At 61.7% G+C, this 47483-nt stretch carries 48 protein-coding genes (1 of these 48 running past the window's edge); 27 read left to right on the forward strand and 21 right to left on the reverse strand.

Features of this window, described 5'->3' with window-relative positions; translation table 11 throughout:
* The 3 genes in view from rsmD to QWI20_RS18280 are tightly spaced (at most 56 nt apart) and all read right to left on the reverse strand, a layout consistent with a single transcriptional unit that may run on beyond the window.
* Positions 1-30 carry the 5' end (the start) of a 16S rRNA (guanine(966)-N(2))-methyltransferase RsmD gene (gene rsmD, locus QWI20_RS18270; protein ID WP_065991110.1) on the reverse strand. The gene continues 591 nt to the left of window position 1, outside the view, so the window shows 30 of its 621 coding nt (coding positions 1-30); the start codon lies at positions 28-30; its stop codon lies off the left edge, out of view.
* Positions 30-1466, reverse strand: coding sequence for a M16 family metallopeptidase (locus QWI20_RS18275; protein WP_369306666.1), 1437 nt, complete (start codon positions 1464-1466; stop codon positions 30-32). Before QWI20_RS18275 ends, rsmD begins: the two co-directional genes overlap by 1 nt.
* A 56-nt stretch (positions 1467-1522) precedes the next feature.
* Positions 1523-2875 (reverse strand): M16 family metallopeptidase, encoded by a 1353-nt coding sequence (locus QWI20_RS18280; protein WP_369306637.1) that lies wholly within the window; start codon positions 2873-2875, stop codon positions 1523-1525.
* Between the two features lie 250 nt (positions 2876-3125).
* On the opposite strand from QWI20_RS18280, the gene ftsY reads away from it, so the two are divergent.
* From ftsY to rpoH, 4 genes are all read left to right on the forward strand, one after another.
* On the forward strand, positions 3126-4679 hold the full coding sequence (ftsY, locus tag QWI20_RS18285; RefSeq protein ID WP_369306638.1) for a signal recognition particle-docking protein FtsY: 1554 nt from the start codon (positions 3126-3128) through the stop codon (positions 4677-4679).
* On the forward strand, positions 4676-5347 hold the full coding sequence (gene ftsE, locus QWI20_RS18290; RefSeq protein ID WP_037018829.1) for a cell division ATP-binding protein FtsE: 672 nt from the start codon (positions 4676-4678) through the stop codon (positions 5345-5347). Before ftsY ends, ftsE begins: the two co-directional genes overlap by 4 nt.
* Positions 5344-6369, forward strand: coding sequence for a permease-like cell division protein FtsX (ftsX, locus tag QWI20_RS18295; RefSeq protein WP_369306639.1), 1026 nt, complete (start codon positions 5344-5346; stop codon positions 6367-6369). The genes ftsE and ftsX overlap by 4 nt, the downstream gene beginning before the upstream one ends.
* A gap of 130 nt (positions 6370-6499) precedes the next feature.
* On the forward strand, positions 6500-7354 hold the full coding sequence (rpoH, locus tag QWI20_RS18300) for an RNA polymerase sigma factor RpoH (RefSeq protein WP_065991120.1): 855 nt from the start codon (positions 6500-6502) through the stop codon (positions 7352-7354).
* Between the two features lie 205 nt (positions 7355-7559).
* Here rpoH and mtgA read toward each other — a convergent pair whose 3' ends face one another.
* Positions 7560-8270 carry a monofunctional biosynthetic peptidoglycan transglycosylase gene (mtgA, locus tag QWI20_RS18305; protein ID WP_369306640.1) on the reverse strand — a complete coding sequence of 237 codons (711 nt, stop codon included), beginning with the start codon at positions 8268-8270 and terminating at the stop codon, positions 7560-7562.
* Between the two features lie 75 nt (positions 8271-8345).
* Between mtgA and QWI20_RS18310 the strand changes: the two genes are divergently transcribed.
* From QWI20_RS18310 to QWI20_RS18330, 5 genes are all read left to right on the forward strand, one after another.
* On the forward strand, positions 8346-8729 hold the full coding sequence (locus QWI20_RS18310) for a DUF423 domain-containing protein (protein ID WP_369306641.1): 384 nt from the start codon (positions 8346-8348) through the stop codon (positions 8727-8729).
* Positions 8730-8864: 135 nt separating this feature from the next.
* Positions 8865-9065 carry a sulfur carrier protein ThiS gene (gene thiS, locus QWI20_RS18315; protein WP_192172987.1) on the forward strand — a complete coding sequence of 67 codons (201 nt, stop codon included), beginning with the start codon at positions 8865-8867 and terminating at the stop codon, positions 9063-9065.
* A gap of 67 nt (positions 9066-9132) precedes the next feature.
* Positions 9133-9927, forward strand: a complete 795-nt coding sequence (locus QWI20_RS18320) for a thiazole synthase (protein ID WP_074892362.1) — start codon at positions 9133-9135, stop codon at positions 9925-9927.
* Positions 9928-9982: 55 nt separating this feature from the next.
* Complete coding sequence (trmB, locus tag QWI20_RS18325; protein WP_369306667.1) at positions 9983-10696, forward strand: tRNA (guanosine(46)-N7)-methyltransferase TrmB; 714 nt, start codon at positions 9983-9985, stop codon at positions 10694-10696.
* Between the two features lie 206 nt (positions 10697-10902).
* Positions 10903-11346: a hypothetical protein gene (locus QWI20_RS18330; protein WP_074892395.1), complete on the forward strand. Its 444-nt coding sequence runs from the start codon at positions 10903-10905 to the stop codon at positions 11344-11346.
* Positions 11347-11438: 92 nt separating this feature from the next.
* Here the strand turns inward: QWI20_RS18330 and QWI20_RS18335 are convergent, their stop codons facing one another.
* From QWI20_RS18335 to QWI20_RS18370, 8 genes are all read right to left on the reverse strand, one after another.
* The gene (locus QWI20_RS18335; RefSeq protein ID WP_369306642.1) at positions 11439-11762 is read right to left on the reverse strand and encodes a DUF3392 domain-containing protein; all 324 of its coding nucleotides are present in this window, start codon (positions 11760-11762) and stop codon (positions 11439-11441) included.
* Positions 11763-11784: 22 nt separating this feature from the next.
* On the reverse strand, positions 11785-12999 hold the full coding sequence (hemW, locus tag QWI20_RS18340) for a radical SAM family heme chaperone HemW (RefSeq protein ID WP_369306643.1): 1215 nt from the start codon (positions 12997-12999) through the stop codon (positions 11785-11787).
* On the reverse strand, positions 12996-13604 hold the full coding sequence (gene rdgB / locus QWI20_RS18345; RefSeq protein WP_369306668.1) for an RdgB/HAM1 family non-canonical purine NTP pyrophosphatase: 609 nt from the start codon (positions 13602-13604) through the stop codon (positions 12996-12998). Before rdgB ends, hemW begins: the two co-directional genes overlap by 4 nt.
* Positions 13605-13745: 141 nt before the next feature.
* The gene (gene metW, locus QWI20_RS18350) at positions 13746-14366 is read right to left on the reverse strand and encodes a methionine biosynthesis protein MetW (RefSeq protein ID WP_192172983.1); all 621 of its coding nucleotides are present in this window, start codon (positions 14364-14366) and stop codon (positions 13746-13748) included.
* Positions 14367-14373: 7 nt separating this feature from the next.
* Positions 14374-15513, reverse strand: a complete 1140-nt coding sequence (locus QWI20_RS18355; RefSeq protein WP_369306644.1) for a homoserine O-acetyltransferase — start codon at positions 15511-15513, stop codon at positions 14374-14376.
* Positions 15514-15750: 237 nt separating this feature from the next.
* Positions 15751-16341, reverse strand: coding sequence for a YggT family protein (locus QWI20_RS18360; RefSeq protein ID WP_192172981.1), 591 nt, complete (start codon positions 16339-16341; stop codon positions 15751-15753).
* 10 nt (positions 16342-16351) lie between these two features.
* On the reverse strand, positions 16352-17170 hold the full coding sequence (proC, locus tag QWI20_RS18365; RefSeq protein ID WP_369306645.1) for a pyrroline-5-carboxylate reductase: 819 nt from the start codon (positions 17168-17170) through the stop codon (positions 16352-16354).
* 24 nt (positions 17171-17194) lie between these two features.
* Positions 17195-17881, reverse strand: coding sequence for a YggS family pyridoxal phosphate-dependent enzyme (locus QWI20_RS18370; protein ID WP_369306646.1), 687 nt, complete (start codon positions 17879-17881; stop codon positions 17195-17197).
* Between the two features lie 54 nt (positions 17882-17935).
* Between QWI20_RS18370 and QWI20_RS18375 the strand changes: the two genes are divergently transcribed.
* Entirely contained in the window at positions 17936-18970 is a 1035-nt protein-coding gene (locus QWI20_RS18375; protein WP_369306647.1) for a type IV pilus twitching motility protein PilT, read from the forward strand.
* A 71-nt stretch (positions 18971-19041) separates the two neighbouring features.
* On the opposite strand, the gene QWI20_RS18380 is transcribed toward QWI20_RS18375, so the two are convergent.
* Positions 19042-19773 carry a C40 family peptidase gene (locus tag QWI20_RS18380; protein WP_133775605.1) on the reverse strand — a complete coding sequence of 244 codons (732 nt, stop codon included), beginning with the start codon at positions 19771-19773 and terminating at the stop codon, positions 19042-19044.
* 250 nt (positions 19774-20023) lie between these two features.
* Here QWI20_RS18380 and QWI20_RS18385 point away from each other — a divergent pair, with 250 nt between their 5' ends.
* The gene (locus tag QWI20_RS18385) at positions 20024-20440 is read left to right on the forward strand and encodes an NINE protein (protein ID WP_369306648.1); all 417 of its coding nucleotides are present in this window, start codon (positions 20024-20026) and stop codon (positions 20438-20440) included.
* Positions 20441-20787: 347 nt separating this feature from the next.
* Here the strand turns inward: QWI20_RS18385 and QWI20_RS18390 are convergent, their stop codons facing one another.
* From QWI20_RS18390 to gshB, 7 genes are all read right to left on the reverse strand, one after another.
* Complete coding sequence (locus QWI20_RS18390; protein WP_369306649.1) at positions 20788-22059, reverse strand: dihydroorotase; 1272 nt, start codon at positions 22057-22059, stop codon at positions 20788-20790.
* On the reverse strand, positions 22056-23060 hold the full coding sequence (locus QWI20_RS18395) for an aspartate carbamoyltransferase catalytic subunit (RefSeq protein WP_192135527.1): 1005 nt from the start codon (positions 23058-23060) through the stop codon (positions 22056-22058). The genes QWI20_RS18390 and QWI20_RS18395 overlap by 4 nt, the downstream gene beginning before the upstream one ends.
* 12 nt (positions 23061-23072) lie before the next feature.
* The gene (gene pyrR / locus QWI20_RS18400) at positions 23073-23594 is read right to left on the reverse strand and encodes a bifunctional pyr operon transcriptional regulator/uracil phosphoribosyltransferase PyrR (RefSeq protein ID WP_172610020.1); all 522 of its coding nucleotides are present in this window, start codon (positions 23592-23594) and stop codon (positions 23073-23075) included.
* A 76-nt stretch (positions 23595-23670) separates the two neighbouring features.
* Entirely contained in the window at positions 23671-24108 is a 438-nt protein-coding gene (ruvX, locus tag QWI20_RS18405; protein WP_369306650.1) for a Holliday junction resolvase RuvX, read from the reverse strand.
* Entirely contained in the window at positions 24108-24677 is a 570-nt protein-coding gene (locus QWI20_RS18410; protein WP_369306651.1) for a YqgE/AlgH family protein, read from the reverse strand. Before QWI20_RS18410 ends, ruvX begins: the two co-directional genes overlap by 1 nt.
* 264 nt (positions 24678-24941) lie before the next feature.
* Positions 24942-25844, reverse strand: a complete 903-nt coding sequence (locus tag QWI20_RS18415; protein ID WP_369306652.1) for an energy transducer TonB — start codon at positions 25842-25844, stop codon at positions 24942-24944.
* A gap of 366 nt (positions 25845-26210) precedes the next feature.
* Entirely contained in the window at positions 26211-27167 is a 957-nt protein-coding gene (gene gshB / locus QWI20_RS18420) for a glutathione synthase (protein ID WP_122536406.1), read from the reverse strand.
* A 241-nt stretch (positions 27168-27408) separates the two neighbouring features.
* On the opposite strand from gshB, the gene pilG reads away from it, so the two are divergent.
* From pilG to QWI20_RS18450, 6 genes are all read left to right on the forward strand, one after another.
* On the forward strand, positions 27409-27819 hold the full coding sequence (pilG, locus tag QWI20_RS18425; RefSeq protein WP_065991170.1) for a twitching motility response regulator PilG: 411 nt from the start codon (positions 27409-27411) through the stop codon (positions 27817-27819).
* A 45-nt stretch (positions 27820-27864) separates the two neighbouring features.
* Positions 27865-28230 carry a twitching motility response regulator PilH gene (pilH, locus tag QWI20_RS18430; RefSeq protein WP_065991171.1) on the forward strand — a complete coding sequence of 122 codons (366 nt, stop codon included), beginning with the start codon at positions 27865-27867 and terminating at the stop codon, positions 28228-28230.
* 16 nt (positions 28231-28246) lie between these two features.
* On the forward strand, positions 28247-28786 hold the full coding sequence (locus QWI20_RS18435; RefSeq protein WP_369306653.1) for a chemotaxis protein CheW: 540 nt from the start codon (positions 28247-28249) through the stop codon (positions 28784-28786).
* Between the two features lie 75 nt (positions 28787-28861).
* Positions 28862-30898 (forward strand): methyl-accepting chemotaxis protein, encoded by a 2037-nt coding sequence (locus QWI20_RS18440; protein WP_369306654.1) that lies wholly within the window; start codon positions 28862-28864, stop codon positions 30896-30898.
* Between the two features lie 78 nt (positions 30899-30976).
* Positions 30977-36955, forward strand: a complete 5979-nt coding sequence (locus QWI20_RS18445) for an Hpt domain-containing protein (protein WP_369306655.1) — start codon at positions 30977-30979, stop codon at positions 36953-36955.
* Positions 36948-37436, forward strand: coding sequence for a chemotaxis protein CheW (locus QWI20_RS18450; RefSeq protein WP_122536410.1), 489 nt, complete (start codon positions 36948-36950; stop codon positions 37434-37436). The genes QWI20_RS18445 and QWI20_RS18450 overlap by 8 nt, the downstream gene beginning before the upstream one ends.
* 746 nt (positions 37437-38182) lie before the next feature.
* Here the strand turns inward: QWI20_RS18450 and QWI20_RS18455 are convergent.
* A complete protein-coding gene (locus QWI20_RS18455; RefSeq protein ID WP_369306669.1) occupies positions 38183-38374 on the reverse strand; it encodes a CopG family ribbon-helix-helix protein in 192 nt (63 codons plus the stop codon).
* Positions 38375-38469: 95 nt separating this feature from the next.
* Here QWI20_RS18455 and QWI20_RS18460 point away from each other — a divergent pair, with 95 nt between their 5' ends.
* From QWI20_RS18460 to madM, 10 genes are all read left to right on the forward strand, one after another.
* The gene (locus tag QWI20_RS18460; protein ID WP_369306656.1) at positions 38470-39618 is read left to right on the forward strand and encodes a Fic family protein; all 1149 of its coding nucleotides are present in this window, start codon (positions 38470-38472) and stop codon (positions 39616-39618) included.
* 98 nt (positions 39619-39716) lie between these two features.
* Positions 39717-41393, forward strand: a complete 1677-nt coding sequence (mdcA, locus tag QWI20_RS18465; protein ID WP_122624426.1) for a malonate decarboxylase subunit alpha — start codon at positions 39717-39719, stop codon at positions 41391-41393.
* Positions 41393-42295 (forward strand): triphosphoribosyl-dephospho-CoA synthase, encoded by a 903-nt coding sequence (locus QWI20_RS18470; protein WP_369306657.1) that lies wholly within the window; start codon positions 41393-41395, stop codon positions 42293-42295. The genes mdcA and QWI20_RS18470 overlap by 1 nt, the downstream gene beginning before the upstream one ends.
* Before the next feature lie 2 nt (positions 42296-42297).
* Complete coding sequence (locus QWI20_RS18475; RefSeq protein ID WP_346627238.1) at positions 42298-42597, forward strand: malonate decarboxylase subunit delta; 300 nt, start codon at positions 42298-42300, stop codon at positions 42595-42597.
* Positions 42590-43441 (forward strand): biotin-independent malonate decarboxylase subunit beta, encoded by an 852-nt coding sequence (locus tag QWI20_RS18480; RefSeq protein ID WP_369306658.1) that lies wholly within the window; start codon positions 42590-42592, stop codon positions 43439-43441. Before QWI20_RS18475 ends, QWI20_RS18480 begins: the two co-directional genes overlap by 8 nt.
* Positions 43438-44241, forward strand: a complete 804-nt coding sequence (gene mdcE / locus QWI20_RS18485; RefSeq protein ID WP_369306659.1) for a biotin-independent malonate decarboxylase subunit gamma — start codon at positions 43438-43440, stop codon at positions 44239-44241. Before QWI20_RS18480 ends, mdcE begins: the two co-directional genes overlap by 4 nt.
* A complete protein-coding gene (locus QWI20_RS18490) occupies positions 44241-44867 on the forward strand; it encodes a malonate decarboxylase holo-ACP synthase (protein ID WP_369306660.1) in 627 nt (208 codons plus the stop codon). Before mdcE ends, QWI20_RS18490 begins: the two co-directional genes overlap by 1 nt.
* A complete protein-coding gene (gene mdcH / locus QWI20_RS18495; protein ID WP_369306661.1) occupies positions 44864-45799 on the forward strand; it encodes a malonate decarboxylase subunit epsilon in 936 nt (311 codons plus the stop codon). Before QWI20_RS18490 ends, mdcH begins: the two co-directional genes overlap by 4 nt.
* A 67-nt stretch (positions 45800-45866) precedes the next feature.
* Complete coding sequence (gene madL, locus QWI20_RS18500) at positions 45867-46301, forward strand: malonate transporter subunit MadL (protein ID WP_065991198.1); 435 nt, start codon at positions 45867-45869, stop codon at positions 46299-46301.
* 1 nt (position 46302) lies between these two features.
* Complete coding sequence (gene madM / locus QWI20_RS18505; protein WP_122624431.1) at positions 46303-47067, forward strand: malonate transporter subunit MadM; 765 nt, start codon at positions 46303-46305, stop codon at positions 47065-47067.
* Positions 47068-47483: the final 416 nt, after the last annotated feature.

Here is a 47483-nt window from a genome sequence, read left to right on the forward strand (position 1 = left end):
GATACGCGGCGGCTTGGAAGTCGAGGTCATCAGTGCTCCGGAACGCCGAGCGGTTGCTCGGCGGGTTTGTCAGTAGGGGGCGGCAGTGGCTTCTGCGGGACGGTCGGACCTGCAGTCACGATCACCAGCTTGTCAGCGTCCAGATGTTTGTTCATCACGGTCTTGATCTGCTCGACCGTGACGCTCTGGGACTGCGTCATGAAATCTTCAAGGTAGGTCAGCGGCAGATTATAGAAGCCGACCGCGCCCAGTTGGCCAACGATGGCCGCATTGCTGGCAGTCGCCAGTGGAAAGCTGCCGGCCAGTTCGCGCTTGGCATCGTCGAGTTCTTTCTGGGTCGGGCCGTTGGCAAGGAAGTCACGGGTGATGTCCTTGACCAGCTTGAGGGTGTTTTCACTCAGTTCGGCCCGGGTCTGCAGGCTGATCATGAATGGACCCTGTGCCTGCATCGGCGTGAAGCCTGAAGACACACCGTAGGTCAGGCCGCGTTTTTCCCGTACTTCGGTCATCAGACGGCTGCCGAAGCCGCCGCCACCGAGGATCGAGTTGCCCAGTGACAGAGCCGCGTAGTCAGGATCGCCTCGGGTAATGCCCAGTTCAGCCAGCATCAGGTGCGTCTGCTTGGACGGAAACTCGATGTGGGTTTCACTCGGTTTGGGTTCGGTGGGTGCGACGGTTTGTGCCAGCGCCGGACCTTTGGGGAGCGCAGCGGAAACTTGCGCCGCAACGGCTTCGGCTTCCACTCGCGTCAGGTCTCCGGCCACCGCAATCACTGCGTTGCCAGCGGCGTAGGCCTTGGCATGAAAGGCCTTCAGTTGAGCCAAGGTCAGAGGCGCGATGCTTTTGGCCGTGCCCATGCTCGGATGCGCGTAGGGATGATCGCCGTACAACCGCTTGAACAGCTCATCGCCTGCGAGCTTGCCAGGGTTCTGCTTTTGATATTCGAAGCTCGCCAGCAGCTGATTTTTGATCCGCGCCAGCGAGTCCGCCGGGAACGTCGGTTTGCCCACCACTTCGGCAAACAATTTCAACGCAGGCTCGCGTTTGTCAGCGGCGCTCAGGCTGCGCAGCGAAGCGATCGCCATGTCGCGATAGGAGCCGTTGCCGAAATCAGCGCCCAGCCCTTCGAAACCTTCGGCGATGGCGCTGACGTTCTTGCCTTTGACGCCCTCGTTGAGCATCGCGTTGGTGACCAGCGCGATGCCGGGATTGGCGCCGTCCTGGCTGCTGCCCGCCGCGAACAGCAGGCGCATGTCGAGCATCGGCAGCTCATGGGCTTCGACGAAGAGCACGCGAGCGCCTTCGGCGGTATGCCACGACTGGATGTTCAGCGAGCGACGAGCCGGCGCTTTACCGTCCAGCTCTTTCAGGGATTCCAGCGTACCGGCGGCCTTGTCGATGGCTTTCGGGGCTTCGGCGGCGGTCTCTGCCATCGCCGATGCCGCACCCAACAGACCAAACGTCACGGCGAGTGCGAATGAGCAGGCCCGCGTTCGCGCAAAGCGGGATTCGTTGCGCTGGCTCATTGGGCTTTCTCCTCAGGCAAAACATGCGCAACGGCAAGGCGCTCGCGGGTGAAGTAAGTGCGTGCAGCTTTCTGGATGTCTTCCGGCGTCACGCTTTGCAGCGCTGCCAGTTCCTGATCGATGAGCTTCCAGGACAGGCCCACCGTTTCCAGTTCGCCAATGGTGCTGGCCTGACTGGTAATGGAATCACGCTCATAAACCAATCCGGCGATCACCTGGGCCCGGACCCGTTCCAGCTCTTCCTTGGCGGGCGGCTTGGTTTTCAGCTCGTCGAGCAGGCGCCAGATGCCGGCTTCAGCGTCGGCGAGGGTTTTCTTCTTCTGCTGATTGGGCGTGGCGCTGATGGTGAACAGGCTGTCGCCGCGGGTGTAGGCGTCGTAATCGGATGAGGCGCCGGTTACCAGCTCTTCGCCACGCTCCAGACGCGTCGGAATGCGCGCGCTATAGCCGCCGTCGAGCAAGGCCGAAATCAGGCGCAGTGCGTTGACCGACTGAGGATCGGTGGCGGTGGCCAGGCTCGGCACATTGAAGCCATACATCAGGCTCGGCATCTGCGTGGCGACATGCACGGTGATCTGGCGCAGGCCAGGCTCGGCCAGCTCCAGCGGCTTTTTCGACGGCGGTACATCGCGGCGCGGAACCGGACCGAAGAAGCGCTCAGCCAAGGCTTTCACCTCATCGGGCTTCACGTCACCGACCACCACCAGCGTGGCGTTGTTGGGTACGTACCAGGATTCATACCAGTGGCGCAGCTCCTCAACCTTCATACGCTCAAGGTCGGCCATCCAGCCAATGGTCGGCGTGTGGTAGCCGCTGGCGGGGTAGGCGATGGCCTTGAAGCGCTCGTAGGCCTTGGCGTTCGGCTTGTCATCGGTGCGCAGGCGTCGCTCTTCCTTGATGACTTCGATCTCCCGCGCGAACTCTTCAGGGGGCAGGCGCAGGGTGGCCATGCGGTCGGCTTCCAGTTCGAAGGCAACGGCCAGTCGATCGCGGGCGAGCACTTGGTAATAAGCGGTGTAGTCGTCGCTGGTGAACGCGTTCTCTTCCGCGCCCAGGTCGCGCAGGATCAGCGATGCTTCGCCGGGACCCGCCTTCGAGCTGCCCTTGAACATCATGTGTTCCAGCGCATGGGACAGGCCCGTCTGGCCAGGCGTCTCGTAGCTGGAGCCAACCTTGTACCAGACCTGGGAAACCACGACCGGTGCGCGGTGATCTTCACGCACGACGACCTTCAGGCCGTTGTCCAGCGTGAATTCGGTGGTGGGTTGTGGATCGGCAGCCAGTGCGGCGAAGGGCAAACAGATTGTGCCGAGCAGCAGGCCTGCGGCACAGCGGGCTAGAGCATTCATTCGTGATTTGAACCTTGGAGACGGCCTGCTTAGCGTCAGCGGGCGCGGGGGTGTTAGGATAGCGGCCAGTTCGCTCGGCGACTATGGCTGTGACGTAGGACTCTTCGTCCAGTGCCGGAAGGCGATGCGCAAAAGGCGTAAACGGAAGGGCTCTGGCTGAACAAGCGGGCTCGATTACAGTCTGTTTCGCATACAGAATTTTTCAGAGGCGCCGCTCTGGCGCGTCGTTACCGTGAGATAGCCGTCCTCCATGTTTGGTTCCAACGACGACAAGAAGACCCCAGCCCCGGCTGGCGAGAAGAAAGGCCTGTTCGGATGGCTGCGCAAAAAGCCGCAGGAAGCCACTCCAGAACCGCCTCAGAATGCCCCCGCACCCGCGCCAGAATCCGTGCCCGATCAGGCGCCGACTGTTGCTGAGCAGATTAACGCCCCGGTCATCCCGGCCGAGCGCGCGCCGCAACCCACGTCGCAGCCCGTGCCACAAACAGCGACGACTGAAGCGCTTTCGGCCCCGGTCGACGGTCCTTGGCTTCATCTGCCTGTTGCTGAAGAGCCAGTGGCTTTCACCGATGAGCGCGAGCCTCACGTAACGCCGCCCATCCCGGTTCACACCGAGTCCAACGTGGAATCCGCAGCCGCTCCCTTGGCTGAAGTTCCCGCTCAACCGGCGGTCAGTGACACCACTTCGTTCGAAGTGGCTCCGTCTATCGAGCCGACCCCGGTCGCGCTGCCTGATCCGGTGTCTGGCAATGATCTCCCGTCGCTGACGCCGCCGTTGACGACAGCACCGATGGTTCCAGCCGCAGCTGCCGTGCCCGTCCTTGAAACCAGCGTGCCACCTGTGCCGTTTGAAGGAACCACCGAGCCCAAGCAGCCTGGTTTCTTCGCGCGCCTGAAGCAGGGCCTGTCGAAAACCAGCGCCAGCCTGGGCGAAGGGATGGCCAGCCTGTTCCTCGGCAAAAAGGCCATTGACGACGACATGCTCGACGAGCTGGAAACCCGGCTGTTGACCGCAGACGTCGGTGTGGAAGCAACTTCGGCGATCGTGCGCAACTTGACGCAGAAAGTGGCGCGCAAGCAGCTCACCGACAGCGACGCGTTGTACAAGTCGCTGCAGGCCGAGCTGACTGAAATGCTCAAGCCGGTGGAAGCTCCGCTGGTCATCACTTCGCAGCACAAGCCTTTCGTGATTCTGGTTGTTGGCGTCAACGGCGCGGGTAAAACCACCACCATCGGCAAGCTCGCCAAGAAGCTTCAGCTTGAAGGCAAGAAGGTCATGCTGGCGGCGGGCGACACCTTCCGCGCCGCAGCCGTTGAGCAGCTGCAGGTCTGGGGCGAGCGCAACAAGATCCCGGTCATTGCGCAACATACGGGCGCTGATTCCGCTTCGGTGATTTTTGATGCCGTTCAGGCCGCCAAGGCACGCGGTATTGATGTGCTGATCGCCGACACGGCGGGCCGCCTGCACACCAAAGACAACCTGATGGAAGAGTTGAAGAAGGTTCGCCGCGTGATCGGCAAGCTCGATGCCGACGCGCCTCACGAAGTCCTTCTGGTGCTGGACGCCGGCACGGGCCAGAACGCGATCAACCAGGCCAAACAGTTCAACCAGACCGTCCAGCTCACCGGCCTTGCGCTGACCAAGCTCGACGGCACGGCCAAGGGCGGCGTGATCTTCGCCCTGGCCAAGCAGTTCGGCCTGCCGATTCGCTACATCGGTGTCGGTGAAGGCATCGACGATCTGCGCACTTTCGAAGCCGAGCCGTTCGTCCAAGCCTTATTCGCCGAGCGGGAGCGCCCATGATTCGTTTCGAACAGGTCGGTAAACGCTATCCGAACGGACACGTCGGCTTGCATGAGCTGAGCTTTCGAGTACGTCGTGGCGAATTTCTGTTTGTGACCGGTCACTCCGGCGCGGGCAAAAGTACCTTGCTGCGCCTGCTGTTGGCGATGGAACGTCCCACCACCGGCAAGCTGTTGCTGGCGGGTCAGGACCTGGGCCAGATCAGCACCGCGCAGATTCCTTTTCTGCGTCGGCAGATCGGCGTCGTGTTTCAAAACCACCAGTTGCTGTTTGATCGCACGGTGTTCAATAACGTCGCGCTGCCGTTGCAGATCCTAGGCCTGTCCAAGACCGAAGTGGTCAAGCGCGTCGATTCGGCCCTTGAGCGCGTTGCGTTGTCGGACAAAGCCGAGCTGTACCCGGGCGACTTGTCCACCGGTCAGCAACAGCGCGTCGGCATCGCGCGCGCCATCGTTCACCGCCCGGCCCTGCTGCTGGCGGACGAACCCACCGGTAACCTTGACCCGCGTCTGGCAGCTGAAATCATGGGCGTCTTCGAGGACATCAACCGTCTGGGCACCAGCGTGCTGATTGCGAGCCATGACCTGGCACTGATCGCGCGGATGCGCCATCGGATGCTGACGTTGCAACGCGGTCGACTGATCGGCGACGGGGAGGCTGGCGTATGAGTGCCACTCGCAGTCCCAAGGTGTCCGAACGCGTAGCGCCCAAAGCTTCAGACCCGGCGCCGCAAAAGAAAAAGAAACGCGATGACGACGATGGCCCGAGTTTCGGCGAGTTGTTCAACGCCTGGATCGAAGCCCACCGCTCAAGCCTGCTGGACAGTCTGCGCCGTCTCGGCAAGCAGCCCATTGGCAGCTTTTTTACCTGTCTGGTGATGGCCATTGCGCTGAGTTTGCCCATGGGCTTGTCGTTGTTGCTGAGCAATGTCGAGCGTTTGGGCGGATCCTGGCAGCGTGCGGCGCAGATATCGCTGTACCTGCAACTGGATGCTTCGCCGAGTGAAGGCGAGGGCCTTGTCCGTCAAATCAAGGAAATGGGCGGCGTCGCCGATGCCGAATACATCAGCCGCGATGAGGCACTGAACGAGTTCCAGCAGCAGTCCGGTCTGGGCGAGGCGCTGAAGGAGCTGCCTGAAAACCCGCTGCCCGGTGTTGTGCTGGTTACACCGTTGGAAGTTGACAAAGCCGCGCTGGAAGCATTACGTACGCATCTGGCCGAGCTGCCTAAAGTGCAGCAGGCCCAGCTTGACCTGGTCTGGGTCGAGCGGTTGGCGGCGATCCTCAAACTGGGTGACCGGTTCGTGTTCGGCCTGACCGTGCTGTTGGTCGCAGCGCTGCTGTTGGTCATCGGTAACACCATTCGTCTGCACATCGAGAACCGTCGTACGGAAATCGAGGTCATCAAGTTAGTAGGCGGTACGGACAGTTACGTCCGCCGGCCCTTCCTTTATATGGGTGCTTTGTACGGGCTGGGTGCCGGGGTTCTTTCCTGGGGTGTTCTGGCTTTCGGGCTAGACTGGTTGAACGAAGCGGTGGTCCGGCTGGCCGGACTCTACGGCAGCAATTTTGCCCTTGCCGGCGTGCCAGTGTCCGACGGTGTGTCGCTCTTGCTTGGAGCGGTGCTGTTGGGGTATATCGGTGCGTGGATTGCAGTGGCACGCCATTTGAGAGAGTTGGCGCCTCGTTAGTGTTGAGTGGCTACATCGTTAGTAAATTTTGTTTCACCTATTGACTTTTCAGCTCAGGGAACTTGTCTAGCGGTTCCCGGTCAATTTCGCAGTGCTGAACTGCACGAGTTATGTGTCGGAGGTTTTTCGTATGACCAATTCTTTGCAACCTGCCTATGCCTTAGTCCCGGGTGCGAACCTGGAAGCCTATGTGCACACGGTAAACAGCATTCCACTGCTGACGCCTGAGCAGGAGCGTGAACTGGCCGAGAGTCTCTATTACGAGCAGGATTTGGGGGCGGCTCGGCAGATGGTGCTCGCCCACCTGCGATTTGTCGTGCATATCGCACGCAGTTATTCCGGTTATGGACTGGCTCAGGCTGACCTGATTCAGGAAGGTAACGTTGGCCTGATGAAGGCCGTGAAGCGCTTCAACCCCGAGATGGGTGTGCGTTTGGTGTCCTTTGCGGTGCACTGGATCAAGGCCGAAATTCACGAGTTCATCCTGCGCAACTGGCGCATCGTGAAGGTCGCGACCACCAAGGCTCAGCGCAAACTGTTCTTCAACCTGCGTAGCCAGAAGAAGCGTCTGGCCTGGCTGAACAACGAGGAAGTGCATCGTGTTGCTGAAAGCCTCGGTGTTGAGCCACGCGAAGTGCGTGAGATGGAAAGCCGTTTGACCGGCCACGACATGGCGTTCGACCCAGCGGCAGAAGCCGACGACGACAGCGCCTTCCAGTCGCCGGCCAACTACCTGGAAGACCATCGTTACGATCCGGCGCGTCAGCTGGAAGATTCTGACTGGACTGACAGCTCGACGGCCAACCTGCACGAAGCGCTGAACGTGCTCGACGACCGCAGCCGCGACATTCTGTATCAGCGCTGGCTGGCGGAAGAGAAAGCAACGCTGCACGACCTGGCCGAGAAGTACAACGTCTCAGCCGAGCGCATTCGTCAGCTGGAAAAGAGCGCGATGAACAAGTTGAAGCTGTCGATCGCTGCTTGATCAGTACGCCGTAACGTAAAACGCCCCGAGATGATCGGGGCGTTTTTGTTTGTGGCTCCGTCTTAGTAGGACCGGCTTCAGCCGGGAAGAGGCCGGGTTAAGCACGATCAGGCTTGCGGCGTGACGTGTGACGCGTTCCCGGCTAAAGCCGGTCCTACGAAAGCTTAAACCCAGTCCTACGAAAGCCATAAAGCCAGACTTGGGCTCACCACCTCCGGCTGTGATTCAACCCCATCAAATACTCATCCCCACCCAACTGGCGCATCTGCTGGCGGATCCAGCCTGCGCGGCGTGAAACGTAGCTGCTCGGGTGGCTGGCGCTCCATTCCCTTGGGTTGGGCAGGACGGCGGCCAGATAACTCGCCTGTTGCGTCGAAAGCTGGCTCGCATTCACATGAAAGTGATGCTGCGCGGCGGCCTGGGCGCCGAAGACGCCGTCGTCCCATTCGACGCTGTTCAGGTAAACCTCAAGAATGCGCTGCTTGGACCAGAACACCTCGATCAGCCCGGTGAACCAGGCTTCAAGACCCTTGCGAAAGTAACTGCGGCCCGACCACAGAAACAGGTTTTTCGACACCTGCTGGCTCAGCGTACTGGCCCCGCGCAGGGAACCGCCGCGTTCGTTATGAACCAGTGCAGCCTGAATGGCGTCGATATCGAAACCCCAGTGCTCGGCGAACTTCTGGTCCTCGCCAGCGATGACGGCGATTTTCAGGTCATCGGAGATGTTGTCCCATGACTCCCAGTCGCGCTGCAGGTCAATAGGCTGACCGTCGAACCAGGATTCAATTTTGCGCTCGACCATCAAGGCGGTAAACGGAGGAGGGACCCAACGGAAAATCAGCACCAGCACGACACTCGTCGCTGCGAACCAGAGCAGGCCTTTGGCGACACGACGGAGAAGTAATTGCAGCATAGAGATGGCTTGGCCGAAGCGTTTGAGCGGGCCATTATACAGACCACGCGTCATTGAACTTGCCTGGAGTTGTACATGTTACGAACCTTTCTGATGCTGGCCTCCTTCTTCGGATTCACCGGCGTCGCCCTTGGCGCGTTCGCTGCCCACGGCCTGAGAAACCGTTTGACACCCGAGTACCTGGCGGTCTTCCACACCGGCGTGCTCTACCAGCTGATTCACGCGCTGGCGATTTTTGGCGTGGCACTGCTGGCGATGCAGATCCAGGGCCGGCTCGTCACCTACGCGGGGATTTCCTTTACCCTGGGCATCATCCTGTTCTCCGGCAGCCTCTACCTGATGACGCTGACCGGCGCGACCAAGCTGGGCATCATCACCCCCATCGGCGGCCTGTTTTTCCTGCTCGGCTGGGCCATTCTTGGCTGGACGGCATGGCGCCTTGGTCTTGACACACTTTAACCCCGCCTGCACGCGCTTCTGTCGAGCGCGCAGCGACCATAGGCCACGCCTGAGACGAATGGCGTGGCTTTGCCTTGGTCATACCGGCCGATCGGGCTAGAATGCTCGCCCCCTAAAATGATGGCTGCCCCTCGCATGCGCATTCAGTTGAACGGTGAATCCTTTGAGCTGCCCGACGGCGAAACCGTCGCGGGACTGCTCACACGTCTGGATCTGACCGGGCGCCGAGTCGCCGTCGAGCTCAATCTGGACATCGTCCCGCGCAGCCAGCATGCCGCCACGACGCTGACCGAAGGCGATCAGGTCGAAGTGGTGCACGCCATCGGTGGCGGCTAGGCCTTCGATGTGCCGCCGGCCTGATCCGCAAGCACTGCAAGAACCTCAACCGTAAAGAGGATTTCAGATGAGCAACGTTCGCAGCGACAAGCCGTTCACCGTGGCCGGTCGTACTTTTCAGTCGCGCCTGCTGGTCGGCACTGGCAAGTACACGGACATGGAACAGACCCGACTGGCCATCGAAGCCTCGGGCGCCGAGATCGTCACCGTTGCCGTGCGCCGGACCAACCTGGGCCAGAATCCGGGCGAACCGAACCTGCTCGACGTGCTGCCGCCGGACCGCTACACCATCCTGCCGAACACCGCCGGTTGCTACGACGCCATCGAAGCCGTGCGCACCTGCCGCCTGGCCCGCGAGCTGCTCGATGGCCACAATCTAGTCAAACTGGAAGTCCTCGCTGATCAGAAAACCCTGTTCCCCAATGTCATCGAAACCTTAAAAGCCGCCGAAACGCTGGTCAGGGACGGCTTCGACGTCATGGTCTACACCAGCGATGACCCGATCATCGCCCGTCAGCTCGCCGAAATCGGTTGCTGCGCGGTGATGCCCCTTGCGGGCCTGATCGGTACTGGCCTGGGGATCTGCAACCCGTACAACCTGCAGATCATCCTCGAAGAATCGAAAGTCCCGGTGCTGGTCGATGCCGGTGTCGGCACCGCGTCCGATGCCACCATCGCCATGGAGCTGGGGTGTGAGGCGGTGCTGATGAACTCGGCCATCGCCCACGCGCAACACCCGGTGCTGATGGCCGAAGCCATGAAACACGCCATTCTGGCGGGACGCATGGCCTACCTGGCCGGCCGTATGCCCAAGAAACTCTATGCCAGCGCGTCCTCGCCGCTGGATGGTCTGATCAAGTAAGAGCCTGTTGATGATTGATTCGCAAACGCCCGACCCACTTCCGGACGATGAAGTGATGAACGACGAAAACACCAAAGCCCAACGCGATGACAGCCACCATCGGCGCATCAAGAGCTTCGTGATGCGCGCCGGTCGCATGACCGAAGGCCAGCAGCGCGGCCTGGATCAGGGCAAGGAGCTGTTCGTGCTGCCGCTGGCGGACGCCCCGGTGGATTTTGATCAGGTGTTTGGCCGTTCGGCCCCGCGCACCCTCGAAATCGGCTTCGGCATGGGGCACTCGCTGCTGGAAATGGCCGCCGCCGCGCCGGAGCAGGACTTCATCGGCGTGGAAGTGCACCGTCCGGGCGTTGGCGCTTTGCTCAACGGCGTGCTGACCCAGGGGCTCACCAACCTGCGCGTTTACGATTGCGATGCGATCGAAGTGCTCAACCGTTGTGTGGCTGACAACAGCCTGGACCGGCTGATGCTGTTCTTCCCGGATCCCTGGCACAAGTCGCGCCATCACAAGCGCCGCATCGTCCAGGCCGAATTTGCCGAGCTGGTACGCACCAAGCTGAAGCCGGGCGGCGTGCTGCACATGGCGACCGACTGGGAACCCTATGCCGAATACATGCTGGAAGTGATGAACGTGGCGCCGGGTTACCGCAACCTGGCCGAAGACGGCAAATGCGTTCCGCGCCCTGCGGAACGTCCGATCACCAAGTTCGAGCGCCGTGGCGAACGCCTTGGTCACGGGGTTTGGGATCTGAAGTTCGAGAAGCTGGCCTGATCACTTCTCGACCAGGAGCGGCCCAATAGCGGCCGCTTACGAGTTTACACAGCACATTTCAGCCGCTATTTGCCTTGTATGACGAACCCTTCGATTTCTTCCTAAGAAGGCTACAAGGTCTTCAGAATCGTCCGACATCCATTTTCAGTTCTGATCTTCATAGTCCCCGCCGTTGCATATATCAATATTGATGACGAGGAATGAAGATGAACAAGTTTTGGCAAATGGCTGCGATCGCCACGCTGATTGCGACCACCAGCGGCTGTGTCAGCTATAACGTCAGCCAGCCAAGCGCTTCGCTGTCCGGCGACGTGAAGACTGATCTGAAGGCTGACGTCAAAGTCGGTGAAGCCATCAGCGGCGAGTCGTCCACCAATGTTCTGTTCGGTTGGTTGAACATCGGCGGCGACACGCAGTTTGCGGACGGCGTGACCTACGGCGGCGCGAGCGGTGGTGGCGGCATCGGCCTGCCTCTGCCGGACCCGATCTCCTCCACCAAGGCCGCCGCAGCGTTCAAGGCCGTCAAATCGTCCGGTTCCGACCTGATCGTGGCGCCGCGTTACGAAGTCACCGTCAACGATTACTTCATCTTCAAGCAAGTGAACGTGAAAGTGACCGGCAACAAAGGCAGCATCCAGAGCATCCGCTGATGGGCTGATCGCACTCGGCAACCGCGGAGTGTGATTCTTGAGAGCGCCCTTCCCGCCATCGCGGGCAAGGGCGCTTTTGCATTTCCGGTCGGTTATTTCCGATCGGCCACTACCCCGATCAACATCAGCACTACCACCAGTACCGGTGCCAGGCTGTAGTTGTTGAACTGGCTCAGTGCGCGCACGACCCACGGCGTGGCGTAAATCAGCGCAGCGCCACTGCCGACGGTGCAGAGCAGCGCCATGATCGGAATGCGCAGGGCGCCGGCAAAGCCGCCGATGCGGCCTTCGATCCAGCCCTTAATGTCAGTTCCGAACAGAATCAGCAGACAGCCCACCAGTGCCAGGGCGATTTCCGACAAATTGCTGCGACTCCAGCGCGACACGGTGGCCAGCAAGTCGAGTACGAATTCCATTCAGTGTCCTTAGTGTTGAGCCTTACAGAAGAAAGTGCTGCAGCAGGTCGTTGAGGAATAACTGGCCGCGAGCGGTCGCCACCAGCCGTGACGGATCGGTCTCCAGCAACCCGCGTTGTTCCGCCTCAAGGCGGGCGCTGGCAAGCGAATCGACGCTTAGACCGGTGCGGCGCTGAAATAACGCAGCGTCCACGCCTTTTGTCAGGCGCAGGGCGTTCATCAAAAATTCAAACGGCATCTCATCCAGTGGCAGCAGCTTTTCGCCAGCCTGATAGGCCTTGGCCGGATTGAGGTAATCCTTGGGCAGCCGGGTTTTCCAGGTGCGAATGATGCGCCCGTCCGGGTGGCTGAGCTTGCCATGGGCACCCGCGCCGATCCCGATGAAATCCCCGAAGCTCCAGTAATTCAGGTTATGCCGCGCTTCGCGTCCCGGCTGCGCGTAGGCCGACACTTCGTATTGGCCGTAGCCGTTTTCCCGAAGGAGGGTCTGACCGGCCTCTTGAATATCCCAGAGGATGTCGTCTTCCGGCAGCGTAGGCGGCTGATTCCAGAAGACTGTATTCGGTTCGAGGGTCAGCTGATACCAGGACAGGTGCGTCGGTGCGAGGGCGATGGCCTGCCGCAGATCGCCGAGGGCGTCTTCCTGGGACTGATCCGGCAAGCCATGCATGAGGTCCAGATTGAAGTTGTCGAAACCCGCCTGACGGGCCATGTCCGCCGCACGCACGGCCTCATCACCGTTATGGATACGCCCGAGCGCCTTGAGCTTGGCCTCCTGAAAACTCTGGATGCCGATGGAAAGACGATTGATGCCCAGGCCGCGATAGGCGCTGAATTTCACCTGCTCGAAGGTGCCGGGGTTGGCTTCCAGCGTGATCTCGATGTCTGGGGCGAAGCGGATGCGTTGTTCCACGCCGCGCAGCAAGCGGCCAAGCGCATCGGCGCTAAAGAGGCTGGGCGTGCCACCGCCGAAGAAGATTGTGCTCAGCTCGCGGCCGTAGACGTGGGGCAGGTCCTGGTCGAGATCGGCCAGTAGCGCGTCGACGTATTCGTCCTCCGGCAACACCGGGCTTGCCGTATGGGAGTTGAAATCGCAGTACGGGCATTTGCGCACGCACCACGGGATATGGATGTACAGCGACAGCGGCGGAAGCTCGGTGAGCGGAGCCCGCGGCTGCTCTGAAGTGAAGCCGGCCGCGCCCAGTATCAGCGGCCGGGTCGTGGAATCCTGAGTCATTGTTGATCAGGGCTCAGCCCCAGACGCTGACGCAGGATGGCCATCGCGCGGGCGCGGTGGCTGATCTGGTTCTTGTCGGCCGGGGTGAGTTCGGCGCTTGAACAGTTGCGCTCCGGCACCCAGAACAGCGGGTCATAACCAAAGCCGTGTTCGCCGCTGGCGGCGGTGAGGATGCGCCCGTGCCACAGGCCTTCGCACAAAATTGGCAGCGGGTCGTCGGCGTGGCGTACCAGTGCCAGAACGCAGACGAACTGGGCGCCGCGTTGTTCGGTGGGGACATCCTTGAGCGCATCCAGCAGTTTGGCATTGTTCGCCGCATCGCCCTGGCCGTCAGCGTAACGCGCGGAGTAGATGCCCGGCGCACCGCCCAGATAATCAACGGCCAGCCCGGAATCATCGGCCAGCGCCGGAAGGCCGGAAATGCGCGCGGCATTGCGCGCCTTGAGGATGGCGTTCTCGACGAACGACAGCCCGGTTTCTTCGGGCTCCACGGTGCTGAACTCGCCGATCGAGCGCAGCTGTACGCTGGCGCCGAGCATGGCCTGAAGTTCTTTGAGTTTGCCGGCGTTATGGCTGGCCAGTACAAGCTGGGTGAGATTCATGATGAGTCCGTATAAATCGGCTGCGTGAAAACTGCTGCGTTTAAATCCGCTGATTGAAGCTGAGCCCGTTGCGTTGCTGTCGCCCGCTTTCTTCACTTGGGTGCTAACGCTGGCTGGCAGGGCTTTACTGCCCTGCGGCACCGGTCACACGGCTATCTGATGGTCCTGCAAGCCCGGGCTGCTGACGCGATAGATGCCGATTTCACCCAACAGGTTAGGCCAAAGCTTGCTGGCCCAGCCGTGCCGGTGCTGTTGATCGACCGCGAGCCGATCAATGACCTTCGCCGAGCGACCGCGGCACAGTTCTTCGAAATCTTCGAAGGTGCAGAAGTGGATGTTCGGCGTGTTGTACCACGTGTACGGCAGGAACTCGGAAACCGGCATGCGCCCTTTGCTCGCCAGGTACCATCGGCAGCGCCAGTGCCCGAAGTTGGGGAAGGTGATGATGCACTGTCGGCCCACGCGCAGCATTTCATCGAGGATGCGGTCCGGGTAGTGCACGGCCTGAAGCGCCTGGGTCATCACCACGACATCGAAACTGTTGCTGGCGAAGTTGCCCAGCCCCTTGTCCAGATCCTGTTCGATGACGTTGACGCCCCGCGCTACGCAGCGGGCGATGTTGTCGGCGTCATTTTCCAGGCCATAGCCCGTCACTTGTTTGTGCTGCTGCAGCCAGGACAGCAATTCGCCGTCGCCGCAGCCGAGGTCGAGCACACGGCTGCCAGCCGGTATCCAGTCTTGGATGATGTCCAGGTCGGCTCTCATGATGTCCTCAGAGTGCAATTCGGTTCATGTAGCTGGAGAAGGCCTGCAAGTAGCGCGGGATCGGGATCAGGAAGGCGTCGTGGCCCTGGGGCGCATCGATTTCCAGATAACAGACGTCCTTTTTCGCCGCCATCAGCGCATCGACCAGTTCCCGCGAGCGGGCCGGGGAGAAGCGCCAGTCGGTGGTAAACGACATCACGCAGAACCTGGCGCTGGCATTGGCGAAGGTGGCGGCGAGGTTGTCGTTGAAGTTGGCGGCCGGATCGAAGTAGTCCAGCGCTTTGGTCATCAACAGGTAGGTGTTGGCGTCGAAACGCCCGGAAAACTCCTCGCCCTGATAACGCAGATAGCTCTCGACCTGAAACTCGACACTGTGGAAGTCGTAGTTGAGGTTTTCGTTCTTCAGGCCCCGGCCGAATTTCTCACCCATCGAGTCATCCGACAGGTAAGTGATGTGCCCGACCATGCGCGCCAGCATCAGGCCGCGCTTGGGGATCACGCCATGTTCCTGAAACGAGCCGCCGTGGAATTCCGGGTCCGTCAGGATCGCCTGCCGCGCGACTTCGTTGAACGCGATGTTCTGCGCCGACAACTTGGGCGCGGAGGCAATCGCCAGACAGTGCCGCACGCGCTCGGGGTAGGTGATCGTCCATTGCAGCGCCTGCATGCCGCCCAGGCTGCCGCCGACGATGGCGGCCCATTGATCGACGCCCAGCCGGTCGGCCAGACGCGCCTGGCTGTGCACCCAGTCTTCGACCGTCAACACCGGGAAGTCGGCGCCGAAGGGCCTGCCGGTTTCCGGGTTGAGGCTGCTGGGGCCGGTGGAGCCGTTGCAGCCGCCGAGGTTGTTCAGGCTGACGACGAAGAACCTGTTGGTGTCGATGGGTTTGCCGGGGCCGATGCAGCTGTCCCACCAGCCGGGCTTGCGGTCTTCGACGCTGTGATAACCCGCCGCGTGGTGATGACCCGACAGCGCGTGGCAGATGAGCACCGCGTTGCTTTTGGCGGCGTTGAGCTGACCGTAGGTTTCGTAGATGAGGTCGTAGGCAGGCAACGAGCGACCGCAGGCCAAGGCCAGCGGCTCATTGAAATGCGCCGTTTGCGGCGTGACTAGACCGACAGAATCTTTGGGAAAGACCGTGGACATCGACCTGCTCTCGCTGAAATGAGGCGTAAGTCTAAAGATCGCGCGGGGGTGCGGCAACAAAGTAAATGGCTGATTTCGCGGAGGGTGACGCTTTGGATTTTTGCCGGCGCGACATTCATCAGACTGGGAAAAAGGCGACGGCTGCTGGCGCCGTCGCCCCAAGATCTAAAGCTTCCCGGCTGAAGCCGGTCCTACTGTCAGAGTTACCGCGTTCTCATTGGCTGCATGCGGCGGCAGTCAGATCAACCGCCACAGCTCTTGCGGCATGCCGGCGTAGGCCGCCAGTTCAGGCATGACGTAGGACTGCAGCACCTGGATCGCCAAAAAGGCGAAGATCGGCGAGATGTCCATGCCGCCCAGGTTGGGGATGATGCGACGGAACGGCGCCAGGATCGGCTCGCTGATCTGATAGGCGAGCTCGGCGGCCGGGTTGTGGCTGCCCGGAGCAATCCACGACACGATAACCATGATGATCATCGCGACCCAGAAGATCTTCAGCAGCAGCGACGTGATGCCGATGATCGACCACATCAACAGGTGCGGGATATCGCCGATGGTGCCGTAGGTCATCATCAGTACGAAGGCCATCAACAGCGCCTGAATGACGATCGCCAGCAGCAGCGAGGAAGTATCGAGCCCGAAGACGCTCGGCACGATGCGCCGGATAGGCTTGAGCAACGGCTGGGTCGCACGGACGGCGAACTGGCAGAGCGGGTTGTAAAAATTGGCTTTGACCAGCTGCAGCACGAAGCGCAGCAGAACGATGGTCAGGTACAGGCTGATGAGCGTCTGGATGACGAAAATCGTGGCGCCGGTGAGTGCATTCATGAGTGGTTCCTTATTTGCCCAGCTGTTCGGCGAGTTCGGCGGAGCGATGTGCAGCGGCGCCCAGCGCCTTCTCCACTATTGCTTCGAAGCCATCGGCCTGAAACGATTTGATGGCCGCTTCGGTGGTGCCCGCAGGCGAGGTCACACGGCGACGCAGTTCAGCGGCATCGACGTCGCTGCCGGTCGCCATAAGCGCGGCGCCCAGCGCGGTTTGCAGGGTGAGCTTGCTGGCAACGTCAGCCGGCAGGCCGAGTTTGACGCCTGCGGCCGTCATGGCTTCGATCAACAGAAAGAAATACGCCGGGCCGCTGCCCGACACCGCCGTTACGGCGTCGATGTGGGCTTCTTCATCGACCCACAGTGCAATCCCGACCGCCGACAGCAGCGTCTCGGCCTGCTCGCGCTGGGCCGGGGTGACATCCGCCGTGGCGTACAAGCCGCTGACGCCCTGGCGCAACAGCGCCGGGGTATTCGGCATGCAGCGCACGAGGGGCTGCTCGCCCAGCCACGCCCGCATGCTGGCGCAGGTAATCCCGGCGGCGATGGATACGATCAGTTGATGCGGTTTGAGCGCCGGCTTCAGCGCTTCGCACACGGCTTTCATCATTTGCGGCTTGACCGCCAACAGCACCACATCGGCGCCTTCAATGGCCTCGGCGTTGTCGGCGACCACCTTGATGCCGTGTTCTTTTGCCACGCGCTCGCGGGTTTCTGCGCCCGGGTCACTGGCGCGAATCAGCTCAGCGTCGACGCCCTGGGCGCGCATGCCGCCAATCAGGCTGGCGGCCATGTTGCCGGCGCCGATGAACGCGATACGGGTTTTGCTCATGAACGGTTTCCTGTGGGGCAAAGGTTAAGGCTGCCCGTAATTGCGGGCGCCAAAGAGGGCAGTGCCAATCCGCACCCAGGTCGCGCCTTGTGCGATGGCGGCTTCGAGGTCGTGGCTCATGCCCATGGAGAGCGTGTCCAGCGGCAGGCCCAGTTGCGCCTGCAGCGTGCTGACGGCTGCGAACGAAGCGTTCTGTTCGTCGCGGTCATCGGTGGGTTCGGGTATGGCCATCAGGCCGCGCAATTTCAGATGGGGCAGCGCGTTGATGGCCTGGGCCAGTGCGGGCAGGTCTTCAGGGCTGCAGCCTGACTTGCTGGCCTCGCCACTGACGTTGACCTGAATGCAGATGTTGAGCGGTGGCAGTTCTGGCGGACGCTGTTCGGACAGCCGTTGCGCGATTTTCAGACGGTCCACGGAATGCACCCAGGCAAAGTGCTCGGCGATGGCGCGAGTCTTGTTGGACTGGATGGGGCCGATGAAATGCCAGATCAAGGGCAGGTCACTCAATTCGGCCTGTTTGCCGAGGGCTTCCTGGAGGTAATTCTCGCCAAAATCGCGGAGGCCGGCATCGTAGGCTTCCCGCAGATCACTCGCCGGCTTGGTCTTGCTTACCGCCAACAGGCCGACAGACGCCGGGTCGCGCTGTACCGCTTGCGCCGCGCTACGAATTCGCTCGGCGAGCGTTGAAATGTTCTCTGCTATCGTGGACATTGATTTGCGCCAGCAGGGCTAAAGTCTGCGGCATTCTATGTGATGAGGAGCTGTATGGATATTACCGAGCTGCTGGCCTTCAGTGCCAAGCAAGGCGCGTCGGACTTGCATCTCTCTGCCGGCCTGCCGCCGATGATCCGCGTCGATGGCGATGTGCGGCGGATCAACCTGCCCGCACTGGACCAGAAAGAGGTTCAGGGGCTGATCTACGACATCATGAATGACAAGCAGCGCAAGGACTTCGAGGAAGATCTGGAGACAGACTTCTCCTTCGAAGTGCCGGGCGTGGCGCGCTTCCGGGTCAACGCGTTCAACCAGAATCGCGGCGCGGGCGCCGTGTTCAGGACCATTCCATCCAAGGTCCTGAGCATGGAAGAGCTGGGCATGGGCGAAGTGTTTCGCAAGATTACCGACGTGCCGCGCGGCCTGGTTCTGGTCACCGGTCCCACCGGCTCGGGCAAGTCGACCACGCTGGCCGCCATGGTCGATTACCTGAACAGCAACAAGCACCACCACATTCTCACCATCGAAGACCCGATCGAGTTCGTACACGAGTCCAAGAAAAGCCTGATCAACCAGCGCGAAGTCCACCGCGACACCCACGGCTTCGCGGAAGCGTTGCGTTCGGCGCTGCGGGAAGACCCTGACGTGATTCTGGTGGGTGAGCTGCGCGACCTGGAAACCATTCGCCTGGCGCTGACGGCGGCAGAAACCGGCCACTTGGTGTTCGGCACGCTGCACACCACGTCTGCGGCCAAGAGCATCGACCGTATCGTTGACGTGTTCCCGGCGCAGGAGAAGTCGATGATCCGCTCGATGCTCTCCGAGTCGCTCCACGCCATCGTGTCTCAGGCGCTGCTGAAGAAGGTCGGTGGAGGGCGGGTCGCGGCCCACGAGATCATGATCGGCACGTCGGCGATTCGTAACCTGATCCGCGAGAACAAGGTGGCGCAGATGTATTCGTCGATTCAGACCGGGGGGGCGCTGGGGATGCAGACGCTGGACATGTGCCTGAAGGACCTGATCAGCAAGGGGCTGATCACGCGCGAGAGTGCGCGGGAGAAAGCGAAGACGCCTGATAACTTCTGATCAGAAGTGCAAACGACTGTGGGGAGCGAATGAATTCGCTCCCCACAGTGTTTTCCAGACGGCTTGTGCGATCAGCGCTGGGCGATGCGCACGGTGCCTTTCTGACTCGGCGGCTGCTTTGGCAGCACACGCTTGGCGACGACGTAATGGCTGTCCCAGTACGGCTTCTTCAGCGTATCGATCGTCACGGATTTGCCACGGCGTGGCGCGTGAACGAAACGGTCGTTGCCGAGGTAGATCGCAACATGATTAACCGTGCGGCTCTTGATGTTGAAGAACAGCAAGTCGCCCGGCTTCAAATCCTTGCGGTCTACCTTCTGCCCGTGACCTTCGGCCATGGCGTTGGAGGTGCGCGGCAAATCGACTTCGCTCACGTCGTTGAAGGCATATTTCACCAGTCCGCTGCAGTCGAACCCTTTTGTTGGGCTGGTGCCGCCCCAACGATAAGGTGTACCGATGGCGTTAACGGCCCGGTTGACCACGGTGCTGCTCTGTTTGGTACCCATCTGCGCCGTGTTGGCCAGGGCGACAGTGTTTTGCGAAATCTTGCGAGTGCTGCGGGAGGGTTTCCCCTTAACAGCTTTGGCTCGCTTGCCAGAGGTCTCGAGTGGAGTAGCCGTCTGTTCCAGTGCAGCCATTGCAGCCCGTTGAGCAGCGATGTTGCGTGAAACGGATTCCGGCGACTCGGACCTGGCAGTGAAACCGGTGAAGCTCGGTGGAAGCGTTTGCTCACGATTGGTGGCGTGGGCGGCCAGTGGCATAAATAGACAAATAGTCAGCCATGTCTTGAAAAATGGACGCATTAGGCAGGGCTCTTGTTGGTCAGCGCGCAACTTTATAACAGCTTTTTGCGAAATTCTGAGCCCCCTTGTCGAACAATTTACTGCCCTCAAAGTCAGTTTTGGCTGCAGAATCGTCATCTCACTGTGCTGATCACCTTGCAGAACAAGGGTTTGCACGATTGAAAAGAGGTTCAAGCCATACGTCGGACGGCGTCACGAAAGTCACAAAACTTACGCATATTTTTTTCTATTGCAGCAAGCGAGGTCAACAATGAACACCTATCAACCTGACGTCCAACGTCCGGACACCCACAGCAAGGTCATGGGCTATTTGCTCTGGATTGTGGGATTCACCGGTGCTCACCGTTTTTATTACGGCAAGCCGGTGACCGGTACGATCTGGTTTTTCACACTGGGGCTGCTGGGCATCGGCTGGGTGATCGACTTCTTCCTGATTCCGGCGATGGATCGGGAAGCGGATCTGCGATTCAACGCAGGCTCGACCGATTACAGCCTCGCCTGGATTCTGCTGACCTTTCTAGGTGTGTTCGGTGTGCACCGGATGTATCAGGGCAAATGGATCACCGGGATCATTTACCTGTTCACGGGAGGTCTGGCGCTGCTGGGCGTGCTGTACGACTTCTGGACGCTGAATGACCAGATCTCGGTGAAGAACGCCCGCCGGTAATAGCGGGTGCTTTGGGCTCGTCCGTGGAAGTGAGAAAGGTGACCCCACGATGAGGTGAGTCATCGCTGAAGGCAGGGCGCGACACAAAACCTGTGGGAGCGAGCTTGTTCACGAAGGAGCCGGCACATTCAGCCATTTTCTCTGAGGCTGAAAGTAAGCCTTCGCGAGCAAGCTCGCTCCCACGTCGGCAGCCGTCGACTTGAAATTTGGCCTACCCGCTGGACCTGTGGGAGTGAGCTTGCTCACGAAGGGGCCGGTGTATTCAGCCATTTTCTCTGAGGCTGAAAGTAAGCCTTCGCGAGCAAGCTCGCTCCCACATAATCAACGTCTGCCTGAGGTTGGGCATCTCACCCGTTATAGCTAACTCGCCCATCCACAAACGTGTACTTCACGGCACTTGGCAGGCAATGTCCGAGGAATGGGCAGTTCTCGCCTTTCGACAGCCATTTCTCGCCCGCCACCGTCGACGCGGCAGGGTCGAACAGCACCAGGTCCGCAGGTGAGCCGGCAATCAGCGTTCCGGCCCGCAGGCGCAGCGCAGCGGCCGGACCGGAGCTGAGGCGTGCCAGCAGCGTCGGCAGGTCCAGCAGGCCGTCTTCGACCAGCGTCATCGCCAGTGGCAGCAACAGCTCCACGCTGCTGATGCCCGGCTCGGTCGCGCCAAACGGGGCCAGCTTGGCGTCACGCTCATGGGGCTGGTGATGACTGGAGATCGCCTGCACCACGCCCGACTTCACCGCCTCACGCAATGCGTCGCGGTCTGCACGTGTGCGCAGCGGCGGCTGCACGTGGTACAGGCTCGAGAAGCCGGTCAGCGCCTCGTCGGTCAGGATCAACTGATACAGCGCCACGTCCGCCGTCACCGGCAGGCCTCGCGCCTGCGCCTGGGCAATCAAGGCCACGCCGCGCGCACTGGTCAGTTGCGTGAAATGGGCGCGCACACCGCTTTGCTCGACCAGCAACAGGTCCCGCGCGAGTGCCACTGTTTCAGCCGTTTCCGGAATGCCCGGCAGGCCAAGGAATGCAGCGGTTGGGCCGTCGTGGGCCAGGCCGCCTTCAGCAAGGTCGTGATCCTGGGAATTGAAAATCACGGTCAGATCGAACGTCGCTGCGTATTCGAGCGCGCGGCACAGCGTGCGATTGCTGCGGAAATTCACCATGCCGTTGGTGAACGCCACGCAGCCGGCGTCGCGCAGGGCAATCAGCTCGGCCAGTTGCTCGCCTTCCAGACCCTTGCTCAAGGCGCCGATCGGAAAGACCTTGCTGTGGCCGGCTTCGCGGGCGCGGTCCAGAATCAGCTCGGCAACGGCGGACGTGTCGAGCACCGGTTTTGTACGCGGCGGACAGCACAGGCTGGTGACGCCGCCGGCCGCCGCTGCGCGGGTTTCGCTGGCGATATTGCCTTTGCGGCTGTAACCCGGTTCACGCAACGACACGTTCAGGTCGACCAGTCCGGGGGCGGCGATCAGGCCGGCGGCGTCGATGGTTTCCATAGGGCTGAAGCCGGCAGGCGCCGCACCGAGGGCGAGAACCTTGCCCGCTTCAAGATGGATGTCGGTGACTTGATCCAGACCGCTGACAGGGTCGATGACGCGAGCGCCGAGGATGCTGAACTTCACTGGGCGATCTCCTGCTCGAACTGACGTTGTGCGGTTTGGCCACTCATGGCCATGGACAGAACGGCCATGCGCACGGCAATGCCGTAGGTGACCTGATTGAGGATCACCGAGTGCGCGCCGTCGGCCACGGCTGATTCGATCTCCACGCCGCGGTTGATCGGGCCCGGGTGCATCACGATGGCATCGGGCTTGGCGCCGGCCAGGCGCGCGGTGGTCAGGCCGAACAGCCGGTAGAACTCACCCTCGCTCGGCAGCAGGCCGCCCGACATGCGCTCGCGTTGCAGGCGCAACATGATCACCACGTCGACGTCCTTCAGGCCCTCGGTCAGATCGGTGTACACCTTCACGCCGTATTGCTCGACGCCCACCGGCAGCAGGGTTTTTGGTGCGACCACACGGATGTCCGGGCAGCCCAGCGCCTTGAGCGCGATCATGTTTGAGCGTGCGACGCGGGAATGCAGGATATCGCCGACAATCGCCACCGAAAGATTCTCGAAATTCCCTTTGTGGCGGCGGATGGTCAGCATGTCCAGCATGCCCTGGGTCGGGTGGGCATGACGGCCGTCGCCACCGTTGATGATCGCGACCTGTGGGCTGACATGTTCGGCGATGAAGTGCGCCGCACCGGAGTCACCGTGACGCACGACGAACATGTCGGCGGCCATGGCTTCAAGGTTGCGCAGCGTATCGAACAGCGTCTCGCCCTTGCTGGTCGAGGAGGTCGATACGTTCAGAGTAATGACATCCGCCGACAACCTTTGGGCCGCCAGCTCGAACGTGGTGCGGGTACGTGTCGAGTTTTCGAAGAACACGTTGCACACGGTCTTGCCGCGCAGCAACGGGACCTTCTTCACCGCCCGGGCGCCGACTTCGAGGAACGAGTCGGCGGTGTCGAGGATTTCGGTGAGCAGTTCGCGGGGCAAACCGTCGAGGGAGAGAAAGTGCTGCAGCTGGCCCTGATGGTTCAGTTGCAGCGGGCGCTTGGCGTCGAGAGGCGTCATCGCAAAGGACTCTTAGAGGGCGGCGGAATCGGTGGAAAGGTCTTGCAGTTCGAGCGTCAGCGGCGTTGGCCCGGACAGCTTGACCCGTTCATTCGGCCCCAGTGACAAGGTCGCTCCCGTCACGTTCGGCCGGATCGGCAGGTCAGCGGCGTCCAGATCCAGCAGCGACACCAGGGTCACGCTGGCCGGGCGGCCGTAATCGAACAGTTCGTTGAGCGCCGCACGAATGGTGCGCCCGCTCATCAGCACGTCATCGATCAGCACCAGATGCTGGCCTTCGATCTCGAACGGCAGCTCCGAAGGGCGCACTTGCGGGTGCAGGCCGTTCTGGCTGAAGTCGTCGCGGTAAAAAGAGACGTCCAGCGTGCCCAGCGGCGACTGGATGTTGAGGGCTTCAAGGAGCGCCTGCGCGACCCACACCCCACCGGTGCGAATGCCGATGAAGCGAGGCTCCTGGATGCCGCGTTTGTTCAGGTGCGCGTTGAGATCAATCGCCATCTGGCTGATCAGTTCGGCGGGATTTGGCAGACTCATGGTTGCTCCTTCAGGTGCCCCGGCGTGCGCTGCACGAACGTCCTGGGTAAATCGAATTCGGTTCAGCGTAGATGGATCAAATTTCAAACAGCGCGGTGTTGGCTTCCAGCCAGCTTTGCAACAGCAGCGCTGCGGCGATGGCGTCCACGGGATTGTCCCGGTAGCTGCCATGCTGGCCGCGAGAGGCGCGTTCGCCCTTGGCTTCGAACGTGGTGAGGCGCTCGTCGTGGGTGTAGACCGGCAGGTTGAAGCGGCCATTGAGCTTGCGCGAAAACTTCTCGGCACGGGCGCTCATCTCGCTCGGCGTGCCGTCCATGTTCAGCGGCAGGCCGACGACGATGGCGTCCGGTTTCCATTCGGTGATCAGCGCCTGCACCTTGTCCCAGTCTGGCACGCCGTTCTGCGCTTTCAATGTGCAGAGCTCGCGGGCCTGCCCGGTGATTACCTGGCCGACCGCCACGCCGATCTGTTTGGTGCCGTAGTCGAATCCCAGTAACAGACGCAGTCCGGCCATCAGGCGTGACCCGCCTGACTGGTCAGCAGATTGAGGTTAACGCCCAGTTTGGCGGCAGCGGCGTCGAGGCGATCTTCGCTTTCGACGTCGAAAAGGATCGCCGGGTCGAATGCGCAGTTGAGCCACGCATTGGCGGCGAACTCGGCGTCAAGCTGGCCGGCGTCCCAGCCGGCATAGCCGAGGGTGATCAGATTTTGATCAGGGCCGTAGCCGTCTGCGATGGAGAAGAGGACGTCCTGTGAGGTCGAGAGCGAAATGCCGCCCAGGTCCACGGTCGCCTGGAACACCTGGCCGGAAGGGTGCAGGACAAAGCCGCGATCGGTTTGCACCGGGCCGCCGAGGTGAATGGGGATGTCCTTGCAGCGCGCAGGTGGCGGCAATTCGGGGCGCAGCTGTTCCAGAATGTCTGCCAACGACAGGCTTTGCGGTCGGTTGATGATCAGACCCATGGCGCCATTGGCATTGTGCTCGACGATGTAGGTCAAGGTCTGAGCGAAGTTCTCATCGTGCATGTGGGGCATGGCGATCAGAAACTGGTGTTTGAGGTACGACGGAGAGACGTTTTTCATGAGCCCTAGTGTGGCGTCGCGGGGCTGTTGTGACAACTGGCAGAACCGACTCGCGGGCGGATAAATCGCGACGCAGGTCAGGTTTCATATTGCTGGTGCCCGGGGATGAATCATATTCAAGGGCGAGTGACAGACCTGTGGGAGTGAGCTTGCTCGCGAATGGGCCAGTGCACTCACACAAGATTCAGGGTCTGGACGTCAGCCTTCGCGAGCAAGCTCGCTCCCACAGGGGGACAAAGGCGTCTGCGGTATTGAGGTGCAGGATCAATTACTCGACAGCTTGTCCCCGCGTGCGAATTTCCAGGTGCGGATGATTTCAAGCCGGTCGATATCGGCCAGATCGCCACTGAATGGCGCAAAGGGTGCTGCCAGGCGGACAATCTTCTGCGCCGCCTGATCCAGCAGCGGCTGGCCCGATGACTCCAGAATCAGCACTTCATAGAGTGAACCGTCGCGATTGATCGACACCATCATGCGCAAGCTGCCGTAGATCTGCTTGCGGCGCGCCTCATCCGGGTAATTCAGGTTGCCGATGCGCTCGATCTTCTTGCGCCAGTCTTCTTTGTACCAGGCGCCCTTGTCGCGCATGGTCGAGGCCGCGCTCAGGCGGTGGATCTTCGGACGCTTGGCGTAGGCCTGCTGCTCATCCGCCAGCTCGGCTTCGAGGCTGGCGATTTCGCTGTTCAGCTGCGTGCTGTCGATGGTCGGCGCGACTTTCTTCTGTTCTTCCGGCTTGACCTCATCGCGCTTGGCCACGGTCTTCTGTGGAGACTGGGCTTTCGTGGCGACAGCGGTCTTCGGCGCGTCCTGCTTGATCACCGGTTTGGCGGCAGGCGGTGGCGTGACCTTGTTGATCTGATTGTCTTGATACGGGGCGATTTCGGTGGTCTTGGGCACCGCTTTCTTGTCGAGGGTGCCGCTGCCCTGCTGGTTTTCCTGGGCGAGGAAGTCAGCGTCCTTGGGCTTGGTGTCGCTTCTGAAGGGGGCGAGGGTGATCTCCATGGTCTGGCTGATCTTTTCCGGTTTGACGTAGGTGAAACCGACGCCAAGGATCACCGCCAGATGCACCAGTGCGGCGATCATCAGGGTAAACCCGAGGCGATCGGCAGGGCGCACGCCGGTGCGGGTCAGGGACAGGGGGAGATCATCGTCGACCGCAGCGTTCATCCACGCTCCGGCAGCACATGTGCCAGCATTACTACTCACCTAGCGCAAAAATTCAGGCCGCGCATGATAACGCAATGTCAGGACTGGCTTGGCGTTTGATGTCACCGGGCCGATTAGTGGGCGGTGCCTTTCCCGTTGGGAGCTTGCTCATAAAGACTCACAAAGAGGGCGAAGGTCCTGGCCTCCTCGTGAGCCAGCTCACTCCCACCGGTTCTGCGACTCTCCCAATACATCGAGCAGACGAATATCCTGCGGGAGCGAGCTTGCTCGCGAAGCGGCCTGAGCATCCGCTGAATCCTCGGCGGCTGGGACGCCGCTCGTGAGTAAGGTGGAGCGCCACCCCGGTCACTCCCACAAGGAGCCGGGTTAAGCCCGGGCCTGGAGCTTCTTCTCGATCACATCCATCAACATGCCGCCAATGTCCGTCCCGAACGCGTTATCGATCTCGCGGATGCACGTCGGGCTGGTGACGTTGATCTCGGTCAGGTGCTCGCCAATTACGTCCAGGCCTACAAACAGCAGGCCTTTTTCCCGCAGCGTCGGGCCGATTTCGGCGGCGATCCAGCGATCGCGGTCCGTCAGGGGGCGGGCTTCGCCACGACCGCCAGCGGCCAGGTTGCCTCGGGTTTCGCCGGCGGCCGGGATGCGCGCCAGGCAATACGGCACGGGTTCGCCGTCGACCATCAGAATGCGCTTGTCGCCGTCCTTGATGGCGGGCAGATAGGCCTGCGCCATGATCTGCTCATGACCGTGCTTGGTCAGGGTTTCGAGAATCACCGACAAGTTCGGATCACCGACGCGGTGGCGGAAGATCGACGCGCCGCCCATGCCGTCCAGCGGCTTGAGAATGACATCGCCGTGCTTGGCGGCGAACTCGCGAATGATGTCCGCGCGACGGCTGACCAGCGTGGGCGGCGTGCATTGCGGGAACAGCGTGGCGAACAGCTTCTCGTTGCAGTCACGCAGGCTTTGCGGCTTGTTGACCACCAGGACGCCGGCGCGCTCGGCTTGTTCGAGCAGATAGGTGGAGTAGACGAATTCCATGTCGAACGGCGGATCCTTGCGCATCAGGATCACGTCGAGGTCGTCCAGACCGCTGTCGACTTCTGCCTCCAGCTCGAACCAGTGGGCCGGGTCGGCGAAGACTTTCAGCGGTTTCATGCGGGCGCGGGCCTGGCCGGCGTCCTGATACAGGTCGTGCTGCTCCATATAGAACAACGACCAGCCGCGGGCTTGCGCTGCCAGGAGCATGGCCAGCGAGCTATCCTTTTTATAGGAGATGCGCTCGATGGGGTCCATGACGATTCCCAGGCGAATGCTCATGGGTAATATCCTCTGATCGGTAATGGCCACGACAGGCCGAAAATAGGCGTCAGGGTGGCGCCGCGCCGGCTTTGGGTCAAGGGGCAAGGCTTTATGGATTGACCGTGGAGAGTGTGCTAAAAAGGCTCGGCATCCGGTGTCGCGCCAGCGGTCTTTGGCGCCTCCCGATGATCCCGACCCAAAACCAGATGCCCGGCAGAAGGCAACCCATCTGATTCGCCGCGGCGATGGTAGAGCAGATATGGAACAGCATTCAGCCCCATTGAAAGTGATGGTCATCGACGACTCCCGGACGATTCGTCGCACCGCCGAGACCCTGCTGAAAAACGTGGGTTGTGAAGTGATTACCGCCATCGACGGCTTCGACGCACTGGCCAAGATTGCCGACAATCATCCCAGAATCATCTTCGTCGACATCATGATGCCCAGGCTCGACGGGTATCAGACGTGCGCGTTGATCAAGAACAATCGGGCGTTCAAATCCACGCCGGTGATCATGCTGTCCTCAAGGGACGGGCTGTTCGACAAGGCCAAGGGGCGCATCGTCGGTTCCGATCAGTTTTTGACCAAACCGTTCAGCAAGGAAGAACTGCTCAGTGCGATCAAGGCCCACGTGCCCGGTTTCGTTGCAGTAGAACAACAACTATCTTGATGCCGGCCCCCTCGTGCGGGACGGCTGTTTCTATGGGGAAGCACCATGGCTCGAATTCTCATCGTCGATGACTCGCCGACCGAAATGTACAAGCTGACCGGCATGCTGGAGAAGCACGGTCATCAGGTCCTCAAGGCCGAGAACGGTGCCGATGGCGTGGCCCTGGCCCGTCAGGAAAAGCCCGATGCCGTCCTGATGGACATCGTCATGCCGGGCCTGAACGGTTTCCAGGCGACCCGTCAGCTGACCAAAGACGCTGACACCAGCATGATCCCCGTGATCATGATCACCACCAAGGATCAGGAAACCGACAAGGTCTGGGGCAAACGCCAGGGCGCGCGGGATTACCTGACCAAGCCGGTGGACGAAGAAACCCTCATGAAAACCCTGAACGCGGTGCTCGCGGGCTGACCCCCGGCTGACGCTCATGGCTCAGTCACAAACCGCCTTCCAGCTGCTGCTCGATATCGACCAGCGCTGCCGCTCCCTCGCTGCCGGCCTGCCGCTGCAGGAAACCCGCCAGCAAGGCTGGAGCGGCATCGGCTTTCGCATGGGCGAGCGCCATTACGTGGCGCCCATGGGCGAGGTCGACGAGATCCTCCACGAACCGCGCTGTGCGGTGTTGCCCGGTGCCAAGGCGTGGGTCTGCGGGATCGCCAATCTGCGCGGCCGCCTATTGCCGATCATGGATCTGTGCGCATTCTTCGGCCACGAACTCTCACCCCTGCGCAAACACCGCCGCGTGCTGGTCATCGACTACGAGGGTGTGTTCGTCGGTCTGCTGATTGATGAGGTGCTGGGCATGCAGCATTTCAGCGAGCGGAGTCTGATGCCTGAACTGGCGCACGACGGCGAACCCCGCGTCGCGCCTTACATACAAGGACGGTTCGTCCGTGAGCAGGCCTGGCAGGTGTTCAGCCCGCGCGCGCTGGTGCAGTCGGCTGAGTTTATGGACGTGGCGCTCTGATGCGCGGGGCCGAACAGTGCAAATCCAGGCGGCTGATGCCCTCCCTCAATCGAACATCAGGCGGAGCCCTGAGCAATGAGTAATACTGGCAAGTCACTGGAAGGCGCGCGCAGTCGATCGCAGATCGTCGTGCTGTTCATCTGCCTCATCGTTTTCATCATGCTGCTGTTCGTCAACTTCGCGTACCTCAGCACGCAGTCCAACTACGACAAACAATACATCGGCCACGCCGGCGAGCTGCGCGTGCTGTCCCAGCGCATCGCCAAGAACGCCACGGAAGCGGCGGCGGGCAAGGCGGCGGCATTCAAGCTGTTGGCCGATGCGCGCAACGACTTCGACACGCGCTGGCAGTATCTGAAGAAAGGCGACAAGAACACCGGCCTGCCTGCTGCGCCCGCTGCGGTGGGCGATGAGCTGAAAGCGGTGCAGACCGACTGGGAAAACCTGCGCAAAAGCACCGACGTGATTCTTGCCCGTGAGCAGACCGTGCTCTCGTTGCATCAAGTGGCGGCAACCCTTGCCGAGACCATTCCGCAATTGCAGATCGAGTCTGAAAAGGTCGTCGACATCCTCCTTCAAACCCGTGCGCCAGCCAGCCAGGTGGCCCTCGCCCAGCGCCAGTCGCTGCTGGCCGAGCGGATACTGGGCGCGGTCAACACGGTGTTGTCCGGCGATGAAACTGCGGTTCAGGCGGCCGATGCGTTTGGTCGCGATGCCAGCCAGTTCGGACGCGTGCTCAACGGCATGCTCGAAGGCAACGCCACCCTGAAAATCGCCCAGGTCGAAGACCGCGATGCGCGGGCGCGGCTGGCCGAGATTGCCGAGCTGTTCCAGTTCGTCTCCGGATCGGTCGACGAAATCCTCGAAACCTCGCCGGAGCTGCTGGAAGTCCGCGAAGCGTCGGGCAGCATTTTCAACCTTTCGCAGACGCTCCTCGACGAAGCCTCGGTGCTGGCCAACAGTTTCGAGCACATGGCGGGTGGCCGAGCGGCCTACAGCTATGGCGGCTACATCCTGGGCCTGCTGGCCCTGGCGTCGATCATCCTGATTGGCCTGGTGATGGTGCGCGAAACCAACCGGCAACTGCGCGAAACCGCCGAGAAGAACGAGCGCAACCAGAACGCGATCATGCGCCTGCTCGACGAAATCGAAGACCTTGCGGACGGCGACCTGACCGTGGCCGCCTCGGTCACCGAGGATTTCACCGGCGCCATTGCCGATTCGATCAACTACTCCATCGATCAACTGCGCGAATTGGTGTCGACCATCAACCTCACCGCCGAGCAAGTGTTCGGCGCCGTGAAGGACACGCAGACCACTGCCACCCAACTGGCCGCGGCGTCCGAGCATCAGGCGTTGCAGATCGCCGCGGCGTCCAATGCCATCAACGACATGGCGACGTCCATTGATCAGGTCTCGGCCAATGCGTCCGTGTCCGTCACGGTGGCCGAGCGGTCCGTGACCATTGCCAACAAGGGCAACGAGGTGGTGCACAACACCATCACCGGCATGGACAACATCCGCGAGCAGATTCAGGACACGTCCAAGCGCATCAAGCGTCTGGGCGAGTCATCCCAGGAGATTGGCGACATCGTCAGCCTGATCGATGACATTGCCGACCAGACCAATATTCTTGCGCTTAATGCCGCGATCCAGGCCTCGATGGCTGGCGATGCCGGGCGCGGCTTTGCGGTGGTGGCCGATGAAGTGCAGCGGCTGGCCGAGCGCTCGTCGTCGGCGACCAAGCAGATCGAGACCCTGGTGCGCGCGATTCAGAACGACACCAACGAAGCAGTGATCTCCATGGAGCAAACCACGGCGGAAGTGGTGCGCGGTGCGCGGCTGGCGCAGGATGCCGGTGTCGCGCTCGAAGAAATCGAAGGCGTGTCGAAGATCCTCGCCGGGCTGGTCGAAAGCATCACCAACGCGGCGCAGCAGCAGGCTGCATTGGGTCAGCAGATTTCCTCGACCATGCTGGTGATCCAGCAGACCACCACACAGACCACCTCAGGCACCGCGGCGACCGCCCGGAGCATGGGCAATCTGGCGAAGATGGCCAGCGAGATGCGCCGCTCGGTGTCCGGCTTCAAGTTGCCGGCCTCGCGACATTGATGGCCTGCTTGATAGCCCCGTTAATGATCCAGTCAATGCACATGAAGCAGCGTCAAGGCACAGGCAACCGGAGTCACCATGGCTGACCGTCACGATTACGTGGCCCTGGAGTGGGTCAAAGGCGAAATAGCCGAAACCCTCACACACGCCCGACAGGCGCTGGACACGTTCGTCACCCTACCGCACGACGCCGCGGCAATGGACGAGTGCCTGGAGCTCATCCATCAGGTTCACGGCAGCCTGCAGATGATCGAGTTCTACGGCGCCGCGCTGTTCGCCGAGGAAATCGAACAGCTGGCGCTGGCGCTGAAAGAGGGCCACGTTGCCCAGGAAAGCGAAGCGATCCAGCTGCTGAATCTGGCGATGACGCAATTGCCGGTTTACCTGGAGCGTGTGCACTCCGCCCGCCGTGATCTGCCGCTGGTGGTGCTGCCGCTGCTCAACGATTTACGCAGCGCCCGGGGCGAAAGCCTGCTGTCGGAAACCAGCCTGTTCTCGCCGCAACTGCTGTCTATTCCCGCTCTCGATGCTCAGGCATTGGCCGAGCGCGACAGCCCCGAACTGCCCGCGAAACTGCGCAAGCTGCGGCAGACGCTGCAAACCGCGCTGGTCGGGCTGCTTCGCGATCAGGACGTGCAGACTCAACTCGGTTACATGGGCAAGGTGTTCGGGCGGCTTGAGGTGTTGTGCGAGGACGCGCCCCTCGAACCGCTGTGGCGTATCGCGTCCGCGCTGGTCGAAACCATGCTCAGCGGCAATTTCACCAACAGTCCGGCGCTGCGCAGCCTGTTCAAGGATGCCGACAAAGAACTCAAACGTTTGCTGGATCAAGGCATTGAAGGTATCAATCAGCCTGCGCCCGACGAACTCCTGAAAAGCCTGTTGTTTTACATCGCCAAGTCCGACAGCGAGGCGCAGAAGATGACGGACTTGAAGGATCAGTACGCACTCGCTGATGCGCTGCCGCACAGTGCCTTGGTCGCCGAAGAACGTGCGCGCATGGCCGGGCCGGATCGCGACGCCATGCGCACGGTGATCATCGCCCTGTGCGATGAGCTGGTGCGGACCAAGGAGCGGCTCGACGTTTTTGTGCGCGGTGATCGTCAGCACGTCAGCGAGCTGAACGCCTTGCTGCCACCGTTGCGGCAGATCGCCGATACCCTGGCGGTGCTGGGTTTCGGCCAGCCGCGTAAAGTCATCATCGATCAGATGACCGTGGTGCAGGGCATGGCCCAGGGGCAACGCGCACCCGACGATGCCACCTTGATGGACGTCGCCGGTGCGCTGCTGTACGTCGAATCCACGCTCGCGGGCATGGCCGGAACGGTTAACCAGAGCAGCCCTGAAGAAAGCCGTCTGCCGACGACTGATCTCAGTCAGATTCACCAACTGGTCATCAAGGAAGCGCGCATCGTTCTGCAACAGGCCAAGGACGTGATCGACGAATACGTCGACGGTGAAATGGACCGGGCACGTCTGCTGCCGCTTTCGGAGCAGTTGATTCAGGTGCGCGGCGCGCTGGCGATGATCCCGCTGGCGCGGGCATCCGGACTGCTGGCGGCCTGTAACGACTACATCACCGAGCACTTGCTGGTTGACACCGAAAGCCCGGCGGCCTCGCAGCTCGATCACCTGGCGGACGTGATCATCGGCGTCGAGTATTACCTCGAACGCATGGCCGAAGACCCGGAAGCGCCGGGCGAACATGTACTGGATCTGGCCCAGGAAAGTCTCGCCCGGCTCGGTTACTCCCCGGTCCCCGATGCGCTGGATGTGCCGATGCTCGAAGAAGTCATCAGCGAAGAAGAGCTGCAGGACTTGCATGAGCGGCAGGCCTTGGTCAGCCCGAGTCGGACCCTCGCCGAAGTGCTGGCCAGCCCGCTGTCGGCGGTCAACCCGCCGGCGCGGAATATGCCGGCCAGTCTGTTGCCGCCGCCGAAGGGTGAGCAGGCGATCGATGACGAACTGCGGGAAGTCTTCCTCGAAGAAACCGACGAGATGCTCGAAGCCTTGCGCGAGTACGTGCCGCGCTGGATTGCCGATCCCGGCAACCTTTCGGCGCTGGGCGAGATTCGTCGTGCGTTTCACACGCTCAAGGGCAGCGGCCGGATGGTGCGCGCGCTGATTCTCGGCGAACTGGCGTGGTCGGTGGAAAACCTCCTGAACCGCGTACTGGAGCACAGCGTCGAGCCGGACGCGCGGGTGCAGCAGTTGCTCACGGACGTACAGGCGTTGCTGCCGGACGTGATTCGCGATTTCGCCGTGGACGTTCAGCGTCAGCGTGACGATGTCGACCAACTGGCCGCCCAGGCCCACGCGCTGGCCCAGGGCGAAGCGGGTGACGTCGAGCCTGCGCAACGGCTGGAGGACGAAGAGGGGTTCGACCCGCAGTTGCTGGAGATTTTCCGTCAGGAAGCCCACACCCACCTGAACACGGTGAGCCGTTATCTCGACGCTGCTCAGGGTGCCGATGCACCGGTGTTCAGCAACGATTTGCTGCGCGCGTTGCACACCCTCAAGGGCAGCGCGTACATGGCGGGCGTCCTGCCGATCGCCGAGCTGGCGAGCCCGCTGGACCAACTGGTCCGCGAGTTCAAGACCAACCTGATTGAGGTCGGCCAGGCCGAGATCGACCTGCTGCGTGCCGCCGGGCCTTTGTTTCATCTAGGCCTCGCCCAGCTGAATGTCGACCCGCTGATGCCCATCGAAGGCGCAGCCGCCCTGATTCAACAGGCCCAAGAGCTGCTCGACGCACGGCTGGCCGATGCCTTGAGCGACGACAGCAATGGCCTGCGCACGCGGCGTAATCCGCAGTTGATCGCGAGCTTTCTGGCCGAAGGCATGGACATCCTGCTGGACGCCGACAACTTGCTCAAAGACTGGCGCCAGCACCCCGGCCACCGCCAGGAATTGAACGCGCTGCTCGACGAGCTGACCATGCTCGGCCACGGCGCGCACGTCGCCGACCTGCCCCAGGTCGATGAGCTCTGCGAAGCGCTGCTCGACCTGTATGGCGCCGTGGAGGAGAGCAGCCTTGCCGTCAGCGAGCGCTTTTTCGACGAAGCCGAAAAGGCCCACGAGGCGCTGATCAACATGCTTGATCAGGTCGCCGCCGGACAGGAAGTCCAGCCGTGCCCTGAGCGCGTGAGCGCTTTGCGCGGGCTGCTCGCCGAAGCGCTGGAGCCCGGCGCGATGGGCGTTATCAAAAGTGATGGCGCCGGGGCAACAAGCATCACGGACATGGAGGAGGTCACCGAGCATCTCGCTCAACCCGCCCAGCCTTCGCGCGATGATTTCGATCAGGAAATCGTCGAGATCTTCCTCGAAGAGGCGGTGGATATTCTCGACATCGCCGGCCCTGCGCTGCAACGCTGGCTCGACGACCCGGAAAACCCGCTGCCGCTGTCATCGTTGCAACGTGACCTGCACACCCTCAAAGGGGGCGCGCGCATGGCCGAAATCGGACCGGTGGGCGACCTCGGCCATGAGCTGGAGTCGCTCTACGAAGGGCTGATTGATCGGCGTTGCGGTTACTCGCCACAACTGGCGGAGCTGCTGGTGCACAGCCACGATCACCTGTCGCTGATGCTTGAACAGCTGCAGCACCGTTCGGCATTGACCAGTCCCGCGCCGCTGATCGAGAAGATTCGCGAGTTTCGCCAGCGCAATTGCTACCTGCTGCCCAACGACGGCCAGACGCGCAATGTCAGTTCGATGATTCAATCGCTGGACGAACGCGATCCGGAACTGCTGGAAATTTTTCTCGAAGAAGCCGACGACATCATCGAGAGCAGCAGCGCGGCGTTGGTGCGCTGGCAGGCCGATCCGCAGAACATGCTGGAAGTCGAAAACCTGCTGCGCGATCTGCACACGCTCAAGGGCGGCGCGCGCATGGTGGAGATTGCGCCGATTGGCGACCTGGCCCATGAGCTGGAGTCGCTGTACGAAGGGCTGTCGACGGGTGCGCTGAAAAACAGCGCGCTGCTCAACGGCCTGCTGCAAAGCGGCCACGACATGCTCGCCGACATGGTCGATGCCGTTCGGGGCTATGAGCCATTGCCCAACCCGGCGCTGCTGATCGAGAGCATCGGTCAATACACGTCATCCGGGGCCGCCCGCGAACCTGTCGAAAAACCTCAGGAGGCGCCGGCTCTGCTGCCCGCGCCGGTTGTTGATACGGCCGCGCAAACCGAGGCCGACGGCGAGCGTACCGGCCCGGAGATGATCAAGGTGCCGGCCGAGCAACTGGAAGACCTGGCGAATCTGGCGGGGGAAACCTCGATATTCCGGGGCCGTGTCGAGCAGCAGGTCAGCGACGCGCAGGTCACTCTGGTCGAGATGGAAACCACCATCGAGCGGATGCGCGATCAGCTGCGCCGACTCGACATCGAAACCCAGGGCCGCATTCTCAGCCGCGATCACCCCGTTGATCGGCTCGGTTACGAAGCATTCGACCCGCTGGAAATGGACCGGCATTCGCAGCTGCAGCAGTTGTCCCGCGCGCTGTTCGAATCCGCGTCCGACCTGATGGACCTCAAGGAAACCCTCGACACCCGCGCCCATGAGGCCGAAACCCTCTTGCAGCAACAGGCGCGGGTGAACACCCAGCTTCAGGAAAGCCTGATGCGCACCCGCATGGTGCCTTTCGAGCGCATGGTGCCGCGCCTGCGCCGGATCGTCCGTCAGGTGTCGGGCGAGCTGAACAAGAAGGTCAAGTTCGACGTCATCAACGCCGAAGGCGAGATGGACCGCAATGTGCTCGAGCGCATGGTAGCGCCGCTGGAGCACATGCTGCGCAACGCCGTCGATCACGGGCTCGAGAGCGTCGAGGAACGCCTGGCCGCCGGTAAATCCGAGTGGGGGCATATCACGCTGAGTCTGGCCCACGAAGGCGGCGACATCGTTATCGAGATGCGCGACGACGGCGCCGGTGTTGACTTCGAGGCCGTGCGGCGCAAGGCGATCAAGCGCGGCATCATCAGCCCCGATGCCGAGCTGAGTGAGCACGACATCCTGCAGTTCATTCTGCGCCCAGGCTTTTCCACCGCCGAAACCATCACCCAGATTTCCGGGCGCGGCGTCGGCATGGATGTAGTGCACGCCGAGGTCAAGGACCTAGGCGGCTCGATGGTCATTGATTCCAGGGCGGGAGAGGGCGCGCGTTTCCGTGTCCGCTTGCCGTTCTCGGTGTCGGTCAATCGTGCGCTGATGGTGCAGTGCGGCGAAGAACAGTACGCCGTGCCGCTGAACAGCGTCGAGGGCATCGTGCGCGTGATGCCGAGCGAGCTGGAGACCTGTTATCAATCCGTGCCTCCGCGTTATGAATACAGCGGACGGACCTACGAATTGCGTTATCTGGGCGAGCTGCTCAATAACGGTCATCCGCCGAAGCTGGGCGGCCAGACGCAGACCCAGCCGCTGCCGGTGCTTTTGGTCCACGTACACGATCAATGGATTGCGGTGCAGGTGGATGCGTTGGCCGGCTCGCGGGAAATCGTGGTGAAGAACCTCGGTCCGCAGTTTTCGTCGATACCCGGCATTGCCGGCGCGACCATTCTGGGCGACGGCCGCGTGGTGCTGATTCTCGACCTGTTTGCGCACATCCGGCGCTTTCACGCCAAGCTGCTGGCGCTGCAAGTCGCGGGGCATGCACCGGTGCGTTACGTCGAACCCGAACAGGCGCGGCCGTTGCTGGTGATGGTGGTGGATGATTCGGTGACGGTGCGCAAGGTCACCGGCCGCCTGCTGGAACGCAACGGCATGAACGTGCTGACGGCCAAGGATGGGGTCGATGCCATGGCGCTGCTTCAGGAGCACACCCCGGACATCATGCTGCTGGACATCGAAATGCCACGCATGGACGGCTTTGAAGTCGTCAGCAAGATTCGCGGAGACGACGCCCTGAAGCACCTGCCGATTATCATGATCACGTCGCGATCAGGGCAGAAGCACCGCGACCACGCTATGGCGCTGGGGGTGAACGAATACATGAGCAAGCCGTATCAGGAAGCCGCTCTGTTGCAAAGCATTGCCCACTGGAGCCACGCCCATGTCTGACACCACGACGCAAACAGCGCGGCTGACCAGCCTGACCGGATTGCTCATTCCCCTGAGTGATCGGCACCTGCTGTTGCCCAACGTGGCGGTCGCCGAGCTGATCGACTATCAAGACAGCGTCGCCGACCCCGCCGCGCCACAGTGGTATTTGGGCCCGATCAACTGGCGTAACCGCAGTTTGCCGCTGCTCAGTTTCGAAGCCGCCTGCGGCAGCCGCGCCCGTGTCGGAGGCCGCGCCCGCATCGTCGTGCTCAACGCCCTCGGCGGCCGCCCTGACCTCAAATTCATCGCCCTGCTGACCCAAGGCATTCCCCGCTCCTGCAAACTGGACAGCCAACTCAGCTACGTCGACGTGCCGCTGGCTGAGCTGGAACTGGCCGCAGTGCAAGTGGGCGAGACCGTGGCGAAGATCCCCGACCTTGTGGCGCTTGAGGAGTGGCTGGTGGAGGCGGGGTTGGTTCAGATGACGCCGAATTTGTAAGAGACTCCCCGGCTTTCAAACGCCGCAGATTGCATGCCGGACATTGGCCCCTGTAGGAGTGAGCTTGCTCGCGAAAGCTGCATTTCAGCCGCTGAAGATTTAGCGGCTGTCCCGGCCTATTCGCGAGCAAGCTCGCTCCCACGACTGCATGTCAGCCGCCGCAGATTTCATGCCCAACACAGCCCTTGTGGGAGTGAGCTTGCTCACGAAGGCTGCATTTCAAACGCTGAAGATTTGGTGGATGTACCGGCCCCTTCGCGAGCAAGCTCGCTCCCACGCCTGCATGTCAGCCGCCGCAGATTGCATGGCCGACACAGCCCATGTGGGAGTGAGCTAGCTCACAAAAGCTGCATTTCAGCCGCTGAAGATTTAGCGGCTGTCCCGACCCCTTCGCGAGCAAGCTCGCTCCCACGCCTGCATGTCAGCCGCCGCAGATTTCATGCCCAACACAGCCCTTGTGGGAGTGAGCTTGCTCACGAAGGCTGCATTTCAAACGCTGAAGCTTTGGTGGATGTACCGACCCCTTCGCGAGCAAGCTCCCACGACTGCATGTCAGCCGCCGCAGATTTCATGCCGGGCACAGCCCTTGTGGGAGTGAGCTTGCTCACGAAGGCTGCATCTCAAACGCTGAAGTTATAGCGGCTGTCCCGGCCTCTTCGCGAGCGAGCCCGCTCCCACAATTTGATCTCCAGCATGCTCAACTTGTGTCTGTCTGAAGCATTCAAGAACTGCCAGCGGAAGCCGGCTCATATCAGGCTGAAGTATTTCGCTTTTACAGATTCGATATCGGTAAGGTTTCCTGCGTTGGCATCCGCTATGCCGTCCGAAATAGCCTGCATCTGGCGCATCTCGGCTTCCAGGTAGCGGCTCAGTGCTTGCTGAAGGTGATATTGCCGATCACGCCCAGTGGCGCCGGCCAACTGGTCGAGTGTCCCAATCCCTCGTAGACGATGAGCCGAATAAACTGCATATTCGGCTCACCCCGTGAGCCGAATAGAATTGCTAATCGGCTCATACCCTTCCGAGGCGTCCAGTGAAGAAGTCAGCAAAGTGGATTTGGCAACATCCCAAATGGCCGTCCTTTTCCTGGGACGTGGAGCCGTTGGCGCCGCTGTTGCGGGCCTGCACCCAGGCGCAGGGTCAGTTATTGGGAATGATTGGCGCGTTAGGCGCCGACGCGAATGTCGAGCGCGAACTGGATGCCTTGTTGCAGAACGTCATCACCTCATCGGCCATTGACGGCGAGCAGCTCAATGTGGCTTCGGTGCGATCTTCGCTGGCAAAACGGCTCGGGCTCGCCAGCGAGGAACGCGTGACGGCGCGAAGTGAAGGTCTGGCGGAGCTGATGCTGGATGCCACTCAACAATACGATGCGCCGCTGACGTCTGAACGGCTGAGGCATTGGCATCGGTTGTTGTTCCCCGAGACGAGCGGGCTGACAGCAAACCCCATCCAGGTTGGAGTGCTTAGGGGCCCCGAACCCATGCAGGTCGTGTCCGGTCGCATCGACCGGCCCGTAGTGCATTTCGAGGCGCCTGCGCGCGAAGGCCTGGAGCAAAAGCTGGATGACTTTTTTTACTGGTTCAACAGCAGCCGCGCCGATCCAACACTCGACCCGCTGATCCGCGCGGGCATCGCGCATTTCTGGTTCGTCACGCTGCACCCGTTCGACGATGGCAACGGACGCTTGACCCGCGCGATCACTGACCTGGCCATGGCCCAAGGCGAACACCAGGCCATACGCTTTTATGCCATGTCCGCGAGCATCCTTGCCCGGCGTCAGGACTATTACCGGATTCTGGAGTCGACCCAGCGCGGCGGCCTTAACATCACCGAATGGCTCGTCTGGTTTTTGCAGACGCTGCTCCATACGTTTGAGCAGGCCATCCAGCGCATCGACCGGGTTTTGGCGGAGGCAAGGTTCTGGCAAGCCCATCGGGATGAGGGGCTATCTCCCGAGCAAGTCAAAGTGCTCAACCGTTTGCTGAATGGCGACCTGCTGTCGGAGAAACCAGATGTGGGTTTTACCGATGGCATCAGCGCCGCCCAATACCAGGCGGTCGCCAAAGTCAGTAAAGCCACCGCCACCCGGCGTCTTCAGGACCTGTTGGAAAAGGGCTGCTTGGTAAAGCTGCTTGGTGGCGGGCGCAGCACCCGCTATCAGATCAACTGGCCTGGTTAATCATTACTCTCACGGTAATGATTCACGCATTTACTTGATTGATGCCGCACCTGAACCCCTCCTAATCTGCCCCACGACAGCGAACTCGTGGAGTCAGCATGACCACAACAACTAAACTTGACCCGCGCTGGTCGCGTCGTCGCACTGAAAAACTGCGACGGCTCGACCTGGTGCGTTCCTTCGCCGATGGCGTTGTACTGCCGACTGACAAGATTGTCGCCGCGCTTGAGGCGTTGATTGCGCCGGGCGATCGCGTGGTACTGGAAGGCAATAACCAGAAGCAGGCGGATTTCCTTTCCCGCTCGCTGGTGAAGGCCGATCCCGCGAAGCTCCATGACCTGCACATGATCATGCCCAGCGTTGGGCGGGCCGAGCATCTGGACCTGTTTGAGCGCGGCATCGCCCGCAAGCTGGACTTCTCCTTCGCCGGTACCCAGAGCCTGCGCATCAGCCAGCTGCTGGAAGACGGGCTGCTGGAAATCGGCGCGATTCATACGTACATCGAGCTGTATTCCCGCCTGCTGGTCGACCTGATTCCCAACGTCGTGCTCTCGGCCGGTTTCATGGCTGACCGCGCCGGCAATATCTACACCGGCGCCAGCACCGAAGACACCCCCGCCCTGATAGAACCGGCCGCCTTCAGCGACGGCATCGTCATCGTGCAGGTCAACCAGTTGGTGGATGACGTCAGCGACCTGCCGCGCGTGGACATCCCGGCGTCATGGGTCGACTTCGTGGTCGTCGCCGACAAGCCGTTCTACATCGAGCCGCTATTCACCCGCGACCCGCGCCACATCAAGCCGGTGCACGTGCTGATGGCGATGATGGCGATTCGCGGGATCTACGAAAAACACAACGTCCAGTCTCTTAACCACGGCATCGGCTTCAACACCGCCGCGATCGAACTGATCCTGCCGACCTACGGTGAATCCCTAGGCCTGAAAGGCAAGATCTGCCGCAATTGGACGCTCAACCCGCACCCGACGCTGATCCCCGCCATCGAAAGCGGCTGGGTCGAAAGCGTGCATTGCTTCGGCACCGAACTGGGCATGGAAAACTACATTGCCGCACGGCCTGACGTGTTCTTTACCGGTCACGATGGCTCCATGCGCTCCAACCGGATGATGTGCCAGCTGGCCGGGCAATACGCGGTTGACCTGTTTATCGGCGCCACGTTGCAAGTTGATGGCGACGGTCATTCCTCCACCGTCACCCGCGGGCGCCTTGCCGGATTCGGTGGCGCGCCAAACATGGGCCACGACCCGCGCGGCCGGCGTCACGCCACACCTGCCTGGCTGGACATGCGCCAGCAGAGCGGTGACGGGCCGGACGCCTATCTTGAGCGCGGCAAGAAGCTTGTCGTGCAGATGGTCGAGACGTTCCAGGAGGGCGGCAAACCCACGTTCGTCGAGACCCTGGACGCCGTCGAAGTCGCGAAAAAAAGCGGCATGCCTCTGGCGCCGATCATGATCTACGGCGACGACGTCACCCATCTACTGACCGAAGAAGGCATCGCCTATCTGTACAAGGCGCGCAGCCTGGAGGAACGTCAGGCCATGATCGCCGCCGTCGCTGGCGTGACCTCCATCGGCCTGCGCCACAACCCCAAAGACACCGCCCGGATGCGCCGCGAAGGGCTGATCGCGCTCCCCGAAGACCTGGGCATTCGCCGCACCGACGCCAGCCGCGAACTGCTTGCCGCCAAGAGCATCGCCGAACTGGTGGAATGGTCCGGCGGTTTGTACAACCCGCCTGCGAAATTCAGGAGCTGGTGATGCGCGCATTCAACGTAGCTTTCGAGACTTTCAATGCCGCGCCCGGTTCTGCCTCGCTGGCTGATCGCTTGGCTGATCTCGCGGTTGATGCGCTGATCGACGAAGCCGATCTGTCGCCAAAACCGGCGCTGGTTGATCGTCGCAGCAGTGGCGCCCACACGGATCTGCGCTTGGGCTTGATGCACGCGTCCGCGTTGTCATTGTGGCCCGCGTTCAAGCAAATGGCCGATGCCGCCGCAGCCATCGGCGAGATCAATCCGCTGTTGCGGGAAACCATCGGCTGCCTCGGTCGCGAAGGCGAAGCGGCGATGATGCGCACGACCAACGGGGTGAATACCCATCGCGGCGCGATCTGGGCACTGGGTTTGCTGGTCACCGCTGCAGCGCTGAATCCCGATGACCTTTCCCCGGAAGCCCTTTGCCAACGCGCCGGCCAGCTGGCATTGATCGAGGATCGTCACCAGACCGCCGACCGCAGCCAGAGCCATGGCCAAAGCGTTGTGCAGAAATACGGCGCAATGGGTGCCCGGGAGCAAGCGCAAGCGGGTTTCCCTGCCGTCACTCAAACCGGTTTGCCGCAACTCATCGGCAGCCGCGCCGCCGGACATGGCGAGCAGAACGCGCGACTCGATGCACTGCTGGCGATCATGACCACGCTGTCCGATACCTGCGTGCTGTACCGCGCGGGTGAAGCAGGCCTCCACGCCATGCAACACGGTGCGCAGCGGGTACTGGACGCCGGCGGCAGCGCGACCCTCAGCGGCCGTCGCGCGCTGAATCAGCTGGATCAACAACTGTTGAGCCTGAACGCCTCCCCCGGCGGCGCCGCCGATTTGCTCGCCGCTTGCCTGTTTATTGATCGCCTGGAGCCTGCGCTCGGCGATGAAAAGAGGAACGTCTGATCATGGAAACCCTGTCTTTTGAATTCCCCGCCGGGCAGCCGCCACGGGGGCGCGCGCTGGTGGGTTGTGTCGGTTCGGGTGATCTGGAAGTGCTGCTGGAGCCGGGTCAGCCGGGCAAGCTGACGATCCAGGTGCTGACGTCGGTCAACGGCAGTTCGGCGCGCTGGGAAAACCTCTTTCAGCGCATGTTCGACGGCCAGACGCCACCGGCCCTGAGCATCGACATTCACGATTTCGGCGCCACACCGGGCGTGGTTCGGCTGCGCCTGGAGCAAGGTTTCGAGGAGGTCGGTCATGACTGACAGCACGCGGCTTTTGCAGCAGCACAGCTTCGTCGAACTTGGCGCCCGGCAACGCGCCCGCGCACTGCTGGATGACGGCAGTTTTCGCGAGCTGATCGATCCTTTCGAGCGCCTCGTCTCCCCTTGGCTGGCCAAGCAAGGCGTCGTGCCCCAGGCCGACGATGGCGTAGTGATCGCCAAAGGCACGATCGATGGCAAACCGGTGGTGATCTGCGCCATCGAAGGCGGCTTCCAAGGCGGCAGTATGGGCGAAGTCGGCGGCGCGAAGATGGCTGGCGCGCTGGAACTGGCCGCCGAAGACAATCGCAAGGGCATTCCCACGGCAGCCGTTCTGTTGCTGGAAACCGGGGGCGTGCGCTTGCAGGAAGCCAATCTCGGGCTGGCCGGCATTGCCGACATTCACGCCGCCATTGTTGATCTGCGTCGCTATCAGCCTGTGATCGGCGTAGTGGCGGGCAGCGTCGGCTGCTTCGGCGGCATGTCGATTGCGGCGGGTTTGTGCAGTTATCTGGTTGTCACTCAGGAAGCGCGTCTGGGCCTGAACGGCCCGCAAGTGATCGAGCAGGAAGCCGGCATCGAAGAATACGACTCCCGCGACCGGCCGTTCATCTGGAGCCTGACCGGGGGCGAGCAACGTTTCGCCAGCGGGTTGGTGGACGCCTTTGTCGCCGACGACATCAGCGCCATTCAGCAGCAGGTGCACGCGTTGTTGCACAAGGGCACGCCCGAGCAGGAACGCAGCAGTCGATACGCCTGGTTCCTCGAGCGTCTGGCCCAAGTGGACACCGCTCAGCAAATCGAGCCCGCTGCCGTGCGCAGCGCGTATCAAGGAGAACGGTCATGAGTACTTACTCACTCCGTGGATTGAACTGGTTCAACGCGCTGGCCGCGAACGCCGCTGAAGTGGCGGGGCTGCCGGCGTCGGTGAAAGCAGCGGATGGCGTACTGGATGATCGCCCGGCGCGATTCCTGGCGGTGGTCGCTGACCCTGCCAACCGCTTTCCCCGCGCTCAAAACGGCGAAGTCGGTTTGCTTGAAGGATGGGGGCTGGCCCAGGCTGTGGACAGCGCCATCGAACTGGATCGGGACAGCGACAACAAGCGGACATTGATCGCGATCATCGACGTGCCGAGTCAGGCCTATGGCCGCCGCGAAGAAGCTTTAGGAATCCATCAGGCGTTGGCTGGTGCCGTCGATGCCTACGCCCGGGCGCGTCTGGCCGGGCATCCGGTGATCGGGCTGCTGGTGGGCAAGGCGATGTCCGGCGCGTTTCTCGCCCACGGCTATCAGGCCAACCGGCTGATTGCCCTGCGCGACCCGGGCGTCATGGTTCACGCCATGGGCAAGGCATCTGCAGCGCGGGTGACACTGCGCAGCGTCGAAGAACTGGAAAAACTCGCTGCCAGCGTGCCGCCGATGGCCTACGACATCGACAGCTACGCCAGCCTTGGTCTGCTGTGGGAAACCCTGTCGGTCAGTCAGATCGAGCACCCCGGCGCTTCGGATATCACCCTGGTGCAGGACTATTTGACTGCAGCGATCAAGGACATCCTGGCCGGCGGCAATGACCTGAGTTCACGCCTCGGCGCGCCGAACCGTGCGGCGTCGTCGAAAGTCCGCGAGCTCTTGCGGGCGCAGTGGTAATGAGTGCTTTCCAGCCGGTGCTGCCCCACGACCTGTTGTGGGGTTTGCCGACGGCTGCGTTGCCGATCGACGCACCGGCGTGGGCGTTCGAGGTCGTCGGCCTCGGTCATCCGGTGGTGGTGCGCCGCGCCCGTGTCGCGGCAGGCCTGGTGGCGGTGGGCGTGCGCGGTCGCTCGCGGGATCAGCGCTACGCCACCCACATGAGGCTCGACGATGTGCAACGGCGCGTGCGGCCTGAGGCGTTGATCGGCATCACGGCTGACGCTGATTGGCCGGCGTTACGCGCCTTGCAGCAGATCTTTCCAGTCATGAACGCGCTCGGCCTGCCGTGGGGCGTGGCGGGTGGTGCCGGTTTTGAACTGGCGAGTGGCGTGCCGGTGTTGCATGCGGGCAGTGACCTCGATCTCATTCTGCGCACCCCTGAATGCTTTGATCGCCAGCACGCCGCTCGTTTGGTCGATCAGCTTGCCAGAGCGGTGTGTCGCATCGACCTTCAGTTGCAAACACCGTCTGGTGGCGTGGCGCTGCACGACTGGGCAGGACCGTCTCGCCAGGTGCTGCTCAAAGCCGAAAACGGCGCGCGGCTTGTGGATAACCCTTGGCTGGCGCAGGCGGTTGCGGCATGAGCAGCTTCTGGGCGTTTCCCGGTCAGGGCGCGCAGCAGCCGGGCATGCTCCACGGGCTGCCGGATCATCCCTTGGTTGAACAGTGCCTGGCAGAGGCGAGCGCTGCGTTGAACGAGGACGTCCTGACGCTGGACACCTCCACTGCGCTGCAATCGACGCGAGCTGTTCAGCTGTGTTTGTTGATCGCTGGCGTCGCGTGCGCCCGGGTGCTGATGGCCGATGGGAACATCCCCGACATGGTTGCAGGTTTGTCCATCGGTGCTTATCCGGCGGCGGTGATCGCGCAGGCTCTGGATTTTTCGGATGCCGTGCGTCTGGTGGCGCTGCGGGGTGAGCTGATGCAAAGCGCTTATCCACAGGGCTACGGCATGACTGCGCTGATCGGGCTCGACCAACCCGCGGTCGAGCATCTGATCGCTCTCACTCACAGCGTTGAGACGCCTGTCTATCTGGCCAACATCAACGCCGACAACCAGTTCGTCATCGCCGGGCGAGACGAGGCCATGGCGGCCGTCGCTGCGCTGGCCAACGAACAGGGCGCTGCAGCGGCCAAGCGGCTGGCGGTCAGCGTGCCGTCCCATTGCGAACTGCTGGCAGAACCTGCACGGGCACTCGCCGATGCGTTTGCCGACGTTTCCCTGAAAGCGCCGACGCTGAAATACCTCAGCGGCAGCACCGCGCGGCCAATGCTCAGCGCCGACAAGGTCCGCGACGATCTGGCGTTCAACATGTGTCGAGTCATCGACTGGCGCAGCACGGTGCAAACCGCCTACGAGCGAGGTGCGCGGCTGCACATCGAACTGCCGCCGGGCACGGTGTTGACGGGCCTGGCGCGCCGCGTATTCGAACAAGGATCGGTCGTCGCCTTTCAGGGCGCCCGGCTGGACACGCTCAGCGCGCTGTCGCGAGAGGAGGAACGCCGCCACTCATAAACCGACTGCTGCTTTCGAAGGAACACAAAAACAACAACTTCGACGATGCAATTTGAGGATAAGAACAATGGTGATTTATGGCGTGGCATTACTCGCAATCTGCACCCTCGCGGGGGTGATTCTCGGTGATCTGCTCGGCGTTTTGCTGGGCGTCAAATCCAACGTGGGCGGCGTGGGGATCGCGATGATCCTGCTGATCTGCGCGCGGCTGTTCATGCAAAAGCGCGGCGGCATGAGCGAAGGCTGTGAAATGGGCGTCGGCTTCTGGGGCGCCATGTACATCCCGGTCGTCGTGGCCATGGCCGCTCAGCAAAACGTCGTCACAGCGCTCAAGGGCGGGCCGATCGCGGTCATCGCGGCGGTGGTGTCAGTGGTGGTCTGCGGCTGCACGATTGCGGTCATCAGCCGCATCAACAAGGGCGAGCCATTGCCCAAAGAAGACGAACTCGCGAACCCGCTTCCGGTCATCGCGCCGACTGTTTCGCCAGCAGGAGGCCGCTGATATGTGGGAGCTTATTCAGAAAGACCTGATCAGCCAGGGCCTGGTCACCGCGTTCGCCGTCGTGGGCGTGGTGATGTGGATTTCCGTGGTGCTGTCCAAGCGGCTGACGTTCGGGCGCATTCATGGTTCGGCCATTGCGATCGTCATCGGCCTGGTGCTGGCGTGGGTTGGCGGCACGATGACCGGCGGCCAGAAAGGGTTGGCGGACCTGGCGCTGTTTTCCGGGATCGGCTTGATGGGCGGGTCGATGCTGCGTGATTTCGCCATCGTCGCCACGGCTTTCGAAGTGCAGGCCACCGAAGCCAAAAAGGCCGGCTGGATTGGCGCGTTCTCGCTGCTGCTGGGCACGTTGCTGCCATTCATTGTCGGTTGCTGCGTGGCGTACGCGTTTGGCTATCGCGATGCGGTGAGCATCACCACCATTGGCGCGGGCGCGGTGACCTACATCGTCGGGCCGGTGACCGGTGCGGCATTGGGCGCGACCTCGGATGTGATGGCGCTGTCGATCGCGACCGGTCTGATCAAAGCCATTCTGGTCATGGTCGGCACCCCGATGGCGGCGCGCTGGATGGGACTGGATAACCCGCGTTCGGCGATGGTCTTCGGCGGTCTGGCCGGCACCGTGAGCGGCGTGACGGCAGGGCTGGCGGCAACGGATCGGCGGCTGGTGCCCTATGGTGCGCTGACGGCGACGTTCCACACTGGGTTGGGCTGTTTGCTGGGGCCGTCGTTGCTGTACTTCATCGTGCGGGGGATTTTGGGCTGAGGTTTCCAGGATATGTGGCGTTAGCAACGTGCTGCCGTTTCGCGCCAGAACGCTGATGTATCTGCCGACATCGGAATTGCGGGAGCGAGCTTGCTCGCGAAGGGGCCGGTACATCCGCTATACATTCAGCGGCTGAAATGCCGTCTTCGTGAGCAAGCTCACTCCCACAAGGGATGTGTTTGATGCAAGAAAGCGCGGTGTCAGAAGACGCCGCAGATGTATCTACTGACAGGTAATTTGTGGGAGCGAGCTTGCTCGCGAATGGGCCGGTACATCCGCTATACATTCAGCGGCTGAAATGCCGTTGAGCTGGCCTAATGACCCCGGACACCTCAATGGGGGAAACTGTACCCATTGAGGAACGATCATGACCAAGAAATACAGAAAGTTCGATGCAGCCTTCAAGCTTGATGTCT

The organism is Pseudomonas sp. W2-17 (genome assembly GCF_041060445.1).
Classification (GTDB): Bacteria; Pseudomonadota; Gammaproteobacteria; order Pseudomonadales; family Pseudomonadaceae; genus Aquipseudomonas.

What these genes read in the sequence shown, in the direction of transcription:
- QWI20_RS18280 (WP_369306637.1), bottom strand. Translation starts at nt 2,875, where the DNA reads ATGAATGCTCTAGCCCGCTGTGCCGCAGGCCTGCTGCTCGGCACAATC.
- ftsY (WP_369306638.1), top strand. Translation starts at nt 3,126, where the DNA reads ATGTTTGGTTCCAACGACGACAAGAAGACCCCAGCCCCGGCTGGCGAG.
- ftsE (WP_037018829.1), top strand. Translation starts at nt 4,676, where the DNA reads ATGATTCGTTTCGAACAGGTCGGTAAACGCTATCCGAACGGACACGTC.
- ftsX (WP_369306639.1), top strand. Translation starts at nt 5,344, where the DNA reads ATGAGTGCCACTCGCAGTCCCAAGGTGTCCGAACGCGTAGCGCCCAAA.
- rpoH (WP_065991120.1), top strand. Translation starts at nt 6,500, where the DNA reads ATGACCAATTCTTTGCAACCTGCCTATGCCTTAGTCCCGGGTGCGAAC.
- mtgA (WP_369306640.1), bottom strand. Translation starts at nt 8,270, where the DNA reads ATGCTGCAATTACTTCTCCGTCGTGTCGCCAAAGGCCTGCTCTGGTTC.
- QWI20_RS18310 (WP_369306641.1), top strand. Translation starts at nt 8,346, where the DNA reads ATGTTACGAACCTTTCTGATGCTGGCCTCCTTCTTCGGATTCACCGGC.
- thiS (WP_192172987.1), top strand. Translation starts at nt 8,865, where the DNA reads ATGCGCATTCAGTTGAACGGTGAATCCTTTGAGCTGCCCGACGGCGAA.
- QWI20_RS18320 (WP_074892362.1), top strand. Translation starts at nt 9,133, where the DNA reads ATGAGCAACGTTCGCAGCGACAAGCCGTTCACCGTGGCCGGTCGTACT.
- trmB (WP_369306667.1), top strand. Translation starts at nt 9,983, where the DNA reads ATGAACGACGAAAACACCAAAGCCCAACGCGATGACAGCCACCATCGG.
- QWI20_RS18330 (WP_074892395.1), top strand. Translation starts at nt 10,903, where the DNA reads ATGAACAAGTTTTGGCAAATGGCTGCGATCGCCACGCTGATTGCGACC.
- QWI20_RS18335 (WP_369306642.1), bottom strand. Translation starts at nt 11,762, where the DNA reads ATGGAATTCGTACTCGACTTGCTGGCCACCGTGTCGCGCTGGAGTCGC.
- hemW (WP_369306643.1), bottom strand. Translation starts at nt 12,999, where the DNA reads ATGACTCAGGATTCCACGACCCGGCCGCTGATACTGGGCGCGGCCGGC.
- metW (WP_192172983.1), bottom strand. Translation starts at nt 14,366, where the DNA reads ATGAGAGCCGACCTGGACATCATCCAAGACTGGATACCGGCTGGCAGC.
- QWI20_RS18355 (WP_369306644.1), bottom strand. Translation starts at nt 15,513, where the DNA reads ATGTCCACGGTCTTTCCCAAAGATTCTGTCGGTCTAGTCACGCCGCAA.
- QWI20_RS18360 (WP_192172981.1), bottom strand. Translation starts at nt 16,341, where the DNA reads ATGAATGCACTCACCGGCGCCACGATTTTCGTCATCCAGACGCTCATC.
- proC (WP_369306645.1), bottom strand. Translation starts at nt 17,170, where the DNA reads ATGAGCAAAACCCGTATCGCGTTCATCGGCGCCGGCAACATGGCCGCC.
- QWI20_RS18370 (WP_369306646.1), bottom strand. Translation starts at nt 17,881, where the DNA reads ATGTCCACGATAGCAGAGAACATTTCAACGCTCGCCGAGCGAATTCGT.
- QWI20_RS18375 (WP_369306647.1), top strand. Translation starts at nt 17,936, where the DNA reads ATGGATATTACCGAGCTGCTGGCCTTCAGTGCCAAGCAAGGCGCGTCG.
- QWI20_RS18380 (WP_133775605.1), bottom strand. Translation starts at nt 19,773, where the DNA reads ATGCGTCCATTTTTCAAGACATGGCTGACTATTTGTCTATTTATGCCA.
- QWI20_RS18385 (WP_369306648.1), top strand. Translation starts at nt 20,024, where the DNA reads ATGAACACCTATCAACCTGACGTCCAACGTCCGGACACCCACAGCAAG.
- QWI20_RS18395 (WP_192135527.1), bottom strand. Translation starts at nt 23,060, where the DNA reads ATGACGCCTCTCGACGCCAAGCGCCCGCTGCAACTGAACCATCAGGGC.
- pyrR (WP_172610020.1), bottom strand. Translation starts at nt 23,594, where the DNA reads ATGAGTCTGCCAAATCCCGCCGAACTGATCAGCCAGATGGCGATTGAT.
- ruvX (WP_369306650.1), bottom strand. Translation starts at nt 24,108, where the DNA reads ATGGCCGGACTGCGTCTGTTACTGGGATTCGACTACGGCACCAAACAG.
- QWI20_RS18410 (WP_369306651.1), bottom strand. Translation starts at nt 24,677, where the DNA reads ATGAAAAACGTCTCTCCGTCGTACCTCAAACACCAGTTTCTGATCGCC.
- QWI20_RS18415 (WP_369306652.1), bottom strand. Translation starts at nt 25,844, where the DNA reads ATGAACGCTGCGGTCGACGATGATCTCCCCCTGTCCCTGACCCGCACC.
- gshB (WP_122536406.1), bottom strand. Translation starts at nt 27,167, where the DNA reads ATGAGCATTCGCCTGGGAATCGTCATGGACCCCATCGAGCGCATCTCC.
- pilG (WP_065991170.1), top strand. Translation starts at nt 27,409, where the DNA reads ATGGAACAGCATTCAGCCCCATTGAAAGTGATGGTCATCGACGACTCC.
- pilH (WP_065991171.1), top strand. Translation starts at nt 27,865, where the DNA reads ATGGCTCGAATTCTCATCGTCGATGACTCGCCGACCGAAATGTACAAG.
- QWI20_RS18435 (WP_369306653.1), top strand. Translation starts at nt 28,247, where the DNA reads ATGGCTCAGTCACAAACCGCCTTCCAGCTGCTGCTCGATATCGACCAG.
- QWI20_RS18440 (WP_369306654.1), top strand. Translation starts at nt 28,862, where the DNA reads ATGAGTAATACTGGCAAGTCACTGGAAGGCGCGCGCAGTCGATCGCAG.
- QWI20_RS18445 (WP_369306655.1), top strand. Translation starts at nt 30,977, where the DNA reads ATGGCTGACCGTCACGATTACGTGGCCCTGGAGTGGGTCAAAGGCGAA.
- QWI20_RS18450 (WP_122536410.1), top strand. Translation starts at nt 36,948, where the DNA reads ATGTCTGACACCACGACGCAAACAGCGCGGCTGACCAGCCTGACCGGA.
- mdcA (WP_122624426.1), top strand. Translation starts at nt 39,717, where the DNA reads ATGACCACAACAACTAAACTTGACCCGCGCTGGTCGCGTCGTCGCACT.
- QWI20_RS18470 (WP_369306657.1), top strand. Translation starts at nt 41,393, where the DNA reads ATGCGCGCATTCAACGTAGCTTTCGAGACTTTCAATGCCGCGCCCGGT.
- QWI20_RS18475 (WP_346627238.1), top strand. Translation starts at nt 42,298, where the DNA reads ATGGAAACCCTGTCTTTTGAATTCCCCGCCGGGCAGCCGCCACGGGGG.
- QWI20_RS18480 (WP_369306658.1), top strand. Translation starts at nt 42,590, where the DNA reads ATGACTGACAGCACGCGGCTTTTGCAGCAGCACAGCTTCGTCGAACTT.
- mdcE (WP_369306659.1), top strand. Translation starts at nt 43,438, where the DNA reads ATGAGTACTTACTCACTCCGTGGATTGAACTGGTTCAACGCGCTGGCC.
- QWI20_RS18490 (WP_369306660.1), top strand. Translation starts at nt 44,241, where the DNA reads ATGAGTGCTTTCCAGCCGGTGCTGCCCCACGACCTGTTGTGGGGTTTG.
- mdcH (WP_369306661.1), top strand. Translation starts at nt 44,864, where the DNA reads ATGAGCAGCTTCTGGGCGTTTCCCGGTCAGGGCGCGCAGCAGCCGGGC.
- madL (WP_065991198.1), top strand. Translation starts at nt 45,867, where the DNA reads ATGGTGATTTATGGCGTGGCATTACTCGCAATCTGCACCCTCGCGGGG.
- madM (WP_122624431.1), top strand. Translation starts at nt 46,303, where the DNA reads ATGTGGGAGCTTATTCAGAAAGACCTGATCAGCCAGGGCCTGGTCACC.